This is a genomic window from Kocuria himachalensis (assembly GCF_054784195.1).
Genome location: NZ_BAAGPL010000023.1, coordinates 6,087 through 59,627, shown reverse-complemented (window position 1 = coordinate 59,627; position 53,541 = coordinate 6,087). Strand labels below are relative to the sequence as shown.

Below are 53,541 nucleotides of genomic sequence, written 5' to 3'. Positions count from 1 at the left end.
TCCCGCTCGCCCGGAATCGTGACGTCGGCGTGATCGGCCCGTGCTCCGGATCAGCCGGCGGATCCGGTGTCCTCCGCCTCCGGGTGCGGGTGGACGAGGCCGAGGCGGGGCATCACGCCGATGCCCAGTCCGGCGGCGACCAGTCCCATGGCGGTGTCGACGTCGTTGCACTCCACCCGGTACTGCGGGGTGAAGCCCGCCGCCGAGCACGCCTCCAGGACCCGCCGGCTGCACGTCCCGAGGGGCCCCTCGTGGGTGACCCAGGGGATCTCGGCCAGATCGGTGAGGGCGACCTCAGCCTCCGCGCCGAGCGGGTGGCCCACGGGGAGCACCACGTCGAACGGGTCGTCGAGCAGGTGCGTCCACGTCACGCCGTCGGCCGGCACGGGCAGCTCCGTCACCGCGAGGGCCAGGTCCACCTCGCCGAGGCCCACCCGCCCGGTGGGATCGCCGTCGGGCTGCAGCTGCAGCTCCACCTGGACGTCGGGGTGGGGGCGGCCACGGCGGGAACGACCAGGGACCGTCCTGCGGTGCTCAAGTACTCCACCCGCAGCCTGGTGCGGCGCCGGCGCCGGTAGTCCTCCAGGGCCTGGCGGCGCCGGTGAGCACGTCCTCGAGGGGCCGGGCTGCCGCGCCGTCGACCCTTTGTGCCGTCCAGTCTGGAAGCGTCCACCGGGAAGGACCAGCAAAGAGTTCCGCACGACTGTTCGGCTGCGCCGAAGGGTCGACCGGCGCGGACGTCGCCTCGGCGACGTGGCCCCCGTCCGCGCTACGCGGCGGGGGAGGCGGTGCTGTGGGTGGCTTCGATCGCCATGCGCACCACGGCGAGCACCCCGCCGGCGCGGAAGGCCTCGCGCTGGCGCCGGGCGCCGGAGCCGTGGTGCAGGATCTCCGCGACCACGGAGCCGATCTGCTCGGCCTCCCCGTGCTCGGTGAGCACCGGGTGGAGCACCTCCAGCAGCTGGGCGACCACGTCCGCGGCGGGGCGCAGCGTCCGGGTCACGGGGCTCACGAGGGGGCCGCGGACCCCGGTGTGGCTGGCCTGCCACATCCACGCCCGCAGCACCGAGGCGCGCACCTCGGGTGCCGCGGCTCCCGCGCGCCAGTCCCGGGCGGCGTGCTCGACCAGGGCGCGGGTGAGGGCCGCCAGCACGGCCGCGTGCCGGGCGTCCAGGCACACGTCCGCGACCCGCACCTCCAGGGTGGGCAGGTGCTCGCACAGGCGGGCGTCGAAGTAGAGCATGCCCCCGTCCAGAGGCACCCCCGAGCTCAGCAGGTCCTGCCGGTGGCGGTCGTAGGCGGCGGCGGAGCCGAAGGTCTCCGGCGGGCCGGCGGTGGGCCACCGGCTCCAGGCCTGGTAGCGGAAGCTGCTGTAGCCCGAGTCGGCGCCGTTCCAGAAGGGGGAGTTGCTGCTCAGGGCCAGCAGCACGGGCAGCCACACCCGGATCCGGTCCAGCACCGCGACGCCCTCCTCGCGCGAGCCCACCGCCACGTGGACGTGGAATCCGCACGTGAGCTGCTCCCGGGCGGTCAGCCCGAAGCGCGCGCTGACCAGCTGGGCGCGGCGCTCGTGGCCGATGTGCGGGGCCACGGGGCCCGGTGCGGTGGGCAGGGCCACGACCCGTCCGCCCACCCGCACGGCAGCCGCGTCCGCCAGGGCCCGTCCCGTCCGGATGGCCGCCAGCTGCCCGTCCAGGGTGGTCTGCGGTGGACAGTCGACCTCGATCTGCTCCTGCTGCAGCTCGGTGGACAGCCTGTGGCCGGTGTCCGCGGCCGCCCCGCCCAGGCCCACGGCCTGCTCCCCGGCCGGCAGCGGCTCCAGAGTCTGCGCATCGACGAGCAGCAGCTCCTCCTCCACGCCGAACGTCCGCACGCCGCAACCTCCCCGTCTCGGCACGTGTTCGGGGGGAGCGTAGCACCGCCCCGCGGGCGGCGGGTCCGTGGCGGCGGGCGGGGACTGGTCGTCCCGGGAGGGTGCCGCGCCCGGTCCCGGACGTCGACCTGCACGGTGGTTCCTGCTGCCGGCGTTCGTGGTCCCGGAGGTGGTCGCCCTGCTCGTCCGGGGTGCGCGCGCGGCCCCCGGAGCTCTTGCCGGGAGCCGGGCGCGGGCGTAACTTGGTGGCCATGTTCCTGTCCTGATGCCCCGGCCCGCGTCCGCGGCCGGCACCGTCGATCGGAGCCCGGGGGGCTCCGCGCATCCGGTGCCGCACTCGCCCGGCGGGCCCCACCCCCAGCATCGACAGGACCCCACCGTGACCTCCACCGCCCTCTCGGCGGCGACAGCCGCCACGCACCGCTCCGCCCATCTGCGCCTGGACGGCATCGGTGTCAGCCACCCCGGCCGCCGGGTCCTCACCGACGTGTCGCTGACCGTCACCGCCGGTGAGCGCATCGGCCTGATCGGGGAGAACGGCGCCGGCAAGACCACCCTGCTGCACGTGGCCGCCGGCCTCCTCGTGCCGGGCACCGGCACCGTGCACCGGCCCGAGGCCACCGGGCTGCTCCGCCAGGAGCTCGACCTCCCCGCCCCCACCACCCTGGAGCAGGTCGTCGAGCAGTCCGTCGCGGAGATCCGCGCCCTGGAGCACCGGCTGGCAGTGCTCGCCGCCGGGATCGCCGAGGAGCCCGGCGACCCCGCGACGGCGGACGCCTACGACGCCGTGCTCCGGGACGCGGAGCGCCACGGCCTCTGGGCCCTCGACGCCCGGATCGAGACGGTCCTGCACGGGCTCGGCCTGGCCCGGCTGCCCAGGAGCCGGGCGGTCGGGGAGCTGTCCGGCGGACAGCGGCGCCGGCTCGCGCTCGCGGCGCTGATGCTGGCCCGGCCCACGGCGCTGCTGCTCGACGAGCCGACGAACCACCTCGACGACGCCGCCGTCGACTTCCTGGCGGGCGAGCTGGCCGGCTGGCGGGGCCCGGTGCTCCTGGCCAGCCACGACCGCTGGTTCCTGGACGAGGTGGCCACCGGGGTGGTCGACCTCGATCCCGCCCTGGGGCCCGACGAGTCCGCCGGCGGGCCGCCCCGGCAGGGCACGCCGTCCACGGGCGGCTACAGCTCCTACCTCGAGCACCGGGAGCTCGCCCGCCGCCGCTGGGCCGAGCGCTTCGCCGCCCAGGGGCAGGAGCGGGAGCGGCTGCAGGAGATCGCCGACGTCTCCGGCCGGGAGATCTTCCACACCACGGCCCCGAAGTCCGAGGGGCGGATCACCCGGAAGTTCTACGGCGACCGCGCCGCCAAGACCGTCGGCGGCCGGGTGCGCTCGGCCCGCCACCGGCTGGCCGCGCTCGAGCGCACCGCGGTGGGCGCCCCGCCGGAACCCCTGCGCTTCGCGGGCTTCGACTGGGGCGCGGCCACCGCGATCGACGCCGAGCTCCCGCTGGTCCGGCTGACCGGGGCACGGGTCGAGGGACGCCTGGCGGCGACCGACCTCGAGCTGCGCGCCGGGGACCGGGTGCTGGTGGAGGGCCCGAACGGCACCGGGAAGTCGACGCTGCTCGCCGTGCTGGCCGGGGAGCTGCGCCCCGACGGCGGGACCGTGCAGCGGCAGGGCTCCGTCGTCGTCGGCCGCCTGGCCCAGGACGACGCCTGGCCGGACCTGTCGTGCACGGCCGAGGCGGCCTTCCGCTCCCGGCTGCGCGACGGCGACCGCGCCCCGACGCTGGAGGAGCTGGGCCTGCTGCGCGCCGGCGACGCCGACCGTCCCCTCGGGGAGCTCTCCCCCGGGCAGCGCCGGAGGGTCGCGCTCGCGGCCCTGGTCGCGGAGCCCGCCCCGCTGCTGCTGCTGGACGAGCCCACCAACCACCTGTCGCTGGCCCTGGCCGAGGAGCTCGAGCGGGCACTGGAGGACTTCCCGGGCACGGTGGTGCTGGCCACGCACGACCGGTGGGTCCGGCGACGCTGGCGGGGCCGGGTCGTCCCGGTGCGGCCCGGGACGGCCTGACCGCCTCCGCGGCCGGCTACGGCGCCGCTCTCGGCACGGGAGAGGCGGCGTCCTCGCGCACGTACGCCTCGATCTCCCGCCCGGCGTCCCCGAACCAGGGTGCCGACTCCTCGTAGTCGGACCACCCGTCGGTCAGCACGGCGACGACGTAGTCGCGCCCGCCGAGCTCTACGATCCCGGCGTCGTGCGAGACGTCCACCAGCAGACCGGTCTTGTGCGCGAAGCCGACGTCCGGGGAGAAGCCGCTGGAGAGGGCGTAGTCGAGGTGCTGCTCCTCGAGGAAGCCCAGGAGCAGGGCTGTGGAGGAGCCGGAGAGCAGCTCACCCCGGCGCAGGCGCTCGAGGAGGGCGGCGACGTCGGCGGGCGTGGTGGTCATCGCGACGACGTCCTGCGACCCGGTGGCGGGATCGAACGTGGTGGCCGCGAAGCCCTGCTCGTGCGCGAACGCCTCGACCTCCTCCCATCCGAGCCAGCGGCCCAGGGCCGCACCGGAGGCGTTGTCCGACCAGCTGATCATCACGTCGAGGGCCTGCTCGACCGAGAGGCCCAGCTCCGGCACGACGTCCGAGAGGGCGAGGGCGCCCCGGTCGGCCTCGTCGAGGACCGCATGGGCCAGGAAGAGCTTGTAGAGGCTCGCGCTCGTGAACGGACGGTCGGCGTTGCGGGCCACCACCTCTCTCCCCTCCGGGTCGAGCAGCACCACCCCGAGCTCCCCGGGCACGCCGGCGGCGAGATCCTCCAGGTCCGCCGTGAGGTCCGCGGCGGCGGCCTCGATCGTCGGGGCGGCGGTCGTCACCAGCTCGTCCCCGCCGCACGCGCCGAGGAGGAGGGCGAGGGCGGCGCCCAGTGCCGCGGCGGGGCGGGCTCGGGTCCCTCGACAGCTCGTGCGCACGGTGCGCCTTTCGTTCCCGGACGGACGGGGACGAGGGCGGATCGCCCCGGCGGGCGGCGCCGGTCCCGCTGTCGACCGTACCGGCGCCCTCCTGGAATTCTGCTGAGCATGTTCCGCCAATCCCGTGCCCGTCCCTTGTGCCGGATTGGGAAGCGTGCTTGTCTTTGAGGATTCATGCAGAACCACCGAGGAGGGGTCATGGCTGCAGCTGCGGGCGAGAACTGGTGGCGGAGGACGCTGGCGATCGGGTTCCTGTCCTTCGCCGCCCTGGGACTCGCCGGGTGCGACAACTCCGGGTCCGGTGGCGAGGAGAGCACGGAGCAGGAGGCTCCCGCCGAGGGTGAGGAGACCGCCGAGGACGAGGCCACCGACGCCACGGAGAAGGAGTCCACGACCGGGCCCATCAGTCCCACGGAGGGCGAGGGCCCGGCGGAGCGGGATGACGAGCAGGAAGACGGCTGACCCGGCCGACCCCTGGGCGGCGGCGCCGGAGCTGCCCCGCCCCCACCTGATGGACCAGCGCTGGGAGGACGCCGTCTTCCTGCACTGGCGGATCCCCGTGTCCGCCGCGGCTGCGCGGATGCCGCCGGGGGTCCGGGCCGACGTGGTCGACGGCTCCGCCTGGGCGGGCCTCGTCGGGTTCCGCATGCACCGGATCCGGCTCGGCGCCGCGGTGCCCCTGCCCTGGTGGGGGAGCTTTCCCGAGATCAACGTGCGCCTCTACTCGCGCGAGCCGGACGGCACGCGCGCCGTGGTGTTCCTGTCCCTCGACGCCCCTCGGCTCGCGGTGGTCCTCGGCGCCCGCGCCGCCGGCCTCCCCTACGTGTGGTCGCGGTGCCGGGCCGTCGCTGCCGACGGGGCGGACCCGGACTGCGGCTACGACGTGGAACGCCGCCGCGGACGGACGACGTCCTCCTTCGCCGTGCGCCCGGACCGCACCGTCCGAGCAGACGACGAGCTGTCGGTGGAGCTCACCGCGCGGTTCGGTCTGCACAGCAGGTTCGCCGGCCGGACGGTGCACGTCCCCGTCTCGCACGAGCCGTGGCCGCTGCACCCCGCCACGGTCACGCACCTCGAGGACGGGCTGCTGGCCGCGGCCGGCCTCGACGTCGACGGCCCGCCCGAGTCGGTGCTGTTCTCGCCGGGCGTCCGGACCCGGATCGGGCGGCCCCGGACGGTGCGGAGCCCCTGATCCGCCGGGCCCGCGCGCGGCTTCCACCGCCGCCCCGGGGCCCTGCGTCCCCCGAAGCGGGCCCTCCGGTCCCCACCAGCCCCACAAGAGTGGGCAGGCCCCGGACCGCGCGGGCGGTGCAGGATGGAAGCAGCTCCCACAGGGGCGACCGGGGGGACTCCGGTCGAGGTCGCTCCCGGAGCCGCTCGCCCCCGCGACCGATCCGCCGGGGGAGCCGCACGCGAAAGGCCCGCCGTGACCACACCGACCGCTCCCGAGCTGCCGCAGCTGCCGGAGTTCTCCGGCCGGTCCTCGAACGAGCCGGGAGCCGCACGCCCCGACCGCGCGATCGAGCCGGCGGTCACGGGCGCCCTGCTCCTGCTCCTCGCGCTGACCGTGGTCCTGGCCGTCCTCGTCCGCGCCGTGCCGCTGGGACCGCTGCTCACGGTGGCGCTCCTGCTGCTCGTGTCCGTCGGGGTGCTCGCGCTCGGCGCCCGGGAGGACGGCGGTCCCTTCCTGGCAGGGTCGCCGGAGGATCCCGCCGACGAGGCGCCGGAGACGCAGGGGGTCTACTACTACGACCGGCACGGCCGGCCGGTGCCCATCGACGACGCGTTCTGAGGGCCCTCCCGTCCAGCGTCCCGTTCCGGAACGGTCCCCGGCCGCACCGGAGCCGTGTCCGAATCGTGTCCGTCATCTTCGCCCATGTTGGCCGATGCGCCCTGACCTGCGCCTACGTTGGTGACGTCGCACCAGACACGGGGCCCGGGGGCGTTCGGGGGAACGCGCCACGGGCCGGCACCAGTCGCGAAGCGGTCCTCGCTTCTCCACCGGATGGGACAGGACAATGAGAAGAACCACCAGGGCAGTCACGGCCGCCGCCTTCGCGGCAGGAGTCGGTCTCGTCGCCGCCGCACCGGCGCAGGCGATGGAGATCTCCGACATCAGCGACGCCACGCGGATCGCCGAGGGGGCGGCTGTCCAGGGCACCTACACGGTGACCTGCACGGCCGGGAGCAACATCTTCGTCTCCCTCAATGTGACCCAGCGGGTCTCCGAGGGACGGATCGCCAACGGCAGCTACTTCAAGCAGTGGGTCTGCGAGGGCGGTGAGGTCGAGCTGAACTACGAGGCGGTGGCCTTCAACATGGCCTTCGACGAGGGGCCGGCCGTGCTCTCGGGATTCATCCAGGAGTGCCAGACGGAGTTCTGCGGAACGGGCACGACCCTGCCGCTGCAGGTCATCCAGATCAGTGACGAGGACGCGGAGCAGGCCGAGTAGGCCGGGTGAGGACTGCCCCGTTCCTGCGCCGGCGCAGGAACGGGGCCGTTCCGCGTCCCCGGACCGGGAACTCTGTCCGAAAGTCCAGTGCCCGGCACCACCCCCCGTTCTATAGTCGAAAGCATCGACCGCACATCGCTCCCCCCACGCCCCCCGCAGTGGCTCGACGACCGCGCCGTGCCCGTCCTCCACGAGGAGACCCTCACGAGGCAGCCGGCGCGGGTCGACGTCGTGAGCGGCCCCGACGCCGCCGTGACGGGCTACCGCACGGCCTGCCGGGAACTCCTCGAGAGGGCCGGGCTTTGAGCGCCCCCGCCGTCGAGCTGCGCCGCCCCGAGGGCCGGTGGCACCGCCGCCGCGAGCTGATCTGGGGCACCTCCGTGACCGTCGACGTCCGTGCCGGCGAGGAGGGTCTGCCGCCCGAGCCCGCCGTGCGGCACGCCCTGGACACGGCCGTGGCCAACATGCGGTGGGTCGACGCCGTCTTCTCCACCTACCGCCCCGACTCGCTCGTGACTGCGCTCCGCTCCGGCCTGCTCGACGAGCGCCGGCTCAGCCGGTGGGACGCCGCCGAGGGTGCCCTGCTGGACGTGCTCCAGCGCTGCCGGGAGGCCCGGCAGCTGACCGACGGCTGCTTCGACCCGTGGGCCGTGCGCGGCGGCTTCGACCCCTCGGGCTACGTCACGGCGTGGGCCGCGGAACGGATCGCCGACGACCTCGTCCGCGCCGGGTGCGCGAACGCCTGCGTGGAGGCCGGCGGGGACGTCGTGACCCGCGGGTCCGCCGCGCCCGGGAGGCCCTGGGCGGTCGGGATCCGCCACCCGGACGACGCCGGCGCCGTCACCTGGACGGTGCTGCCCGGCAACGGCGCGGTGTCGACGTCGGGCACCGCCGAGCGCCCGGCGCACATCGTCGACCCGCGCACCGGGCGACCCGCGACGGGCGCCCGGTCCGCGACGGTCGCCGGCCCGGACGCTCGGCTGGCCGGGGTGCTCGCCACGGCCCTCGTGGTCGCCGGCCGGGACGGGGCCCGCTGGTTCACCGGCCTGGACGAGTGGTCCGCCTGGGGTGTGGACCCCGCCCCCGCGGACACGGCGTGGTCGGTCCGCCGGGAGCACCACCTGACCCGCTGAGTCCTCGCACGGCCCCGCCGGTGGCTAGGGTGGAGGCGGTGAGCACCCACCCCGACACCGCCCCGGCCCCCGACCCCACCCACACCGGCATGGTCCGGGTCCGAGGGGCCTCCGAGAACAACCTGCGCCACGTGGACGTGGACGTCCCCCGCGACGCGATCGTCGCCTTCACCGGCGTCTCCGGGTCGGGCAAGTCCTCCCTGGCCTTCGGCACCATCTACGCCGAGGCGCAGCGGCGCTACCTCGAGTCCGTGGCGCCCTACGCCCGGCGCCTGATCCAGCAGGGGCACAACCCCGCGGTCGAGGCGATCACCGGGCTGCCGCCGGCCGTCGCCCTGCAGCAGCGGCGCGGCGCGCCCAGCTCGCGCTCCACGGTGGGCACCCTCACCACGCTGTCCAACTCGATGCGCATGCTCTTCTCCCGGGCGGGCACCTACCCCGGGTCCGCCGCGGGCAGCCTGGACTCGGACGCCTTCTCGCCCAACACCGCCGCCGGCGCGTGCCCTCGGTGCTCGGGCCTGGGCACCGTGCACGACGTCACCGAGTCCTCCCTGGTCCCGGACCCGGCGCTCACCGTCCGGGACGGGGCCGTCGCCGCGTGGCCCGGCGCGTGGCAGGGCAAGAACCTGCGCGACATCCTGAGCCACCTGGGCCACGACGTCGACGTCCCCTGGCGCGAGCTCCCGCGGGAGGAGCGCGACTGGATCCTGTTCACCGAGGAGCAGCCGGTGGTGGAGATCACCCCGCAGCGGGACCGGGTGGCGAAGCCGTACAAGGGCCGGTTCTGGAGCGCGAAGAGCTACGTCCTGCACACCCTGGCGGACTCCGCGAGCCAGCAGATGCGCGAGCGCGTCCTGCAGTACGTGGTCACGGGACCCTGCCCCGGGTGCGCCGGCAGCGGGCTGCGCCCCGAGGCGCTCGCGGTGACCTTCGCCGGCCGGAGCATCGCCGAGCTCAACGGGACGTCCCTGGCCGAGCTGGCCGAGGCGGTCCGGCCCACGGCGGCCCTGGAGCACGCCGGCACCGCCTCCCGGGCCGTGTCCTCGGGGGAGCGCAGCGAGGCCGCGGTGACCATCACCAAGGACCTGCTCGCCCGGCTGCAGGTGCTCCTGGACCTGGGCCTGGGCTACCTCAGCCTGGACCGGTCCACGCCCACGCTCTCCCCGGGGGAGATGCAGCGGCTGCGGATCGCCACCCAGCTGCGCTCCGGGCTCTTCGGCGTGGTCTACGTGCTCGACGAGCCCTCGGCGGGCCTGCACCCGGCCGACGCCGAGCCGCTGCTGGCCGTGCTCGAGGAGCTGAAGGCCTCCGGGAACTCGGTGTTCGTGGTGGAGCACGACATGGCCGTGGTGCGGCGCTCCGACTGGGTCGTGGACGTGGGGCCCCAGGCCGGGGACCGCGGAGGCTCGGTGCTGTACAGCGGCCCCGTCCCCGGCCTGGCCGGGGTCGCGGAGTCCGCCACGCGCCCGTTCCTGTTCCCGGACAGCTCCCCGGACGGCTCCCGGGAGACCACGACGGCGGAGCGCACGCCCCGCCCGGTCGAGCGGCGGCTGCGGCTGCGCGGGGTCACGCGCCACAACCTGGTGGACCTCGACGCGGAGATCCCGCTGGGCGTGCTCACCGCCGTCACCGGGGTCTCCGGCTCGGGCAAGTCCACGCTGGTCAGCCAGGTCCTGGCCGAGACGGTCGGCCGGCACGTGCACGGCGGGGCGGCCCCGGAGACCGCCGACCCCGAGGAGGACGCCACGCCCGCCGGCGGAGCGCGGGTGGACGCGGTCGAGGGCCTGGAGCACCTGGACCGGCTGATCCGGGTGGACCAGCGGCCCATCGGCCGGACCCCGCGCTCCAACCTGGCGACCTACACCGGGCTGTTCGACGCGGTCCGCAAGCTCTACGCCGCCACCGACGAGGCGCGCGCCCGCGGCTACGGAGCCGGGCGGTTCTCCTTCAACGTCACCGGCGGCCGGTGCGAGACGTGCCAGGGCGAGGGTTTCCTGGCCGTCGAGCTGCTGTTCCTGCCCGGCACCTACGGGCCCTGCCCCGACTGCCGGGGCGCCCGCTACAACCCCGAGACGCTGGAGGTCACCCACCGGGGCCGCAGCATCGCCGACGTCCTGGGCATGCGCGTGGAGACCGCCGCGGAGTTCCTCGCGGACGTCCCGGCCGCCGCGCGCAGCCTGCGCACCCTGCTCGACGTGGGGCTCGGCTACCTGCGGCTCGGCCAGCCGGCCACCGAGCTCTCCGGGGGCGAGGCGCAGCGGATCAAGCTGGCCACCGAGCTGCAGCGGGCCCGGCGCGGCCACACCCTGTACCTCCTGGACGAGCCCACCACCGGCCTGCACCCGCAGGACGTGCAGCTGCTGCTGCGCCAGCTGAACCGCCTGGTGGACGCCGGCAACACCGTGGTGGTGGTGGAGCACGCCATGGACGTGGTGGCGTCGTCGGACTGGGTGATCGACATGGGCCCGTCCGGCGGCGAGGCCGGCGGGCGGATCGTGTGCGCCGGCACCCCGGCGGACGTGGCCGGGTGCGAGCGGAGCCGGACCGCGCCCTACCTGGCGGCGGCGCTCTCCTGAGCTCCGCCCCTGCCCGCCGCGCCGAGGTCGCGGCGGACGGCGACCGGGCACCGCCACGTCGCCGTCAGCCGCGACCCCGCGGGGAGGGAGGGGCCCGCAACGCCGCAGCCCCCGCGCGCCGGACGGCGGGCGAAGGCTGCGGTCAGCCGCTGCTGATCAGTTCTGCTGCTGGTCCTTCTCGTCGGAGCCGAGGAAACCGCCGGCCTTCTCCTGGGCCTGGTCCACCTGGCCCTCGTACTTCTTGCCCGTGCGCTCGTCGACGGCGTCGCCGCCCCGGTCGATGCCCTGCTGCACCTTGTCCGGGTGCTGGTCCGCAAGGTTCTTCGCCTTGTCCGCGAATCCTCCCATGTCCACCATGATCGTTCCTCTCGTCGAGCGGTTCCGGCGGGCGCCGCCCACCGGAGGTGTTCCTCCATCCTGGCCCCCGGGCGGGGTCCCTGGCCACCCCGCGCCGCGGTCGCGTCCGACGGCGACGCAGCCGTGGGCGGTGGCCGTCACCTGCCATCCCCCGGGTCAGCCCCGGTGCCGCTCCTGGTGCAGCTCCCGCACCGCCGGCGCCAGCTCGGGACACGGCCCGTCCACGGGCACCCCCGGGGCCACCTGGGAGATCGGCAGCGCCGCGACGGGGGCGGGCGGGGCGCCGAGCTCGTGCAACCACCGGCCGAGCTGCGCCGAGGAGGAGGCGTGCACGATGCGGCCCAGCCCCACCCAGGCGTGCGCCGCCGAGCACATGGGACAGTGCTCACCCGAGGTGTAGACCGTGGCCGCGGAGCGCTGCTCCGGGGTCAGGTGGGCGGCCGCCCAGCGGGCGATCTCGAACTCGGGGTGCCGGGTCGCGTCACCGCCGGCCACCCGGTTGCGGTCCTCGAACAGGACCTCCCCCCGGGCCGAGACGAGCACCGAGCCGAACGGCTCGTCCCCGGCGTCGAGGGCCTCGCGGGCCAGCTCCACGCAGCGTCGCAGGTGTCCGCGGTCGGTCTCCGAGATGCCCATGGGCCCAGCCTACGTGCGGGGGCGCCGGCTCACAGGAAGACGCGGGCGGGTGGCCGCCGCCGGGAGAGGTCCCGGACCACCGGACGGTAGGCCAGGACCAGCAGCAGCAGGGCGACGGGCACCAGGAACGAGAACCCCGCGGCCAGGTAGCCGACCGTCCCAGCCACGCCGCCCAGGAAGAACAGGCCCACGAGGCCGGTCAGCACCCGCAGCTTCCTGCGGTCTGCCCGGACCGGAACCGGTCCGGCCGTGCGGTGGGGATAGAGCATCTTCCCGAGCTCGATCGCGATGTCGGTGACCATCCCGGTGACGTGGGTGGTGCGCACGGGGATGTCGTCGACCTTGCTGATGAGCGCGTTCTGCGTCCCCATGGTGAAGCACAGGACGGCGACGGGCACGAGGCCGCGGTGGTCCTCCTCCAGGGCCTCGGCGGTCAGGCTGAACACCAGGATCAGCGCGCCCTCGAAGGCCAGCACGTTCGCGAACCGGCAGCCGAGCCCGCGCCGCCGGCCCCAGTTGAAGAGCAGCGCGCACCAGATGCCGCCGAGCACGAACGCCCCCAGTCCCACCGCGCCGAGGGACAGCAGCTCCACGTCGCCGTCCACGAGGTGGTCGGCCATGGTCGCGGTCAGACCGGTCATGTGCGAGGTGTAGAGGGCCACGGCCACGAAGCCCGCCGAGTTGAGCATGCCTGCGACGAAGATCAGCAGGCAGGCCAGGTGGAGGTCGTAGCGGGGGCTCCGACGGGGCCCCGAGACCCGGGACAGGTAGCCGGTGACGGGTGTTGCCATGTGCCCAGCCTAGGAACGGCACGGTCCGTGGCCAGCAGACCATCGGCCAGATCAGGCGGTGTCCTCCGTCACGTCGACGACCCCCTCGAGCACCTCCACCACCACGGCGCGCGCCCGGGCCTCGGCCGCGGCCGCGTCCCCGGTAGCGACGGCGGCGGCCGTGGCCTCGTGGTCCTCGAGCGCCCCGGGGTCGGGGGAGCGGGGCATGAGCCCCAGCGCGGTGCGGCCGGCGAGCACCTCGGCCACCACGCCCTGCAGGGCAGCGAGCATGGGGTTGCCGCTCGCCTCCAGCAGCAGCGCGTGGTAGGCGGTGTCCACCTCCAGGTACTCGGGGTCCCTGCCGCGGCGGGCCTCACCGAGCTCCCGCAGCCGGGCGGCGAGCTCCACCAGGCGCCGCCGGGTGGGCGCGTCGGCCCGGACCGCGGCCAGGCGGGCGGCCACGGGCTCGATGGCGGTCCGCAGCTCGGTGAGGCTCCGCAGCTGCTCGTCCCGCCCCGGGCCGCCGAGCCGCCACCGGATCAGCCGGGGGTCGAACGGGTTCCAGTCCCGCGGCGGACGGACGGTGACGCCCACCCGCCGCCGGGACTCCACCATCCCCATGGACTCGAGCACGCGCACCACCTCCCGCACGAGCGTGCGGGAGACCCCGAACTCCTCCTCGAGGGCCGCGAGCGTCAGGACGGTGCCCGGCGCCCGCGCCCCGGAGGCGATGCTCTCGCCGAGCCGGTCCAGCACCCCGCTGTGCTGCTCCACGCCGTGCATGGACGCTCCGTCCGTCATGTGGGCGCGGCCACGCCCCCCTGTTGCCAAAAGTATGATCTTTCTGTCAGCCTAGCGTGTGTCGTGGCTCACGACGAGACCCCAGGGCCTGCCCCCAGGCACAAGACCAACGGAGAAACTCAGTGGAAGACTGGACACAGACCCTCGGCACCGCGCCGCTGCTGGCGATCGCAGCGGCCGCCATCGCGCTCATCCTCATCCTCGTCATCAGGTTCAAGGTCCACGCGTTCCTGACCCTGATCCTCGTGGCGCTGCTGACGGCGTTCGTCACCGGCATCCCCACGGAGCTCGTCGTCGACACGGCGGTGGAGTCCTTCGGCGCCACCCTCGGCCCGGTGGCCCTGCTCATCGGCCTGGGCGCCATGCTCGGCAAGATGGTCGAGCACAGCGGCGGTGCCATGGCGCTCGCCGACAAGCTCGTCGACGTCTTCGGGGAGAAGCGCGCGCCTTTCGCGCTCGGCGTGGCCTCGCTGATCATGGGATTCCCGATCTTCTTCGACGCCGGCCTGGTGGTCATGCTGCCGATCATCTTCGCCGTGGCCCGGCGCCTGGGCGGCACCAACGTGCTGCTCTACGGCATGCCTGCCGCCGCCGCGTTCTCCGTGATGCACGTCTTCGTGCCGCCGCACCCGGGTCCCGTGGCCGCCACCGAGCTCTACGGCGCCGAGCTCGGCCTGGTCCTGCTCATCGGCCTGCTGCTCGCCTTCCCGCTCTGGTACGTCTCCGGCTACATCTGGGGCAAGCGCGTGGGCACCAAGTACGTGCTTCCCGTCCCCGGCTTCTTCGGCGACATCGACGAGGACCAGCCCAAGAACCCGCCGAAGGTCGGCACGATCATCGCCATGCTGCTCCTGCCGCTGGTGCTCATCTTCATGAACACGGGTCTCAACTTCCTGCGGGCGGCCGGCGTCGTCTCCGAGGACGCCACGTGGGTGAAGTTCCTGTCCGCACTGGGCGAGTCCCCGGTGGCTCTGCTCATCTCCGTCCTCGTGGCCACCCTCGTGCTCGGCACCCGGCGCGGGGAGCACGGCACCGCCCTGGAGAAGGTGCTGGACTCCTCGCTGGGACCGGTCGCGTCGGTCATCCTCATCACCGGCGCCGGCGGCATGTTCGGCGGTATCCTGCGGGCCTCCGGCATCGGTGACGCCCTGGCGTCCTCGCTGGACGGTGTCGGCCTGCCCGTCATCTTCGCCGCCTACATCATCGCCGTGGTCCTGCGCCTGGCCCAGGGCTCCGCCACGGTCGCCCTCGTCACCGCCGCCGGTCTCATGGCCCCGGCCGTGGCCGCCGGGGACTTCAACGCGGTGCAGATCGCGGCGATCACCCTCGCCACCGCCGCGGGGTCCGTGTTCGCCAGCCACGTCAACGACTCCGGCTTCTGGCTCGTGGGCCGGCTCATGGGCATGGACGTCAAGACCACGCTGAAGACGTGGACGGTCCAGCAGGCCATCGAGTCCGTCCTCGGCTTCGCCATCGTCCTCGCGATCTTCTACGTGGCCTGATGTCCGCGACGACCAGCATCTTCGACATCACCGGCCGCCTCGCCCTCGTCACCGGGTCCTCCCGGGGGCTGGGGCGGGCCCTGGCCACCGGCCTCGCCGAGGCCGGCGCCCGCGTGGTCCTGCACGGGCGCGACGCCGGTGCCCTCGCCCGGGTGCGCGACGAGATCGCCGCCGGCACGGGCACGGCCCCCGTCACGGCGGCCTTCGACCTCACCGACGCCGGGGCCGTCCGGACGGGGATCGACGCCGTCCTGGCCGAGCACGGCGTCCCGGACATCCTGGTGAACAACGCCGGGATCCAGCGTCGCGCCCCCTTCGCCGAGTTCGCGGCCCAGGACTGGGAGGACATCGTCGCGGCGAACCTCTCGAGCGTGTTCCACGTGTCCCGCGCGGTGGTCCCGGGGATGCAGGAGCGCGGCTCGGGCAAGATCGTCAACATCGCCTCCGTCCAGTCCGTGCTCGCCCGGCAGACCATCGCCCCGTACTCGGCCACCAAGGGTGGGGTGGTCATGCTCACCAAGGGGATGGCCGCGGACCTCGCCCGGCACAATATCCAGGTCAACGCGATCTCCCCCGGGTACTTCGCCACGGAGATGAACCAGGCCCTGATCGAGGACGAGGACTTCAACCGCTGGGTGGTGGAGCGCACCCCGGCCCGGCGCTGGGGGCGGGTCGAGGAGCTCGTGGGCACGCTGGTCTACCTGTGCTCCGACGCCTCCAGCTTCGTCTCGGGGCACAACGTTCTGGTCGACGGCGGCATGACCTCCGTCCTCTGACCCGGCAGCACCACCCCACCGCACCACCCCACCGCACCACCCCACCGCACCACCCGGCACGCTCCCGCACGGCACGCGCCGTCCCGGGGCCGCGCCCCCGGACGCACCAGGAAGAGAGCTCATGAAGGCCATCGTGATCCACGGCAAGGACGACCTGCGCGTCGAGGAGGTGCCCACCCCGGAGCCCGCCGAGGGACAGGTCCGGCTCCGGATCGCCTACGGCGGGGTGTGCGGGTCGGACCTGCACTACTGGGCCGAGGGCGCCAACGGCGAGTACGTGGTCCGGGAGCCCCTCGTGCCCGGTCACGAGGTCTCCGGCACGGTGGACCTCGACCCCGCCGGCGAGCTGGCACCCGGCACCCCGGTGACGGTCCACCCGGCCACGTTCGGCACGCCCGAGCCCGGGATCGAGGACCGGCGCCACCTGTGGCCCGGCGGGGCCTACCTGGGCAGCGCCTCCACCCGGCCGCACACCCAGGGCGGGATGAGCGAGTACCTGCTGGTCCGCCGGGACATGGTCCGGGTGCTCCCGGCCGGGCTGCCGCTGCGCCGGGCCGCGCTCGCCGAGCCGCTGGCCGTGGCCCTGCACGGACTCACCGTGGCCGGGGACGTGACCGGCAGGCGCGTGCTCGTCTCCGGGTCCGGGCCGATCGGCCTGCTCGCCGCGGCGGCGGCCCTGGCGCGCGGCGCGGCCGAGGTCGTGGCCACGGACGTCCTCGAGGGCCCGCTCGAGCGGGCGCGCGGGATCGGCGTGCACGGCACCGTCCGGGTGGGGGCCGAGCAGATCCCGCCCGGGGCGTTCGACGTGGTGCTGGAGTGCTCCGGCGTGCCCGCGGCCGTGAGCCCGGCGCTGGTGGGCGCCCGCCGCGGCGGCGTCGTCGTCCAGGTGGGGATGGTGCCGGACGAGGCCCGGCCCGTGAACCTGGCCCCGCTGGTCTCCAAGGAGCTCCAGCTGCGCGGGTCCTTCCGGTTCGACGACGAGATCGACGAGGCGATCGAGCTGCTCGCCGCGCGCCCCGGGATCGAGGACGTGGTCACGCACGAGTTCCCCGCCGACCGCGCCGCCGAGGCCTTCGCCACGGCCCGGGACTCCGCCGTCTCCGGCAAGGTCCTCGTGTCGCTGGCCCCCGTGTCGCTGGTCCCCGGGGAGCGGCGCTGATGCCGGGGCCGGCCGGAGCCGGGCACCCTGCCCCCGTGGTGGTGGGCGTCGACATCGGCACCACGAGCACCAAGGCGGTGGCCTTCGCCGTGGGCGGGGAGCAGCTCGCCGCCGCCTCGGCCGGCTACCCGCTGGAGGAGCCGCACCCCGGCCACGCCGTGCAGGACCCCGAGCTGATCCTGCAGGCAGTGCTGGACACCGTCCGCGCGGTGGTCGAGGAGGTCGGGGCGGAGCGCGTGGCCGGGCTGTCCTTCAGCGCCGCGATGCACAGCCTGCTCGGCCTCTCGCCCGAGGGTCAGCCCCTCACCCCGCTCGTCACCTGGGCCGACACCCGGGCCGGCGTCCAGGCGGAACGGCTGCGCGCGAGCACGGGCGGGCTGGCCCTGCACCGGCGCACGGGCACCCCGGTGCACCCGATGTCCCCGCTGCCCAAGCTCGTGTGGTTCCACGAGCAGGAGCCCGAGCTGTGCGAGCGCGTCGCCTTCTGGGCCGGCATCAAGGAGTTCGTGCTGCTGCGGCTGTGCGCCGCGCTGGTGGTGGACCACTCCGTGGCCTCGGCCACCGGCCTCATGGACATCCACGAGCTCGCCTGGGACGGGGAGGCCCTCGCCCACGCCGGGATCCTGCCCGAGCAGCTCCCCGAGCTCGTGCCCACCACCCACGTCCTGCCCGGGCTGACGGACGAGGGTGCCCGGGCCACCGGGCTGCCCGCCACCACACCCGTGGTGGTGGGGGCCAGCGACGGGCCGCTGGCCAACCTCGGTCTGGGCGCGGTCCGGCCCGGGGTCGCGGCCTGCTCGATCGGCACGAGCGGCGCGCTGCGCGTCGTCGTCGACCGTCCCGTGGTGGACCCGCTGGGACGGGTCTTCTGCTACGCCCTGACGCCGGGGCGCTGGGTGGTCGGCGGGGCGATCAACAACGGCGGCGTGGTCCTGGGCTGGGCCGGGGACGCCCTCGCCCCCGACCTGGGGGAGGAGCCGGAGGAGGAGCTGCTCGCGCTCGCGGCGAGCGTCCCGGCCGGGTCCGGGGGGCTGCTCATGCTGCCCTACCTGCTGAGCGAGCGCGCCCCGCACTGGAGCGCCCTGCCCAAGGGCGCCTACGTGGGGCTGACCCGCGCCCACCGCCGCGAGCACCTGGTGCGCGCGGCCCTGGAGGGGGTGTGCCAGCAGCTCGGCCTGGTCCTGCAGTCGATGCGCTCGGCCGGTCTGGCCGTGGAGCAGATCCGCGCCACCGGCGGCTTCGCCCGCAGCCCGCTGTGGCGGCAGCTGCTCGCCGACGTCCTCGGCACGGACATCTCCTTCGCCCCGGGCCACGAGGGCTCCGGGTTCGGTGCCGCGCTGCTCGGGATGCAGGCCCTCGGGCTGATCGAGTCCGTCGACGTGGCCTCGGAGCTGGTGGAGGTGGAGTCCGTGGTGCGCCCGGACCCCGCCGACGCCGCGGTCCACGCTTCCCTGCAACCGGTGTTCGAGCAGCTCTACGAAGCCCTCGTGCCCACCTTCACGTCCCTGCGCCGGCTGGCGCCGGCCCTGCCGCTCGAGCGCGGCTGACCCCTCCCGCCGCTCCACCCCCGCCACGCCGGCCGGGCCGTCCCGCCCGGCGCTCCGTGACGATCCCGTGCACGGTCCGAGAGGGCGCACCGGCGGGTCCGCGTGGGAGAATGGAGCCGTTCTGTGGTGCGTGCGGGACCGTCCGGCCCCGCACCGAGGATCGTCGGTGCCGAGGGGGCCCCATGATCTCGAGAACGGACGTGGAGGAACTCCACCGGCAGGTCCGGGGCCCGGTCCTGCTGCCGGACGAGGACGGCTTCGAGCAGGAGGTCGCGGGCTTCAACCTGGCCGCCGTCCACCACCCGGACGCGGTGGTCGGCGTGACCGACGCCGCCGACGTGGTGGCCGTGATGCAGTGGGCCGCCGCCCACCACGAGCCCGTGGGGGTCCAGTCCACGGGGCACGGCGCGGACCAGCCCATGGAGGGCGGGCTGCTCGTCACGACCCACCGGATGCAGGAGCTCGAAATCGACCCCCGCCGCCGGACGGCGCGGATCGGCGCCGGCGTGCGGTGGCGCCGCGTGATCGACGCGGTCGCGCCCCACGGGCTCGCGGTGCTCAACGGCTCGGCCAGCGACGCCGGGGCGGTCGGCTACACCCTGGGCGGCGGGCTGCCGGTGCTCGGGCGGGTCTTCGGCTTCGCCGCCGACCACCTCCTGGGCCTCGACGTGGTGACCCCCGACGGGCGGCTGCGCCACGTGGACGCCCGGCACGAGCCCGAGCTGTTCGCCCTGCTGCGCGGGGGCAAGGGCAACCTGGGGCTCGTCACCTCCATGACCCTCGACCTCGTCCCGCTGGAGGGCCTCTACGGCGGCGGGATCTTCTACCCCGGCGCCGACGCCCAGGACGTGCTGAGCGCGTTCAGCCGGTGGGCGCCCACCCTGCCGGAGCACGCCTCCACGTCCGTGGCCCTGCGCTGGATGCCGCACGACCCGACCGTCCCCGAGCAGCTGCACAAGCAGATGCTGGTGCACCTGCGCTTCTGCTGGGTGGGCCCGGAGGACGAGGGGGTCCGGCTCCTCGCGCCGATGCGGGAGGTCTCCCGGCCGGTCCTGGACCTCGTGGGGCCCATGGACTACCGGGACATCGACCAGGTGCACATGGACGCCACCGAACCGGGCCTCTACGTGCTGACGGGGGAGTTCCTGCGGGAGTTCGACGCCGCCGCGGTCATGACGCTGCTGCAGCGCGCCGGACCCGGCAGCCGGTGCCCGCTGCCGGAGGTGGGGATCCGTCTGATGGGTGGTGCCTTCACCCGGACGGACGGCATCCAGGACGCGGTCACGGGGCGGGACGCGGCGTTCTTCCTGGAGCTCATCGGCTGGCTCGCGCCCCACGTGGCCGAGGCGACGCCCCGGGCGCTGTCCGAGATCCTCCAGGCCATGGCCCCGTGGTCCACGGGACGGGCCTTCGTGAACATGCACGGGGTCCCGGGCGGAGAGAGCGAGCACGCCCGGGCGTGGTCCGAGGAGGTCTACGCCCGTCTGGTCCGGGCCAAGGCGCTCTACGACCCGGACAACCTGCTGCGCTTCCAGCACGTGGTCGGCCAGGAGCGCCCACCTCCCGTCAGCGGCCAGCCGGCGGACAGCTCCGCATGATGGACTCAGGGCAGCACCGCGGCGGTCCCGCGCGCGGTGACCACTCTCGGAAGGAGACGTGATGGTGAACTTCAAGGGGCTCACGGCCAAGGCCAAGCAGCTCGCCCAGCGCAACCCGGACAAGGTCGACAAGGTCCTCGACCAGGCCGGCCGCTTCGTCGACAAGCGCACCGGGCGCAAGTACGAGCGCCACGTGGGCACGGTCCAGCAGAAGGCGCGCCAGTTCCTCGGCGGCGGCCACGCCCCCGGCCGCTCGACCACGGGCGGCCCCACCACGGACGGCCCCACCACGGGCGGCCCGACGCCCGGCGAACGCCTGGACGGGCAGCCGGGAGGCCCGGCTGCGACCGACCGGCCCGGTGACGTGCCCGGCCACGAGGGCCAGGGCCCGGGTCCCCGCCTCTGAGCGGTCCCCGTCACGGGGCGACGACGGACCCCGCCTGCCAGCCCTCGAGGCACGGCAGGCGGGGTCCGTCGTCCCCGGCGGCGGACGACCGTCCCGCTCGGGGTGGGTGCGGTTACCGGGCCAGGAAGTCCAGCAGGGCCTCGTTCACCTCCGCGCCGTGGGTCCAGAGCAGCCCGTGCGGAGCGCCCTCGATCTCGAGGTACTCCGCCTGCGGGAGGGCCTTGTGGAACTGCCGGCCGGTGGCGTCGATGGGCAGGATGTTGTCCGCGGTGCCGTGCACGATCAGGGCCGGCACGTCGATCCGGGGGATGTCGGCCCGGAAGTCCGTCAGCCAGGTGGGTTGCGCGGCCACCGACGCCACGGCCCCGGAACGGGTGGCGATGTTCCAGCTGGCGTCCACGATCTCCTGGCTCAGCCGGTCCGTGCCCAGGAACGTGTCCGTGTTGAAGAAGTTGCCGAAGAACTCGGTGAAGAACGCGTAGCGGTCGGCCGTCACACCGGCGGCCAGGCCGTCGAAGACGTCCTGGGGCACCCCCGTGGGATTGTCCTCGGTCTGCAGCAGGTAGGGCTCCAGCGAGCCCAGGAAGACCGCCTTGGCCACCCGGGAGGACCCGTAGGTGCCGAGGTAGCGCCCCACCTCGCCCGTCCCCATCGAGAAGCCCACCAGCACGGCGTCGTCCAGGTCGAGGGTGCGCAGGACCATGTCGAGGTCGGCGGCGAACGTGTCGTAGTCGTAGCCGGTCGTGGGGTGGCTGGAGCGGCCGAACCCGCGGCGGTCGTAGGTGATCACGCGGTACCCCGCCCCGAGCAGGGCGGCGGTCTGCTTCTCCCAGGACGAGCCGTCCAGCGGGTACCCGTGGATGAGGACGACGGGCTGACCGCTGCCGTGGTCCTCGTAGTACAGCTCGATGTCGGTGCTGTTCTCGGTGCCGACGGTGATGTGACCCATGGAGGTTCTTCCTCTCGCTGGTGCGACGAATGCGGAGAACGACCGTTCTCCACTCTGAAGCCTAGGGAACGGTCGTTCTCCGCGCAATAGACTGGGGGCATGGATTCCACCGATCCCCGCGAGCACGTCGTCGAGACGGCCGACCGGCTGTTCTATGCCCGCGGCGTCCAGGCGGTGGGGATGGACGAGCTGCGGCAGGCGGCCGGGGTCTCGCTCAAGCGCCTCTACGCCCTGTTCCCGTCCAAGGAGGAGATCGTGCTCGCCGTGCTCGCCCGGCGCCACCGGCTCTGGGAGGAAGGGGTCCGGGAGCGCGTCGACCGGTCCGACACCCCGCGGGCGCGGCTGCTGGCCGTCTACGACCACCTCGCGGACTGGTTCGCCGAGGACTCCTTCCGCGGCTGCGGCTTCATCAACGCCTTCGGGGAACTGGGCGCCGTCTCGCCGCAGGTGGCCGAGGCGGCGCGGGTGCACAAGCGCTCGTTCCAGGACTACGTCGCCGCCCTCGTCGAGACCGCGGGCGGTCCTGCGGACCTGGGCCCGCAGCTGTGCATCCTGGCGGAGGGGGCCCAGACGACCGCCGCGATCGCCGGCACCCCCGAGGCCGCGGCGCAGGCGCGCCGGGCCGCGGAGGTGCTCGTGCAGGCGGCGATGCCCTCCGAGCGCTCCGGCGGCGGCGCTCAGCGCACCAGGGACGCGTAGACCACGTAGTTGTCGTCGAACTCCCCGGTCGCCGGGTCGTAGCCGTCGCAGGTGATCAGCCGCAGCTCGGACCCCTCCGTGTTGCCGTAGACCTCGAGGGTGGGGAAGTCGTCCTTGCCGTACTGCTCCCCGCGCTCGACGGCGAACACTGCCGTGGACCCGTCCGCACGGGCCACTTCGACCGTGTCCCCGGGTTCCAGGGCCCGCAGGTCCGCGAAGATCCCGGGGCCGCCACCGGTGGCGTTGACGTGGCCCAGCAGCACCGCGGGGCCGCGTTCGCCCGGCGTGGGGGAGGCCGTGTACCAGCTCGCCGGGGCGCCGGGTCCTTCGGGCGGGACCTCGAGAGAGCCGTTCTCCCGCAGCCCCAGGTGCAGCAGCTCGGACTCGGCGCCGATCGCCGGGATGGTCAGTGAGACAGGTGTGGAGGCGTCGAGCACGGGCGGTTGCGGGCTCGGCTTCGTGCTCGGTGCCGTGCTCGCGCGCGGGGCAGTGCTCGGCGACGCCGCCGCCGACGCCGTCGCCGTCGCCGCCGATGACGCCGGGGAGCTGGAAGTCGCCGGGGCGCCGTCGTCGGAGGCGGCGCAGCCGGTGACGAGCAGGACGGCGGGCGCCGCGGAGGCCAGCAGGCCTCCGCGACGACCGGTGGTCGATCCCGTCATGGCAGGAACCGTCCTGTGGGATCAGGCCCGGACAGCACGCCGGCGCAGCGCCCAAGCGCTGCCGGCGACCGCCGCGAGGATCCCGCCGCCGAGGGCCACGGCCTCGGTGGTGGAGCCGGTCTCCTGCGCCACGCCGGTGTCGGCGCCGCCCTCGGGCATCGCGCCCATCTGGGCGGCCGTCAGGGTGCCGCACGCGGCCGGCAGGGTCGCGGCCGCGGGCAGCGCCGGGTCCAGGTCGCTCATCTTCTCGGCGGCCGCGGCCGGCATCTTCGCCGGGTCCACGCCGTGGACCACGACGACCGCCGTGCCGTTCTTCAGAGCCTCGGTGGTGGGCCCGTCCAGCTGGAAGGTCCGCTCGTAGGAGTAGGCGGATCCGCCCGGGAAGCGCTCCACGGCGAGACCGGAGTCGGGGCTGGTGTCGCCCTCCGTGGTCAGCGAGGTGCCGATCATCCCGTAGGAGGGGTGGCCCTCGGTGGTGTTGACCACGCCGTCGCCGTCGGTGTCGGCCTCCGGGCCGGGGCAGGTGCCCTGGCCGTGGATGTGGATGTGCTGGGCGTGCGGGAACGGGCCGTCCATGAACGTCTCGGCAGCGCCGGAGACGTTCATCGTGACGGTGGCCTCGGTGCCGTGGACGTCGACCATGACGTCGCCGGTGGTGCCGGAGCCGTTCAGGGAGTTCAGCGTGGCCTGGGTCGACCACATGTCACCCTCGTGGGCGGAGGCGGGGACCGCCGCCATCGTGAGCGCGCCGAGGGCCAGGGTGGGGACTGTGAGGAACATGGACTTGCGCATCAGTTGCTCTCCTGTGTTGTGCGGGGGATCGTGCCATGTGCGCACTTTCGGTGTGTGCACGGTGAGTTCGCCGCCGCGCGGCCCCCGGATGGGTGCGGGGGGAGAAAACTTCTCGACGCACCCGGACGGGCAGCGGACCCGTCCGATGCCCGCTCCGCGACGAACAGGAGTCATGGAGACGATGAGTGTGTCGATGGCCTTACATCGACCTGGTGTGGGAGGGTGCAGTTCGACACTGCTCTCGTCCAGGACCCGGGCGAGGTGCTGCTCCCCGAGTGAACAGCGAGATCGTGTGAGCGAAGGACCGACCGGCCGGAGCCGCGGAACCGGCGCCCCGGTTCCCGTCCCCGGGCGGACCGAGGAACAGGCGGAGCTGCTGCGGCGGGTGGCGGGCGGCGACGAGCACGCCTTCGCCCAGCTGTACGACGCGACGTCGTCCACGCTCTACGGACTCGTGCTGCGGCTGGTCCGCTCCCCGGAGCTGGCCGCCGAGGTGGTCCAGGAGGTCTACCTGATGGCCTGGCAGCAGGCGGAGCGCTTCGACGCCGGCCGCGGCACGGCCCTGGCCTGGCTGTGCACCATGGCCCACCGCCGCGCGGTGGACCGGATCCGGCAGAGCCAGCGGGAGCGGGACCGGGACCAGCAGTACGAGGTCCGGCAGGCCGAGACCCCGTCCGACTCCACGTGGAGCGAGGTGGAGCAGTCCCTGGACTCCGGGGAGGTGCGGGCCCAGCTCGGCGCGCTCAGCCCGCTCCAGCGGGAGGCCGTCTGCCTGGTGTACTACCGGGGGTACAGTCACCGCCAGGTCGCGGAGCACCTGGACGTCCCGCTGGGCACGGCGAAGGCCAGGATCCGCGACGGGCTCAACAATCTGAGATCGGCACTGGGGGTGCGGCAGTGAAGGAGATCCAGGGGGACGACCGGGCCGGCGACGTCCACGCCGACGCGGCGCTCTACGCCGTGGACGCGCTCGAGCCCGGCGAGCGGGCCGCGTTCGAGCTCCATCTGCGCGGGTGCGCGTCCTGCCAGGCGGAGGTGGCCGCGTTCGGGGAGGTCGGGGCGCACCTGGCCGCCCCTGTCGCCGAGCCGCCGCCTCCGGCGCTGCGCGAGAACGTCCTCGCGGCCGTGCGCGGGACGCGGCAGGAGCAGCGACCGGAGGACCGGGCCGGAGAAGCGCCCGTGTCCCTGGCGGACCGGCGCCGACCCCGGCGCCGGTGGCTGGCCGCCGCGGCGGCCGCCGTGCTGCTGCCCGGCGCCGCCCTGGGCGGCTGGGCCGTCGGCACCCAGACCGAGCAGCGGGAGCAGCAGCTCATGGCCCAGGAGCAGGACCGGCAGAACCGGCTGCTGAGCGCCCCGGACGTCACCACCCGCCAGCTCGAGGTGGACGGTCACCCGGCCACCCTGGTGGTCTCGGCGCAGGAGGACGCGGCGCTGTTCGTCGCCTCCGATCTCGCCGGACCGGGGGAGGGCCGGGAGTACCAGCTGTGGCTCGTCCAGGGCGAGACCCCCGTGCCGGACGTGCACTTCGGCGGAGGACAGGTGCAGGTCTGGCTGGACGGCGACATCGACCGGGCCGGGGCGGTGGCCATGACCGTGGAGCCCGCCGGCGGCTCCGAGACGCCCACCCTGCCCGTGCTGGCCACCACGGAGATCTGAGCGCAGCTCCCGTGCCGCGGCTCCTGCCAGAATGAGGCCATGACCCAGGCAGAACCTTCCGGAGACGGCAACGGCGACGCCCGGACCGTGCTCGCCCTCGAGCGCGCGGGCTTCGCCTGGGTGGGCGCCTACGCCGGCTCGCCCGAGCGCGCCGCCGCGCTGCGGGCGCAGGGCTTCACCTGGATCGCGGTCACGACCGACACCGGCGTCCTCCAGCCCGGCGGTGAGGCGGCCCGGGCGGCCCTGGCCCGCTCCGCATGAGATCCCGGCCGGGCGGGAGGCGCCCGCACCCCCTGCGGTGGGTGCTGTCCCGGGAGCTGGTCCGCGACTGGCTGCGCTCGTTCCGGACCAGCCACAGCGCCCTGTACTTCCGGGTCCGGAACCGCTTCTCGACCGCGCCGGTGCGGGGGGACGCGCCCGTGGTCGTGAGCCTCACGTCCTACGGGAGCCGGATCCGCGCGGTGCACCTGGCCGTCGAGTCGATGGCGCACGGCACCGTGCGCCCGCAGCGGCTGATCCTGTGGCTGCGCGAGGCCGACGTCGTCGCCGACCCGCCCGCACCGCTGGCCCGGCTGGTGCGCCGGGGCCTCGAGCTGAGATGCACCGAGGACTGGGGGCCCCACCAGAAGTACTACCCCTACGTCCGGTCCCGGGCGAGGCACGAGCTGCCGCTGGTCATCGCGGACGACGACGTGCTCTACGGCGCGACGTGGCTCGAGGAGCTGCTGGCGGTCCACGCGCGGCACCCCCACGACGTGGTCGCCCACCGCACCCACCGGATCCGCCTCGACGGAGGTCGGATCCTGCCCTACGCCACGTGGAGCCCCGGTGCTCCGGCGGAGGCGTCCGTCCGCACCTTCGCCACGGGCACCTCCGGCGTGCTCTATCCGCCGCACCTGCTCGACGCCCTGCGCGAGCTGGGCACCGGGTTCACCGCGTGCGCGCCGATGGCCGACGACGTGTGGTTGCACGCCGTCGCCCTGCGCCACGGGACCGGGATCCGGCCCGTCCGCGACGGCCGCACCGCCTACCGGCCCATCCCCCGGACGCTCTTCAGGGGTCTCAGCACGCGCAATGTACTGCGCGGAGGCAACGACATGCAGATCGCAGCCACGTATTCGGCCTCGGACGTGGAAGAGTTGGAGCGTGCGCGGGTGGCCGAGGGCCCCTGAGCACGTGGACGGGCAGTTCCCCCGCTTCCCGCCCGCCGGCCGTCCCCCCGCGGCCGCTGTCCGCGCTCCCATCCCCCCAGGAGTCCCCCCATGCCGAACGACTACCGCCGCCCGGACCTGCCGGAGCACGTCACCGCCGACGTGCCGTCGCGAGCAGCGAGGCACTCGATCGTCTTCGACTCGCCGGCCGAACTGGCCGCCTACACCCGCCACGACCGCCTGACCGGTACCGGTCCCCTCCTGCTCGCCCGCCGCGCCGGGTTCCACCCCGAGGGACCGTGGCCCTGCTCGGCGCTCGAGTCCGCCCAGGACGTCCTGGCCACCCGGGCGCGCACGATGATCGAGATCGAGCTGCGCACCACGGTCGACGGCCGGTGCGTGGTCCTGCACGAGGCCGTCATGGGACACGGGAGCACCGGCGCCGGGCCCGTGAGCGAGCAGTCGGCCGACTACGTGCTCAGCCAGCACCTGGTCGACAACTACGGCGAGGTCACCCGGTTCCCCATCCGGGAGGCCGGCGAGTTCCTCACCTGGGCGGTGCTGGCCGGCGCGGTGCTGTGGCTCGACGTCAAGAACGTGACCCCGGAGGCCGTCGTCGAGCTCGTCCGCGGGCACCGGGCCGAGAGCCAGGTGGTGGTCGCCGTGCACGGACTGACGGAGCTCGCCGTCTACCGCAGGATCGCCCCCGACCTCGTGTACTTCGTCCCGACCCACCCGGACGGCCTGACCACGGTCGAGGACGTCCGCCGGGAGGTCCCCGACCTCCGCCGGGTGGTCGGGTTCGCCGGCCACTACATCCCGGACATGGAGGACAGCCTGCGGATGCGGAGCTGGAACGTGCCCATGCGGCTCGACCTGCACCGCTACGACGAGAACCTGCCCGCCGACGCCCTCGACGTGCACTTCTACCGCCGCGCGGTCGAGGCCGGCTTCGGCATCCTCTCCACGAGCCACTACCGCGAGGTGGCCGACCTCCTCGGCCCCGACGAGTGGGCGCCGAAGAACGCCTCCGCCAGGGACGACCGGGGACTGACCCGCCACTGACCCCGGACGAGCGGCGACCCGACGACCCTAGACTCGCCGCATGAGCTGGAACGCGGTGGCCCTCCCGACCCTGCTGGGCATCGGCCTCCTGGCCGCCGTCACCGCCGCGGCGCTCGCGAGCCGCGGGATGCCCCGGTGGTCCGCTCCGGGGCTCGCCCTGCTGCGCGCGGCCGCCCAGCTCGCCGCGCTCAGCCTGGTGCTCTCGTCGGTGATCGAGAACCTCCTGTGGGTCTGGCTCGCCCTGGGCGTGATGCTCGTGGCGGCGGTGCTGACCGCGGGCGGGCGCCTGCACGCGGACGTGCGATCGCTGCTGTGGCTGGGGCTGGTCATGCTGCTCGCCGCGGCGGTGACCCTGGCCATCGTGTTCCTGACGGGTGCGATCGCGGTGGCACCGCAGAACGTGCTGGCCGTCGGAGGCATCGTCATCGGCAACACGATGAGCATCGCCACGCTCACGGGCCGGCGGTTCCGCGCGGACGTCGTGGAACGGCGCCCGGAGGTGGAGGGCTGGCTGGCGCTCGGGGCCACGCCCCGGCGGTCGACGCTCGACATCGCCCGCCAGGCCGTCCTCGAGGCGCTCGTCCCGTCGGTGGACCAGACGCGCACCACCGGGATGGTCGTCCTGCCCGGGGCGTTCGTGGGCGCCGTCTTCGCCGGGGCGTCGCCGCTGGAGGCGGGCCGGTTCCAGCTGGTCGTGCTGGCGGCGATCCTGGCCGCGGGATCGCTCGTGGCCGTGGGACTCGTGGAGGCGCTGGGCCGGGCCAGGACGGTGCCCACGGCGTGACCCGCCCGGATCCTGCGCACGAGCGCGCCCGGTCGCCCCGGTCCGGGGCACCCGGGCGCGCTCGTGCGAGGGCTCAGTCGTCGCCCGGCGCGTCCTCGGGGGCGTCCCCCTCGGCCTGGGAAGGCTTGTTGCCGGCCGGGTCGACGGCCGACTGCACGCTCTGGTCCTCGGGGACGTCCCCCTCGGCCTGCGACGGCCGGTTCTCGGCGGGGTCCGGGATCGTCTCGCTCATGCCGCTCCTCGTGCGCTCAGCAGGGTGATGGTCCCGGCTCACGCTACGCCGGGCCCGGACCCCCGACAAGAGGATCCTGCTGGGCGTCCCGGCCGGCGCGGATCGCGGCGTAGAGCTGCGCGGGGATCAGCCCGGTCCGGTGGGCGCGCTCGACCGCGGCGAAGCCCTCCTCGGTCTCCTCGTACGGGAAGTGGAGGAGGTCCGCCGCGAGCTCCCAGTGGTCGATCATCCCGCCGGCCCAGAGCTGGCAGATCGCCCACGGGGTGTCCGCGGAGAAGGTGGGGACCTCGGGCAGGACGTACTCGCCGGCCGGCACGCGCCAGGCCTCGAGGCTGTCGAGGTCCGCCACGAGGTCCTCGAGGGTGTCGTAGTGGCCCGCCCGGTCCGGGTCCACGGAGCCGTTCGCGTTGGCCAGTTCGACGTCGTAACCGCCCTCGGCCGCGGCGAACACGGTGGTGGGCCCGGGCTCCCCGCCCACGCCGGCGTCGAGGGGCAGCTGGGACGGCAGCCACTCCCAGCCGTCGCCGAGCTGGTCCATCTCCAGGTCCCGGTAGGCCACCCAGCCGCGGGCGACGAGCAGCTCCTGGGCGTCGTCGTCCCACGTGCCCTGGGCGGCGCCCTCGATGTCGACGGTGCGGGCGCCGGCCGCGGCGTGGAACTCCCGCCGCTGCTGCTTCTTCTTGGCGGCGGCCTTCTTGCGGGGCTTGCTCTTGGGCACGGATCCTCCTGACGGGCGGGGACGGACGCGTCAGCGGTCCCTCGGACCTCCCATGATCGCGCATCCGGGGAGATCCGGGGACATCCGGGAGGGCCCGGCCCGTTCCCGCCTGCCGGGGCCGCGCGCGGCTAGTCTGGCCGGGACCGTCCGTCCGCCCCGACCGCGAAGGATGCCCCATGACCTCTCCCCGGACCACCCCCTCGACGAACGGCCCCGTGCGCTACGCGGTGGTCGGGCTCGGCCAGATCTCCCAGCAGGCGTTCCTGCCCGCCATGGCCCGGGCCGGCAACTCCGTGCTGGCGGCGCTGGTCACCGGCACCCCCGACAAGGCCCGGGAGCTCGCGGCCGAGTACGACGTGCCCGCGTACTCCTACGAGGACTACCCGGCGCTGCTGGCCTCCGGGGACGTGGACGCGGTCTACGTGGCCACGCCCGTGTTCCGGCACCGCGAGTTCGCCGAGCCGGCGCTCGAGGCGGGCGTCCACGTGCTGGTCGAGAAGCCGATGGCGACGTCCGTGGAGGACTGCCGGGCGATGGTCGACGACGCCGCGCGCGGCGGGGCCCGGCTCATGGTCGCGTACCGGCTGCACCACGAGCCCGGCACGCTCGAGCTGATCACCCGGGTCCGGGACGAGGGGCTGGTGGGCGACCCGCGGCTGTTCACCGCCGTCTTCACCCAGAACATCGACGAGGCCAACCACCGCGGGCACTCCGGGTTCTGGGGCGGGCCCATCCCGGACATGGGCAGCTACCCCCTCAACGCGGTGCGCCACCTCTTCGCCGCCGAGCCCCTCGAGGTCCACGCGATGGGCGTGCGGACCCCGGGGCGCGGCTTCGACTTCGACGACACCGTGGCGGTCACGCTGCGCTTCCCCGGGCAGCGGCTGGCGCAGTTCACCATCAGTTACGCGGGCGAGGCCACCGAGCAGCTCACGGTCGTGGGCACCGAGGGGGTGGTCGCGGCGCAGCCGTGCTTCGGCTTCGGCCCCGAGGTGGGCATCAGCTGGACCGTGACCCGGGACGGGCGGAGCGAGACCCGCGCCCACGACCCGGTGGAGCAGTTCGCGGGCCAGACCGAGTACTTCTCGGACTGCATCCTCGCCGGCACCGCCCCCGAGGCCGACGGCGAGGAGGGGCTGATGGACATCCGGGTGCACGAGGCCGTGCTCGCGTCCCTCGGGACGGGCCGGACCGTGCGCCTGGATCCCGCCGACCGCGCGGTGCGCCCCTCCGTGGACCAGGCCCGGGCCCTGCCGCCCGTGACGGAGCCCGGCGACGACGAGCTGGTGGCCCAGGTCCCGCAGAACGGCTGAGCCCCGCGGACGGACCGGCCCGGGTGCTTGTCCCGCGTCCCGCCCGGGCGTAGCTTGCGGGCATGAGCACCGGCAGCACGGACGTCGTCCGGCGGCTCTTCGCCGCCTACCTCGCGCAGGACGAGGCCGCGGCCCGCGCGCTCGTCGGGGACGGGTTCCGCTTCACGTCCCCGCAGGACGACCACATCGACCGGGCCGCGTACTTCGAGCGGTGCTTCCCCACGGCGCAGCGGGTGACCCGGCAGGACCTGCTCGAGGTGGTCGAGGCGGAGCCCGGCCTCGTGCTCGTCCGGTACGAGTACGAGCTCCGCACCGGGGGGACCTTCCGGAACATGGAGGCGATCACCGTGCGCGACGGGCGGGTCGTGGAGGCCCAGGTCTATTTCGGCGGCCCGCCGCGACCGTAGACTCCGAGGACCATCCGACGCCCAGGAGACTCGCCATGAAGCACTACCTGCTCAGCATCGAACAGCCCGACGGCGGACCGGCGGCCCCGGAGATCCTCGAACCCGTGATGCGGGACGTCGCCGCGTTCAACGAGGAGCTCAGGGCGGCCGGGGCGTGGGTCTTCGCCGGGGGCCTGGACCGGGCGGAGGCGTCCGTCGTCGTGCGCTTCCACGGCGACGACGTGGTGACAACGGACGGCCCGTACGAGCGCGAGGACGAGCACGCCGGGGGCATCTGCATCGTGGCCGCCCCGGACTACGACGCCGCCATCGAGTGGGGCCGGAAGCTGGCGCAGGCGACCACCCTCCCGGTGGAGGTGCGCGAGTTCCAGGGCGAGCCGGAGGAGCACCTGGCGTAGCGCCCGCCCCGGTCAGTCGCGGCCGGCACGACCCCGGCGACGCTCGACCTGCGCCTCCCCTCGAAGGCCGACCTCGTGCGCCCCCTCGCGGCCGGCACCCGCGAGACGCTCACCGGCCGATCTGCTCGGCCTGAGCCTCCCAGGCGGCGTGGGCGTCCCGCGGCCGGGCCGGCCGGCGGGTCTCCCGCAGGGCCCGGAGCGCGGCGTTGCGCTCGCGCGCCAGGGAGTCCGCGGCCGCCCGGGCGGCCGCGTCCTCACGGACCTGGGCGCGGACGGCGGTGATGGTGGCCATGATGGCCTCCACGCCCTGCGAGCCGCCCGCCAGGTAGGCGGCCCGGACCTCGCGGTCCGGGTGGTACAGGTAGCGGTCGTCGGTCTGGCCGCGGTGGGTGTCGAACTCCTCGTCGGTCAGCTCCGAGAGCATGGCGGCCACCCGGTCCAGGCGGGCCTCGACCTCCCCGTGCAGGGGCGTCCTGGCGGCCGCCTCCCGCACTGACCACAGGGCCTGGCCGTGCCGCCGGAGCCGGGTCGTGTCCCACTCGGCCCGCGGGATCTCGGCCAGCCGGGCGGCGATGAAGGTCGCGTCCCCGTGCCGCTGCTGCGGTGGCAGCACGCCGAGCTGCCACCGGAGCCAGGCCGTGCGCATGTCCTCCGCGGCGGTCCGGCGGGCCTGCTCCGCGGTCCGCTCGGTTGTCCGCGCGGTCGCCCGCGGTGCGCTCCGCCGCCCTGCGCTCGCACGCTCCGTCAGGGAGCGGGCGAGCGCTCGCAGGAGCACGCCGAGCAGGCACAGGACGGCCACGGCAAGGAGGACGAGAAGGATGGTGCCCAGGTGGGTGAGGACGAACGAGACCACGGACAGGACGACCGCCCCGGCGATCAGGAGCACGATCCCGGAGACGTCGTTGTTCTCGGTGCTGTTCATGGCGGATCCTCCCGAACCCTCACACCACTGGACATCCACTGTAGCCGCCGGTGCGGAGTCTGTGGCCGGTCCCCGGAAAGTTCCCAGCCGGGCACCGCCGGGTGTCCTGGGGCGACGGCGGGGGAGCGGGCCCCTCCCAGGGTCGCCGATATCCTGGACCCATGAGATCCGCCGTGCTGGCCGTGTCCGCCGCCGCCCTCCTCCTCGTCTCCGCCTGCGCGGGCGGGAGCTCCGAGCAGGACGACCTGCTCCGGGAGCACGGGCTCGAGGACGTGAGCACGCAGGAGGTCGTCGAGCACCTCGACCGCACGCACGAGGACCGCGACGCCGGGCTCGCCGGTTCCGTGACCTACGACGAGGTGGTGCTCGACGACGGCACCACCGAGACGACCCTGCCCATGCCGGAGGACCGCTTCTACCTCGCGGTCGCCCCGTGGACCACCACGACCCACGAGTGCTTCTCCCACAGCCTCTCCGGGTGCCAGGGCGAGCTCGTGGGCGAGGACTTCGACGTGCGGATCACCGACGACTCCGGGGCCGTGCTGGTGGAGGAGAGCGTGACCAGCTACGAGAACGGGTTCGTGGGCTTCTGGCTGCCCAAGGACATCACCGGCACGCTCGAGATCAGCTCGGAGCAGGGCCGCGCCGAGTCCGGGTTCGCGACCACCCGGGACAGCCCGACCTGCCTCACGACCATGCAGCTGGCCTGAGCCCGGCGCGAGAGAAGGCGACCGGATGAGCATCAGCATGGCCGTGACGGCCCAGGCGGTCCGCCTGCGGGCGCGCCTGCAGCCGTGGACCCCGGTGGAGCAGCTGCACGGGCGCCGCTATCCGGAGCCGGCCAGGATCCCGGCCGACCTGCGGCGCTCGCACGCCGTGGAGCGCACCGAGGTGGCAGGGCGCCCGCTGCTGCGGCTGACCCCGCGCGCCGGGGCCGACGGGTCCCACCTGATCTACCTGCACGGCGGAGCGTTCGTGAACCCGCTGCTGCCGGCGCACTGGTGGATCGTGCGCGAGCTCGTGAAGGACACCGGGACCACGGTCACAGTCCCCCTGTACCGGCTGGCCCCGGAGGGCCACGTGGACGAGGGCTACGACTTCCTCGCCGCGGCCTGGGCGGACCTCGTGGCCCGGCCCGGCGCGGACCGGATCGTGGTCGCCGGGGACTCCGCAGGCGGGTGCCTGGCGATCGGGCTGGCCATGCGCCTGCGGGACACGGGGCGGCGGCTGCCCGACCACGTGGTGGGCTTCTCCCCGGCGGTGGACGTCTCCGCCACGCACCCGGCCGTGCGGGAGATCGACCCGCACGACCCCATGCTGAGCACGGACCGGGTGGTGCCCCTGGCCGCGGCCTGGGCGCGGGACCGCGCGCTCACCGATCCGCTGGTCAGTCCGCTCTACGGGGACGTGGCCGGGCTGCCACCGGTGCACGTGGTGCAGGGCGGCAAGGACATCCTGGCCGCCGACGCCCTGGCCTTCGCCCGGGACCTGGCGCGGGCGGGCAACCCGGGGAAGCTGCTCTACGAGCCCGGCGCCTTCCACGTCTACGTGGGCGCCTGGTGGACGCCGGAGGCCCGCCGGGCGGTGCGGCACGTGCGCTCCCTGCTCGGGGCCCCCTTCCCGGCGGCGGGGTAGTCCGCCGGACCCGCCGCGGATCGGCGAGGTCCGTCCGGAGGACTCCCCCGCCGCGCCCGAGAGGATGCGAGGTGCGGCGCCCGGCCGTGCCCGCGCGCGCGGACCCCGGCAGGTCCCGGCACCTCCCCGGGTCCTTTCTGCCGGGACGGGCGTAGACTGGCACGTCAGGACTTCGAGGGCTATGGGAAGAAGTGGACGCCGTCTGGAGGTCATCTCCCGGGGCCGTCTCCGGACGGACGTTCCCGAACGGTGTGATCCCTTGTGAAACCTGATTCCTCCACCATCGAACTGACCACCGTCTTCGCACGCATCCACGGGATGCTGCTCGGCCGAGAAGCCTCCACCCACGCCGTGCACCAGCTGGCCCAAGTGGCCCGGGACCTGATCGACTCCGCCGCCGGAGCCGGAGTGACCCTGTTGGAGGCCGAGGGGCAGGAGATGACCACCGCGGTCACCGGTCGTCTGGTGGAAGCCGTCGACGAGCTGCAGTACGAGGTCGGTGAAGGCCCGTGCCTGTCCGCGTGGGCCACCGGCGCCGTCCAGCGCATCGACGACACCGCCACCGACACCCACTGGCCGGGGTGGTCGGCGGCAGCCCTGGAGCTGGGAGTGCGCTCGATGCTGAGCACCCCGCTGGTGGTCCGCGGGGAGACGCTCGGCGCGCTGAAGGTCTGCGCCACCACCGCCCACGCCTTCACCGTCGAGGACGAGCACATGCTGGGACTGCTGGCCGGGGCCGCGGCCACCCTCCTCAGCGCCGGACAGGTCAGCGAAGCCCCGCAGCGGCTCAGCACCGCCCTCCAGGGGGCGCTGAGCGACCGCCAGTCCGTCGACGTGGCCGTCGGGATCCTCATGGAACGCCGGGATCTGAGTGAGGACCGGGCCCGCGCCCTGCTGCTGGACACCGCCCGCGCCGACCCCCGGCCGCTGGTGGAGATCGCCCGCCAGGTCCTGGGGCGCACCTCCGATCCCACCCGGTAGCCACAGGCGCCCGGTGCGCCGACGGCCTTCCCCGAACGGACCGGGACCACGCACCGGAGCTTCCGCCGGCAGCGTTCCCCTGCAGGTCCCGTGCCCGGGGGAGCGCGGGCCTCCCCTCGCGCGCCACGGGCCGGAATAGCCCGGGCGCCCGAGCCGTTGCCTGATTGGTGATACATCAACCAAAAGGGAGTGCGGCATGAAGGTCGTGGTCATCGGGGCGGGGCAGGCCGGTCTGTCCGCGGCCCACCACCTGCGGCGCCGGGGACTGGTCCCCGAGGAGGACTTCGTGGTCCTCGACGCCAATCCCGGTCCAGGAGGAGCGTGGCGGCACCGCTGGCCCTCGCTCACCTTCGGCGGCGCGCACGGCATCCACGACCTGCCCGGGCTGCCCCTCGGGGTGCCGGACCCGGCCGAGCCGGCCTCCGCCGTCGTCGCCCGCTACTACGGCGAGTACGAGCGGCGCTTCGGGCTGCCGGTCCACCGGCCCGTCGCCGTGCGCCGGGTCGAGACGGAGTCCGACGACGGACCGCTCGACGTGATCACGGACGCCGGCACCTGGCGGACGGAGCTGGTGATCAACGGCACCGGCACCTGGGACCGCCCGTACTGGCCGTACTACCCGGGGCGGGAGTCCTTCCGGGGGCGGCAGCTGCACACCCACGACTTCCGCACGGCGGAGGAGTTCCGCGGCCGGCACGTGGTGGTCGTGGGCGGCGGCACCTCGGCCGTGCAGTTCCTGCTCCAGCTCGCCGCGGCGGGCGCCACCACCACGTGGGTCACCCGCCGGCCCCCGCGCTTCACGGACCGGGAGTTCGACCCGGACTGGGGGCGGGACGTCGAGCGCCGGGTCGACGAGCGGACCCGGGCTGGGCTGCCGCCGGCCAGCGTGGTCTCGGCCACCGGGCTGCCGCTGTCCGCGCCGTACCGGGCCGGGATCGAGAGCGGCACGCTCGTCTCGGCCGGGCCGCTGCGGGCGGTGACGCCCGCGGGTGTCCGGCTCGCCGACGGCCGGGAGGTGCGGGCGGACGCGATCCTGTGGGCCACCGGGTTCCGGCCCGCCCTGGACCATCTGGCCCCCCTGGGGCTGCGCGAACCGGGCGGCGGCATCCGGGTGGACGGGGTGCGGGTGCTCCGCGACCCGCGGGTGCTGCTGGTCGGCTACGGCGCCTCGGCCTCGACCCTCGGCGCCACCCGTGCGGGGCGGGCGGCCGCCCGCGAGGCGGTGCGGCTGCTGTCCCCGGCTCCCGCCGGAGCCGTAGGCTGAGACCACTGAGCCATTCCGACGAAGGAGCACCCCGTGAGCGAGCAGCCCCCTTCCAGCCCGGACCCCATCGAGGACGCGGCCTCCAACGACGACGCCGACATGACCACCGAGATGACCCCGATCCCGCACGAGCACGGGGACCCCAAGAACGAGGAGTCCGACCAGCAGGACTGAGCCGGTCCCGGGCTCCGTCCCTCCGGGGTCAGGCGGCCGTTCCGAGGAGCGAGGCGCGAAGGGCGGACAGGGGCGGCGCGTGCTCGGCCAGCTCCTGGAGGTAGCCCAGGTCCTCGAGGTCGCCCAGAGCGGCCGTGAGCTCCTCGCAGGTGAGCTGGGCGTCCTCGGCGACGGCCTCGAGGGCGGGACCCTCCTCGGCCGTGACGTGCTCGGCCAGGGCGTCGAGGACGACCACGGCGTCGACGCTGACGTGCTCGTCGTGGATGGCCTCCGCGAGCAGCCGCTCGGCGGCATAGAGGGGCGCGGCATACATGTGGGGAATGGGGGTGTGCATCGGTGACATCACTGCCGAAATATTACTACCCATTCATAAGAGTTCGCTGAGACCGGCGGGGGGCCGGTCGGCTTGCGCCGGGCCCGGGGGCCTCACCGCGAGATCGGCAGGTCCTCGTCGCGCCGCTCGCCGCGGGCCCGGTACCGCGCGCGGGCCCTGCGGCCGAGCAGCAGCAGGAGCACCACGACGACGACCGGCGCGACCACCCACGGCTGATCCAGCCACGCCCAGACGACCGCCATGCCCACGGTGCCGTAGACGACACCCCAGATGAGGGTGCCGACGAGCATCGCGGGGACCCACCGGCGCAGGGGCATGCCCGTGACGCCGGTGGTGAGGATGACGGCGGTCTGCAGGCCGACGGTCAGGAAGCAGGCGGGAACGGCCAGGACGCCCCAGCGGTGCACCAGCCGCTGGGCCCGCCGGTAGACCGCGGTGTCCATGAGCCCGCGGACGCGGTCGGAGCGCCGGCTCCCACCGGTGGCGGCGGCACGGCCCAGGGCGAAGATGGTGGTGGTCCGCACGACGGCGCCGGCCCAGAAGAACAGAATCGCGGCCCCGAGGGGGAGGGACTCCAGCCAGGCCTGCACCCGTCCAGTCTAGAGAGCGCGCCTGACAACCACTGACGACAGGTTGTCACTCTGGGAGGGGTGCACGCCGGGAGGCAGGGCGGCCCCGGTCGGCAGGAGCCGTCCTCCGGTCCCGTCGTGCGGCCCGGGGTACTCTCGCCGTACGTCCGGCCCGCCCCCGGAGCCGGCGCCCCGACCGAGGAGGACGCATGAGCGTGGAGATCGACGAGCACGGGACCGTGACCGCCAACGGGCGCCCCGTGGACTACGCGACGGCCTACGCCTGGTGCGTCGACTCGCCGGAGACGATCACCGAGCTGGTCCGGGACACGAAGGCGTTCGCCACGGTGATCGCCGCCGCCGAGCACGCCGGCCCCGAGGAGCAGGCCGAAGCCGTCCGGCGGGCCTTCGCCGCCGGGGTGCCCCGGCAGCCCGGCGCCTCCTGGACCGAGGCGACGCCGCCGGAGCCGGCCACCGAGGAGCCGGCCGCCGAGGATCCTGCCGCCGAGGATCCTGCCGCCGGGGACCCTGCCGCCGGGGACCCGGCCGCCGAGGGCCCTGCCGCCGAGGGCCCTGCCGCCGGCGAGCCGATCCCGGCCGAGGGCGATCCGGTCTCGGCACGGTCCGGCCCGGAGTCCCACGAGAGCACATCGGGGCGGTAGCGGTCGTGGTGCGTGGCGGCGGGATCAGCCCCGGATCAGCTTGACGGCCAGGGCGAGCATCACCACGCCGATCACCAGGTCCACCACCCGCCAGGTGCGCGGGCTGCTGAGCACCCCGGACAGCGCCCGGGCGCCGTAGCCCAGGACGGAGAACCAGACGACGCTGGCCACCACGGCCCCGCCGGCGAAGATCCACCGGGCGTCGGGGCCGTGCTGGTTGGCGAGGCTGCCCAGCAGCACCACGGTGTCGAGGTAGACGTGGGGGTTGAGGTAGGTCAGGGCCAGGGTGGTGGCGATCACCGATCCGCGGGACCGGGGGGCCTCCGCGGTCAAGGAGGACGGCTTGAGGGCCGAGGCGAAGGAACGCACGGCCCACCACGCCAGGTAGGCGGCACCACCCCACCGCAGCACGTTCAGGGCCTCGGGGAACCGGGACACCAGGGCCCCGATCCCGGCCGTGCCGCCGAGGATCAGCACCGCGTCGCTGACCGCGCACAGCGCCACCACCACGCCCACGTGCTCGCGGCGGATGCCCTGCCGCAGCACGAACGCGTTCTGCGCGCCGAGGGCGACGATCAGTGCCAGCCCGCTCATCAGCCCGGTGCCCCAGATGCTCCACATGGCCTCGACGGTAGTCAGTCCCTCGGGTTCAGACAAACGAAACAAACTGGCGCTGCATTAGATTTGCTTCATGAACTTCGAGCACCTGCGCGCCCTGACCGCGATCGTCGACGAGGGCACCTTCGAGGCCGCCGCGGACGCCCTGGGGATCAGCCCCTCGGCGGTCAGCCAACGGATCAAGGCCCTGGAGACCTCCGTGGGACAGGTCGTGGTGCGCCGCGGCGTGCCCTGCACCCCCACCGAGGCCGGGACCGTGCTGCTGCGCACCGCCCGCCAGGTGCAGGTCCTCGAAGCAGAGACCCTGCACTCCCTCGGCCACGGGATCTCCTCCCGGACGGTGACCCCGGTGGCCGTCAACGCCGACTCCCTGGCCACCTGGTTCGTGCCCGTCCTGCAGGAGGCCGCCGGCTGGACGGACACCACCCTGGACCTGCACATGGAGGACCAGGACCACAGCAGCCGGCTCCTGCGCCAAGGGGACGTCATCGGTGCCGTCACCGGGGATCCCGCACCCGTCAGCGGGTGCCGGCTCGAGCGGCTGGGCTACATGCGCTACGTCCCCGTCGCCGCTCCCGCCCTGTGCCGGCGGTTCGCCACCGACGCCGGCGTCGACTGGGCGGACATGCCGGTGCTCCGTTTCAACGCCAAGGACGACCTGCAGCAGCACGCCCTGCGCGCCCGCGGCGTCGACCGGTCCCCACCCACCCACACCGTCCCGTCCGCCGAAGGATTCCTCGCCGCCGTGCGGGCCGGCCTGGGCTGGGGCATGCTCCCGGAGCTGCAGCTGGGGACGGACCTCGCCGACGGGTCCCTGGACCTGCTCGAGGACCACGCGCACCACGACGTCGCGCTCTACTGGCAGAGCTGGTCACTGGACTCCGGGCGGCTGCACCGCATCACCGAGTGCGTCCGCCGGATCGGCCGGGCGCACCTGCGCAGCACGGCGCAGGACGGCTGAGCGGCGGCCTCCGCCGCCGCCACGGGGCCTCGGCGACGCATCGGCCGGTCGGGGCCATGGGTCGCGACAGCCGCAAGGCCCCCGGCCGGGGCGGTTCAGGCGCCCGTCCGGGTGAAGGTCACGTGGGTGACTCCACTGGGCGAGGAGGTGGCCTCGACCCGGTAGCCCGCCTCCAGACCCTCGAGCCCCTCCCAGAGCCGCACACCACGGCCCAGCAGGATCGGGACCACCACCACGTGCAGATGATCGACGAGCCCGGCCGCCAGGAAGTCGCGGACCATGGTGGGACCGCCACCGATGCGCACGTCCCGGCCGTCCGCGGCCTCGCGAGCCGTCTCGAGGGCCTCCGCGGGTGAGGCTTCCAGGAAGTGGAACGTGGTGCCGCCCTCCATCTCGATCGATGGGCGCAGGTGATGGGTGAGGACGAAGACGGGTGTGTGGAACGGCGGGTTGGGACCCCACCAGCCCTTCCACCCGGGGTCATCGTGCCACCCGGGAGGCCCGAACTTCCCCGCCCCCATGATCTCGGCGCCGATCCCCACACCGTGCTGCTGGGCGAAGGCGTCGTCCACGCCACCGCTGCCGCCGGGATCCCACCACCGGGTGGCGACCATCCACTGATGCAACCTCTCCCCGGCGTGCCCGAAGGGGGCGTCCTGGCTCAGGCCCTCACCGGTGCCGAAGCCGTCGAGCGAGATGGAAAAGCTGTGGACGCGGGCCAGTGACATGGTCGGTGCTCCTTCGATCCCGGCGACTCAGTCCTCCGACGATGATGACTGCTCGGCGCACTCGGGGAAAGAGCCGCATGTCGCCGGGACCTGCGCCGGCGCAGGCCGGGCGCTGGTGCGTTCCGAAAGCGTCGCCGAACGCCGGGCCGCCGGCCCGGGCTCCCGGGTCGCGCAGGGCCCCGCGAGCTCTTGCTCGTCCCCGCGTCCCGATGAGTCGACATATTTCGTCGAGTGGTTCCGGTCCATGACCGAGTTCACTAGGGTCAGGTGCACCTGCGGGCGAACGCGAGTCCCCACCAGTGCGGCGTCTGCACCTCTTGAAGTCCTCGGCGTCTACGAGCACGCCCGGACCACCGAGATCCCACAGGCCCCGCGACGGAGCGGGGTCCAGGGAGCGGAGCACTTCGCCGGGCCCCTCACGCCCTGCGCGGGCGGACACCGGCCAGGCACACCACTACAACGAAGTAGGGAAGCATGACAACCACGGCAACCAGCATCCACTCCGGATCAACACCTCCTGCACAGCCGGCACCCCAGGAGATCGAGGGCACCGTTCGAGGGTTCCCGGCGCAGCTCCTCGAACGGACCCGGCACGGCGCCTCGCCGGTCGAGAACGTCGGGCGTTCCCCCCGTCGGTGGAGTCCCGAGCGGGAACGCCCCGAGGACGACGAAGCGGTCATCACCGCGGTGCTGGCCGCCGTCCCCCACCGCTCCTTCCGGGAGCGCCCCGAGGACGACGAGGTGATGCTCACCTACACGAGCGAGCCCGCCTGCCGCCGCGCGAGGTGATGCCGCGGATCGGGCAGGGCGGTGGGCGGGCCGACGACGGTCGTCCGGCACGCACCCGAAGACATGCAGCGGATGAGGCGGCGCGCACCCCGTGCGGCGGCACGAGCGCTGCCGCAGCAGCCTCGTCCCTCGGTGCCTGCGGTCACTCGCAGGCCAGGCCCTCGGCCCCGCCCCGATCCAGCGCCGGGCGGTAACCGGGCTGGTCCGAGCGCAGAGGCGCCGCGCCGGCCGCGCGCACGGCGGAGCAGTCGGCGTAGTAGACCTCCTCCGCCGGGGACGGCCCCGCGCCGGCGGCGTCTGCGGCGGGCGCAACGTCGCTGGGCACGTCCTGGTCCGGGCACCCGGCCAGCACGTCCGCCATGGCGTCCCGCTCGCGAGCCGTCACGAACAGCTCGTAGCGGGTCTTGACCGCGATCTGGGTGGCCACGTACTCGCACCGGAACGACTCGTTCGGCGGCAGCCACTCGGCGGCGTCGGCGGCGGACTTCTCCCCGTTGGTCGGCCCGTCCACGGCCCGCAGGTTCAGGGGGTCGTTGGCCAGGGCCGTGCGCTCGTCCGGGGCGAGCCGGTCGGCCCCGGAGACCCACGCGTTCTTCAGGGCCACCACGTGGTCGATCTGCACGTCGGCGGAGGTCAGCGGTCCGCGCTCGAACGCGATCGTCCGCCCCGTGTAGGGGTCCTCGAGGGTCCCGGAGAGGACCCTGCACCCGTCGTCGTCGACGACGTCACCGGTCAGGTCCCGGGCCAGGACGTCGTTGCGGGCGTCGCAGCCGTTGCCGTCGGGATCGGCCCAGTCCCCGAACTGGGCGAGCCGGTCGTAGTCCTCGCCGGAGCCGGCGTCCTCGACCGGCAGGGCGGCGAGCGCTCGCGCTGCGGGGGAGGCGCCCTCCGTGGCCTGCGGGGTGCACCCGGCCAGGGAGCCCAGGGCGAGCACGAGCGGGACGAGCACCGCCCACCGCGCACGGGGCTGGGGTGGCTCGAACCTGCGCACGGTGTTCCCTCCGCTCCGGCCGGTGGTCTCGGAGGTCCTATTCTCGCAGGTCAGCCGGTCGGGGTTGATGGCGGCACCGGAGGAAGGCAGACATGAGACGGTTCTTCGCCGCGGCCCGCGTGCTGATGGGCCTGGCCCTGGTCGCGGCCGTGGCCGGGCGGCTGCAGGCCTACCTGAGGTTCTGGACCGACCGCGGGGACCGGGCCATCGCGGTCGACGTCGTCAACTTCTTCAGCTACTTCACCATCCAGACCTCGCTGTTCCACGCCGTGGTGTTCGGGATCGGGGCGTGGTTCCTGCTCGCCCGGCGGGGCGCCGACCCCGGCTGGCTCGGTGCCCTGCGGGCGGCGGCGACGACGTACACGGTCACCACCGGGGTGGTCTACAACGCGCTGCTGCGCGGGCTCCCGCAGGAGCTGGGCCTGGAGCAGCCGTGGGCCAACGAGGTGCTGCACACGATCGTCCCGGTCTGTGCGCTGCTGGACTGGCTGCTCGCCCCGGGGCGGCACCGGGTCCGGTGGCGGGCGGTCGGGGGCATCGTGGTCTATCCGGTGCTCTGGGCGGGCTGCACGCTGGCGCGGGCGCCGTTCGTGCTGGACGAGGGCACCGGCAACCCCTGGTGGTACCCCTATCCGTTCCTGGACCCCCACGAGTCGGCCGGCGGCTACGGGTCCGTGGCGGCCTGGGTCGCGGTGCTCGCGGTGGCGATCACGGCGACCGCCGCGGTCCTCGTCGGGATCTCCCGGCGAGGACCAGGTTTTCCCGTCGACGACAGCGGCGACGACAACCACGACGACGACGGGGGCGAGCGCAGCCGCTGACGGGCCGGGCCGCCCGGCCCGGCCGGGCGGGGAGGTCCTGGGGGCGGCTCGTCGGAGGGCGTCGCCGGGACGGGCCGTCAGAACGCGTCGTCCACGGCCGCGACCGCGAGATCCGGGTGGTCGGAGAACAGCCCGTCCATGCCGGCCTCCACGAAGGCCCTGATCTCACCGGCCAGATCGCCGTGCTCCCGGGGGTCGGCGCTCGAGCGGTGCTCGGCCGGCAGGAAGAAGTTCTCCGCCCGGAAGGTCCAGCCGTGGACCTCCAGGCCCGCGGCGTGGGCGTCGGCGATGACGGCCGTCGGCTCGCCGAGGGTGTCGTCGGCCTCCCGCGGGATCATGACGTCCTTGCAGGCGCCGAGGATGTCGGCGTAGGACGCGATCTCCGCCAGGCCCTGCGCCGTGGTGAGGTCCGCGTACGTGCGCGGGTCACTCGCGGCGACGAGGTCGAACGGCGCGCCCGAGCAGTTGACCAGCTGGGCGAGACGCACGTCGGTCATCCCGTCGAGCTCGCGCAGGTTGGCCGTCTCGAAGCTCTGCAGGACCACCGGGTCGCCCTCGTCGCCGTACCCGTTGGTCTCGAGCACCTCGACCGCCCTCTCCTCCAGGGACAGGCCGATCGAGTCGGAGTACGTGGGGTGCTTGAGCTCGGGCGCGATCCCCATCGGCTCGCCGTCGCACGTGCGCGAGCGGCGGGCCAGGTCCACGACCTCCTCGAAGGTCGGGACCGGGTACAGGCCGTCGAACACGGTGTTGCCGGGCCGCAGCTCCGGGATGCGCTCCTCCGCGCGCAGGGTGCGCAGCTCGGCCAGCGTGAAGTCCTCGGTGAACCAGCCGGTGACCTCGGCGCCGTCGATCACCTTGGTGGTGCGCCGCTCGGCGAACTCCGGGCGGTCCTCGACGTCGGTGGTCCCGCCGATCTCGTTCTCGTGCCGTGCCACGAGCTCACCGTCCTTGGTGGGGACGAGGTCGGGCTCGATGTGGTCGGCGCACTGCGTCATGGCCAGCTGGTAGGAGGCCAGCGTGTGCTCGGGCCGGTACCCGGAGGCGCCGCGGTGACCGATCACCTCGGTGCCCGTCCCGGCCCCGGGCTCGAGGCGCTCGCGGTCCAGCACGATGAGCTCGGTGTCGTCCGGGGTGCCGGGGTAGCGGGCGTCGTTGCCCGGGTAGTTGTTGTCGGTGCCGACCAGCAGGCGGCCGTCCCGCAGCTGCAGGAGCACCTCGACCGACTGCTGGGGCAAGGAGAACTGCTCGCCCACGCCGTAGGCGCCGGGGGAGGCCCCGGTGCCGATGCCGACCGGGTTGTCGATGGCCAGCAGGTCGGCGACCAGCTTCTTCTCGAGGTGCCCGGAGTCCTCCGTGCGGCGGAGGTCGACGGCGTAGACGCGCTTGGTGACCGCCGCGGCGCCGTCGAAGTCGTCGCGCTCGAGGATCAGGAGCCGGTTCTGACCCGTCAGGAACGCGTCGCCCACGAGGTTGGCGTCGGTGTCCGTCTCGTAGTCCCACGAGCGGCCGGTGTACTCCCGCGTCCTCGTGTCGAACTCGAGGACCAGCCGGCGGCGCGGATCGTCGTCGTCGGCGAGGGCGCCCTCCAGGATCGGGTAGAGGTAGCGGCCGTTCTTCGAGCCCGCCATGGCTTCGAAGCCCTTGCTGGCGCCGACGGCGGGCCGCTCCCCGTCCTCGAGGCCGGGGTTCTGCGGCGACCGGAGCGTCCCCTCCCCGCCGTCACGGACGTCGGCGAGCGGGACGGGCTCCTCGAGCACCACGCCCTCGGCGTCCACGTGCAGCAGGAAGGGGCCGAACTCCTCGCCGATCCAGAAGGTGCCGTCCGGCTGGCGGACCACGGACTCGACGTCGAAGTCGTTGCCGGTCAGCAGCCGCTCCTCGGTGTCCTCGTGCACCAGGGGGAAGGGGATCCGGTGGTGCGGATCGCGCAGGGACACGAAGTCCTGGACCTCGATGTCCCCGTCCCCGCCCTCGGCGGTCTCCCACTGCGGGGCGATGCGGTAGAGCCGCAGCAGGAAGTCGGCGGAGTTCTCCTGGTTGCCGAAGCCGTTGTCCGGCATGGCCCAGAAGGTGCCGTCACCGTTGTCGACCATGGCGGAGAACCCGGGGATCACCTGGCCGTCGAAGGGCCCGGTGCGGCCGTTCGCCGGTGTGGCGTCCGCCCCGGACGGCGGGCCCTCGGCGAGGTGGTCGGCGGAGAGGGTGGCGCGCTGCTCGAGCACGGGCGCGCCGGCGGGCCCTCGGCCCGGGTCGCCGTTGTGGGCCACCGCCCCCGGCGTGGTCGTGAAGAAGACGGCCGCGGCCAGCGCGGCGGCTGCTGAGACTCTGCGCATGCGCCGAGCGTAGGTCCGGGGCGTGGCCGGCCGGTGGCGTCCGGGGAACATGACGGCGAACGACGCCGCGCCGGACGTTCACCGACCGGGCTGTGACCTGCGGTTCCGTGCCGGGGTCGGGGTGCGGCGGGAGGGCCGCCGGTGCGGGGCGGGCGAGGTCAGAGCTGCGGCACGCACTCCCCGGAGCCCAGCTCCGCCAGGCCGGCCCGGTCCCCGGCGGAGAGCACCGTGGCCCCGCCCGCCGGGTGCATCATCTGCGCGGGGTCCTCGACGTGGGCGAGCCCCACCACGTGCGCCAGCTCGTGGATGATGGTCGCGCGGACGTGGGCCGCTCCGTCCGGGTGGTCCAGCACCTGCGCCAGGCCGGGGGCGTCGAGGGCGACCTGACCGGTGACGTAGACGAACGGCCGCCCGGCCGCCTGCCGGGCCGTGCTGCCCTCGAGGCCCACGACGTTCCCGGCCAGACCCGGCACCTCGGTCTCGTCGGACCACGCGACGAGCACGGGCGCCCACTGCCGGCCGTACCGGTCCGGCTGATAGGGCGCCCGCTGCTCGGTGGGCGCCTCCGTCGTCGTCCCGGCGGAGACGAACCGCAGGCCCGTGGCCGCGGAGATCTCGGCGACGGCCTCCTCGACGAGCTGCCCGCCGCCCGGCGGGGCCCCGTCCGGGCGCACGACGTAGCGCACCGGCCGGCACGGGTCGTAGGCGACCATCGGCTGGGCGGGATCCGGGGAGTCCATGAAGCGGTAGCCGCCGGCGTCCTCGACCGCCGGGGGCGTGCCGAGCGGCGCCGGGGCGGCCCCGCCCCCGGGCGGGGGCGCCGACGCGTTCGGCAGATAGGGGCGGATGACCGGCAGCGCGTAGTCCTGGAACAGTCCGGGCGTGAACCACAGCATGAGCAGCACCACGACGCCCACGGCCGGCGTCGCGCCCCACGCCCTGCAGCGACTCCCGGGCACCGTCGCCCAGCGGCGAGCGGACCCCCGGGTGGTCCGGGCGGCACGCCGGGCCCGGCGCCGTCGTCTGCCCGGGCTCAGCAGGGCCTGCCGCTGCTGCTCCAGCGCGTCGTCGAGCACCCACTGCGGAGTCCGTCCGCTCGGGGACCTCTTGAGGCGCGGGGCGGCGGTGCGTTCGTCGCGAGTCGGGGGCGACGCTCCCCGGTGCGGCGTGGTGCCACCGGGCTGGTGCATGGTTCCTGGCTTCTGTGCTGGATCGGGCGGTCGCGCAGGTCGTACTGAAGTGTACGAAAGCAAACACGGCGGATCACCGTCCGTCTCCTCTGTGACGGGAGATCCGTCGTCCACTCTCCTGCCGACACCGGTCCGACGCCGATGCCGCGGCCCGGGCGCGCGCTCGGCCTCCTCGGGGACCACCTCCGACAGCCGACGACGACGGCTGTCCCCCGAGGCGCCCACAGAAGAAGATGCTCCGTGCACTGCCTTGTTGCCTGGATGTAGGAGTTGGCCGCGCTCGGCGGAGGGCGTGGTGGAACTGCGGCTTCCCCGAGGCAGATCTGTGGCCTGACGGTGGAACGGCGCTCCGTAGCTTGGGAGACAACAGATCGCCGCAGCGCACCACCGAACGAAGGGCTCCTCCCATGACCGCCATCGCCGCCGCCACCGTCTCCCGCCCCCGCCGCTACCGGGTCCTCGTCCCCCTGGCCGGCCTCGCCGCCGCCGCCGCGCTCGCGGTGGGCTCCGGCGCGGACTTCACCTCCAGCTCGGTGAACTCCGCCAACGCGTTCACCACCGGCACGCTGACCCAGACCAACTCCAAGGCCAACAGCGCGGTGTTCAACCTGAACAACATGAAGCCTGGCGACACCCTCAACGGCTCGGTGACGATCACCAACTCCGGCACCCTGGCGGCCGGCTTCAAGCTCACCGAGACCGCGACCAACGGCTTCACCACCAAGTCCAACCTCAAGCTCACGATCACCGAGTCCGGCTCCACCGTGCCGGTGTGGACCGGCACTTTCGGTGAGCTCGCCGCCGCCGGCCCACTGGCGCTGGGCGACTGGGCCCCGGGCCAGGCCAAGACGTTCGTCTTCAGCGTCACGCTGGCCCAGGCCGCCGACAACACGGAGCAGGGCAAGACCGCCACCGCCACCTACAGCTGGGACGCGGTGCAGGCTGCGGGCACCACCACCAACCAGTGATCCATCCGGCGGGGCCGGTCCTGACGGACCGGCCCCGCCGTCTCTGCTCGGAACGACCGCGGGCGTGCGCCCGCAGCAGGAGGACGCCGTGCGTGCTGCGCGGACCGTGGCCCGGGCCGTCTCCCGGGTGGTGCTGAACCTGGCCGCCCTCGCGGTGCTGGCCCTGGCGCTGGCCATGCTCGTGCCCGGTGCGCTGGGCTACGAGCGCTACGTCATCACCGGTGCCTCGATGTCCGGGACCTTCGAGAAGGGCACCCTGGCCATCGAGAGCCCGGTGCCGGTGGCGGACCTCGCGGTCGGCGACGTCATCACCTATCTGCCGCCACCGGACTCCGGGCTCACCGAGCTGGTCACCCACCGCGTCCTCTCCGTCGAGGCCTCCGAGACCGGTCCCGTCTTCCGGACCCAGGGCGACGCCAACGCCGATCCCGACCCGTGGACCTTCCAGCTGCCCGGACCCACCCAGGCCCGCCTGGACCACGCCGTTCCCCACCTGGGCTGGGCGTTCATCGCCCTGTCCGACCCGCAGGTCCGCCAGCTCGTCATCGGCGTGCCGGCCGGGCTCATCGCCCTCCGCTGCGCGGTGGAGGTCGTCCAGGTCCTGCGCCGCCCCCGGTCCCGCACCGGGACTCCGCGGGAACGTACCGGGACTCCGCGGGAACGCGACGGCACTGCGCGGGAACGCGCTGAGAGCCCGCAGGGGAGTGGAGCTCCCGGCCGGAAGGCCGCGGCGCCGGCCTGACCGGGGCCGCACACGCCCCCCCGGGGAGGTGTTGCCGAACTGTGGGGCTGCGGGCGTCCTTTGTCACCGGCCTGTTGCCACCCGCTCTCTAGCGTGGGAACTGCCCGTCCGGACCTCGCCCACGCCGACCTCGACCCACGCCCCGGGAGCCACTGATCACCATGACCGCACGAACCGCTGCGACCGCTGCTCTCGTCGTCGTGCTCGGTCTGCTCCTGGGGCTCACCGGCACCGCCCAGTTCTCCACCGCGTCCTTCACGAGCCGCTCCGCCAACCCGCAGAGCACCGTCCGGGCCGCCGCCGACTGGACGCCCCCGAAGGTCGCGCTGACCGCCCCCGCGTCGACGGTGACCGGAACGGTCACGCTGAGTGCCACGGCCACTGACGCCGAGTCCGGGATCGCCGGAGTGGAGATCCAGTACCAGCCCTCCACCGGCGGGACCTGGGAGACCGTCTGCACCGTCACCGCGTCGCCCTACAGCTGCGCCTGGACCACCAGCACCGTGGCCGACGGCTCCTACGCGCTGCGGGCGGTGGCCACGGACAAGGCCGGCTACAGCGCCATCTCGAGCAGCGCGAGCTCGCTCGTGGCCAACAGCTCGACCGTGTTCCTCGCCGACCCCGGGGACGTGCTGCGCGGCTCGGTGCAGCTCACGGCCACGGTGGTCCACTCCGGCAGCACCGTTCCCGCCGTGCGCTTCGAGTACTTCGCGACCGGGGTGACCGGCGCCAAGTGGACCACGGCGTGCGCCGCGCAGACCGGCCAGTACTCCTGCTCGTGGAGCACCACGACCGTGTCCAGCGGCGACTACGACCTGCGGGCGGTGGCCGTGTCCGGCTCCGGGAACAGCGCCACGACCAGCTACTCCGCGATCCGAGCCGACGTCCTGATCGACAACACCGCGCCGACGCCCGTCACCATGACCGACCCCGGCTCACCGCTCAGCGGCACCCGCACCTTCGCCGCCACCGCCGCCGACGCGCACTCCGGGATCGGCCAGGTCGTCCTGCAGTACGCCTCCGCCGGCAGCACCAGCTATCAGCAGCTGTGCGTGATCACCGAGGAGCCCTACAGCTGCCGCTTCGACACCACGCGACTGGACAACGGCACGTACAGCTTCCGGGCGGTCGCCACCGACGCCGCCGGGAACACCACGACGTCGGCCGCGGTGACCAACCGCGCGGTCGACAACACCGTCTCCTCCGTCTCGCTCGAGGACCCGGGGGCCTACCTCAGCGGTGTCAAGACGCTGACCGCCGTCGCCAACTCCACCGCGGGCGTCCAGTCCCTGCAGATCCAGTACGCGCGGACCGGGAGCAGCACCTTCACCACGATCTGCACCGACACCACCGCCCCCTACACCTGCGACTGGACCACCACCGGCGTGACCGACGGGTCCTACGACCTGCGCGCCGTGCTCAAGGACGCCCAGAACCGGGAGACCGTCTCCGCCCTCGTCACCGCCCGGCAGGTGGACAACGCTCCGCTGCGCGGCGCCGACGTGCAGACCGCCAACGGCAGCACCACGGCCGGCCGGCTCGACGCCCGGGACAGCATCACCTACACGTACACGGGACAGATCGCCCCGTCCTCGGTCACGCCGGGCTGGGACGGCACCCAGGCAGTCCCGGTGGTCGTGACGCTCAACGGCACCAGCACGGGCTCCGTCCTCACCGTGGGCCGCACCGGCAGCGCTGTGAACCTCGGCTCGGTGAACCTGCGGCAGACCTACATCCGCAGCGGCCGGACCGCCACGTTCAACGCCACGATGACCATGAGCACGGTGGTCGTCAACGGGGTCACCCGCAGCACGGTCACCGTCACGCTGGGGGCGGCCACCAGCGGCAGCGGCAGCCTGCGCACCGTCTCCACGGGGGCCGCCATGGTGTGGACGCCCTCGGCTGCGGCCGTCGATCTGGCCGGCAAGCCCAGCTCGACGAGCCCGGTCACCGAGACCGGCGCCCTGGACCGGGAGTTCTGATGGCCGGGTCCGCCCCCCGCCGGGCCACCGCCGTGGCCGCGGCGCTGCTCGCCGCCGTCCTGGCCGCCCAGGCGGTGCTGATCCGGGACGAGGCCGCGTACCTGAGTGTGCTGCTCCTCGCCGGGGCCGTCCTGGGCACTGCGGCCACCGTGTGCCTCCGGATCCGCGGTTGCTTCACGGCACGCTTCGTCCTCGTGCTCGTGGCGGCGCTGACGCTGCTCGCGGAGGGGCTGCTGCTGACGCTCGGCCTGCCCGGGCTCGGTCGTGCGGCCGCCCGGACCGGCCTCACCGTGACGGCGGCCGCGGCGGTGCTGGGCGCCGTCGTCGTCCTGGTGGGCCTGCGGCCGAAACATGACGCCGATCAGCCGACCGGTCCATGAGCATGGATATGCTTTTGCAATGGCCCCCAGCATTCTCCTGGTGGAGGACGACGACGGCATCGCCCTCCCCCTGACCCGCGCCCTCGAGCGGGAGCAGTACGCCGTGGAGCGGGTGGGCACCGGTCGGGCCGCCCTCGTGAGTGCCGCCACCGGGCGGTTCCCGCTGGTCGTCCTCGACCTCGGGCTGCCGGACGGGGACGGACTGGACGTGTGCCGGCAGGCCCGGGAGGACGGCTACACCGGGGCCGTGCTCATCCTCACCGCCCGCGGCTCGGAGATCGACCGGGTGGTCGGCCTCGACGTGGGCGCCGACGACTACATGGCGAAGCCCTTCAGCCTGGCCGAGCTGCTGGCCCGCGTCCGGGCGCTGCTGCGCCGGCAGGCCGGTCCGCACACCGCCCCCGTCCCGCACACCGCGCCCGTGCCGCGGCCCGCCCAGGGACTGCGCGTGGACCCGCAGTCCCGGCAGGCCTTCGTGGCGGACACCGTCCTGCCGGTGACCGCCAAGGAGTTCGACGTCCTGGCGGAGCTCGACGGCGTCCGCGGGAACGTGGTCACGCGGGAGCACCTCATGGACCGCGTGTGGGACGAGAACTGGTTCGGCTCCACCAAGACCCTCGACGTCACCGTCGCCCGCCTGCGGCACAAGCTGGTGGACTCCGGCGCGCCCGCCCAGATCGTCACCGTGCGCGGGATCGGCTTCCGCCTCGAGGACGGCCCGCCGGATGCGTGACCGGCTGATCACGGTGCTCGTCGGGCTGACGCTCACCGTGATCGTCCTGTACGCGGTGCCCCGCGTCTACATGCTGGCCGACCGCGTGCAGACCAGCGCGGCACAGCAGACGGAGCGCTCCGCCGACCTCGTGGCCGCCGTGCTCACCGAGCGCTCGCGCACCGGCGGCACCGACGACGAGGACCTGACAGAGCTCGCGGGGGACGGCGAGCTGGTGGTCCACCGCGACGCCGCCGGCGGGGTGCTCGCCTCGACCGGGACCGCCGAGGCGCACGCCGCGGACATCGTCGAGATCCGACCCCTGCCGGACGGCACCACCGTGGAGCTGACCCGCACCGGCGCGTCCGTGAGCGAGCGCATCTCCGAGGCGGTGATGCCGCTGGTGGTCATCGGCCTCGTCCTGGTGGTCCTCGCCGCCGTGGCCGCCGTCCTGCTGGCCCGCCGGCTGGCGCAGCCCTTCCAGCGACTGGCCGAGGCAGCCCGTCGGCTGGGGGACGGGACCTTCACCCTGCCGCCGCTGGACTCCTCGCTGCCCGAGGCCCGGGCCATCGGCGCCGCCTTGCAGACCAGCTCGCGGCAGCTCGAGGCCCTGCTGCACCGCGAGCGGCAGTTCGCGGCCAACGCCTCCCACCAGCTGCGGACCCCGCTCACCGCCCTCCGTTTGGAACTCGAGGACCTCACCTACTGGCCCGAGACCGTCCCCGCGGTGTCCGACCAGCTCCACCGGGCGCTGCGCGAGCTGGACCGGCTCAGCGGGACGGTGACCGAGCTGCTGGAGCACTCCCGAGGCCGCCGCCTGGAGCGTCCGGTGCCCGTGGACCTGGCCCTGCTCACCGCCGAGACCGCCGAGCGATGGGACCGTCAGGCCGGTGCCGAGGGCCGCACCGTCACCGCCATGTCTCCCCGTCCCGCCCGCATCCGCACCCACCCCGGGCAGCTGCAGCAGATCCTGGACGTGCTCGTCCACAACGCCCTGCGGCACGGCCGCGGCGCCGTCCGCGTGCGGGCCAGCGACGCGCGCACCCACTGGGCGATCACGGTCCAGGACGACGGTCCCCGGCCCGTCGACCAGCGCATCTTCGACCGCCACGTCAGCACCCGCGACGACGGCGAGGGCATCGGGCTGACCGTGGCCGCCGAACTGGCGGAGTCCCTCGGCGGCAGCCTGACCCTGGAGTCCACCCCGACCACCACGTTCCTGCTGCGGCTGCCCCAGCACGCGAGACCGGCGGCGGCCACCGCGTGAGCATCGGGACGAGACCCCCGGCCGCACGACCTCGCGGCCGAGCCGTTCCCAGGACGCGCTCACCTCGGTAGCGTTCGAGCATGGCCCTGGACCTCTACGCAGGCATCTCCGTCGGTGACTACGCGCGCGCCCTGGACTGGTACGAACGCCTCCTGGGCGCACCGCCCGACCTGATCGCCGGCCCCACCGAAGCGGTGTGGGACCTGGCCGAGCACCGCTCCGTGTTCATCGTGCACCGGCCCGAGCACGCCGGTCACTCCCGGCACACGATCTTCGTCGGCGCCGTCCCCGAGCTGGAGGCCTGGGTCGCCCGGATCGCCGACCGGGGGATCGAGCCCGCCGAGTGGGAGGACTACCCCGACGGGATGCGGGAAGCGCTGTTCCGGGACCCGGAGGGCAACGAGATCTGGTTCGGCGGAGCGCCGACAGGTGCCGAGAACGCGGCGTGACGACCGGCCGAGAACCCAGGAGACCGCATGAGCGAGATCTGGCCCGTGGTCCACGCCGAGCGCCGGGCGCTGATCCGGGACCTGGGGAATCTCGAGCCGCAGCAGTGGGTCACCCCCTCGCTGTGCCCCGGCTGGGACGTCCACGACGTCCTGGCCCACCTCGTCGACGACGCGAGGACCACGCGCCTGGGCTTCCTCCGCCGCCTCGCGGCCGCCGGCTTCGACTTCGACCGCTGCAACGCCCGGGGCATCGCACGGGAGCGCCGAGCGGATCCCCGGGAGACGCTCGCCGCGTTCCGCGCGGTGAGCGGCCGCACGACGAGCGCGCCGGCGCCCCCCGCCACCCGGCTGGTGGAGGCGTTCGTGCACGGGGAGGACATCCGGCGCCCGCTCTCGCTCACCCACGTCTGTCCGGCCGGGCCGGTCGGCGAGGCCCTGCGCCATCAACTGAAGACCAGTGTGAAGCTCGGCGGCGGCAAGGAGCGGGCAGCGGGACTGCGGCTCGTGGCCACCGACGCCGACCTCGACACCGGGACGGGTCCGCAGGTGCACGGCCGCGCCCTCGCGCTGCTGCTGGCGGTGTCCGGGCGCCCGGTCGGCCCGGAGGAGCTCGCCGGCCCGGGAGCGGCAGCACTCGCGCGCTGAGCGCCGGTGCTGCAGCACCCACGCCAGGACGACGGCGCGGCGACGGCCCGG

At 74.2% G+C, this 53,541-nt stretch carries 60 protein-coding genes; 40 read left to right on the top strand and 20 right to left on the bottom strand.

Annotation, left to right across the window (positions count from 1 at the left end; genetic code table 11):
• Positions 1 to 50 precede the first annotated feature (50 nt).
• Positions 51 to 476, bottom strand: a complete 426-nt coding sequence (locus tag ACYVM4_RS16075) for a LysR substrate-binding domain-containing protein (protein WP_460669181.1) — start codon at positions 474 to 476, stop codon at positions 51 to 53.
• Between the two features lie 293 nt (positions 477 to 769).
• Positions 770 to 1,873 carry a glutamate--cysteine ligase gene (locus tag ACYVM4_RS16070; RefSeq protein WP_460669180.1) on the bottom strand — a complete coding sequence of 368 codons (1,104 nt, stop codon included), beginning with the start codon at positions 1,871 to 1,873 and terminating at the stop codon, positions 770 to 772.
• Between the two features lie 379 nt (positions 1,874 to 2,252).
• Between ACYVM4_RS16070 and ACYVM4_RS16065 the strand changes: the two genes are divergently transcribed.
• Entirely contained in the window at positions 2,253 to 3,941 is a 1,689-nt protein-coding gene (locus ACYVM4_RS16065) for an ABC-F family ATP-binding cassette domain-containing protein (protein WP_460669179.1), read from the top strand.
• A gap of 16 nt (positions 3,942 to 3,957) precedes the next feature.
• Here ACYVM4_RS16065 and ACYVM4_RS16060 read toward each other — a convergent pair whose 3' ends face one another.
• Complete coding sequence (locus tag ACYVM4_RS16060; protein WP_368822542.1) at positions 3,958 to 4,833, bottom strand: serine hydrolase; 876 nt, start codon at positions 4,831 to 4,833, stop codon at positions 3,958 to 3,960.
• Between the two features lie 198 nt (positions 4,834 to 5,031).
• On the opposite strand from ACYVM4_RS16060, the gene ACYVM4_RS16055 reads away from it, so the two are divergent.
• The 6 genes from ACYVM4_RS16055 to uvrA all read left to right on the top strand — a co-directional run bounded on the left by ACYVM4_RS16055 (position 5,032) and on the right by uvrA (position 10,995).
• Positions 5,032 to 5,295, top strand: coding sequence for a hypothetical protein (locus tag ACYVM4_RS16055; protein WP_460669178.1), 264 nt, complete (start codon positions 5,032 to 5,034; stop codon positions 5,293 to 5,295).
• Between the two features lie 49 nt (positions 5,296 to 5,344).
• Positions 5,345 to 6,025: a YqjF family protein gene (locus ACYVM4_RS16050; RefSeq protein WP_460669195.1), complete on the top strand. Its 681-nt coding sequence runs from the start codon at positions 5,345 to 5,347 to the stop codon at positions 6,023 to 6,025.
• 234 nt (positions 6,026 to 6,259) lie between these two features.
• A complete protein-coding gene (locus tag ACYVM4_RS16045; protein WP_460669177.1) occupies positions 6,260 to 6,625 on the top strand; it encodes a hypothetical protein in 366 nt (121 codons plus the stop codon).
• Positions 6,626 to 6,851: 226 nt separating this feature from the next.
• A complete protein-coding gene (locus tag ACYVM4_RS16040) occupies positions 6,852 to 7,286 on the top strand; it encodes a hypothetical protein (protein WP_460669176.1) in 435 nt (144 codons plus the stop codon).
• A gap of 302 nt (positions 7,287 to 7,588) precedes the next feature.
• Positions 7,589 to 8,419, top strand: a complete 831-nt coding sequence (locus tag ACYVM4_RS16035) for an FAD:protein FMN transferase (protein WP_460669175.1) — start codon at positions 7,589 to 7,591, stop codon at positions 8,417 to 8,419.
• A gap of 89 nt (positions 8,420 to 8,508) precedes the next feature.
• Positions 8,509 to 10,995, top strand: a complete 2,487-nt coding sequence (gene uvrA, locus ACYVM4_RS16030) for an excinuclease ABC subunit UvrA (RefSeq protein ID WP_460669194.1) — start codon at positions 8,509 to 8,511, stop codon at positions 10,993 to 10,995.
• Positions 10,996 to 11,151: 156 nt separating this feature from the next.
• Here the strand turns inward: uvrA and ACYVM4_RS16025 are convergent, their stop codons facing one another.
• The 4 genes from ACYVM4_RS16025 to ACYVM4_RS16010 form a co-directional block, all read right to left on the bottom strand.
• Positions 11,152 to 11,352 carry an antitoxin gene (locus ACYVM4_RS16025; protein ID WP_368822532.1) on the bottom strand — a complete coding sequence of 67 codons (201 nt, stop codon included), beginning with the start codon at positions 11,350 to 11,352 and terminating at the stop codon, positions 11,152 to 11,154.
• Between the two features lie 156 nt (positions 11,353 to 11,508).
• Positions 11,509 to 11,988, bottom strand: coding sequence for a nucleoside deaminase (locus ACYVM4_RS16020; RefSeq protein ID WP_368822531.1), 480 nt, complete (start codon positions 11,986 to 11,988; stop codon positions 11,509 to 11,511).
• A gap of 29 nt (positions 11,989 to 12,017) precedes the next feature.
• A complete protein-coding gene (locus ACYVM4_RS16015; RefSeq protein WP_460669174.1) occupies positions 12,018 to 12,779 on the bottom strand; it encodes a YoaK family protein in 762 nt (253 codons plus the stop codon).
• A 51-nt stretch (positions 12,780 to 12,830) separates the two neighbouring features.
• Positions 12,831 to 13,541: a FadR/GntR family transcriptional regulator gene (locus ACYVM4_RS16010; RefSeq protein ID WP_460669173.1), complete on the bottom strand. Its 711-nt coding sequence runs from the start codon at positions 13,539 to 13,541 to the stop codon at positions 12,831 to 12,833.
• A gap of 140 nt (positions 13,542 to 13,681) precedes the next feature.
• Between ACYVM4_RS16010 and ACYVM4_RS16005 the strand changes: the two genes are divergently transcribed.
• The 6 genes from ACYVM4_RS16005 (at position 13,682) to ACYVM4_RS15980 (ending at position 20,547) form a co-directional block, all read left to right on the top strand.
• The gene (locus ACYVM4_RS16005; protein WP_368822525.1) at positions 13,682 to 15,061 is read left to right on the top strand and encodes a GntP family permease; all 1,380 of its coding nucleotides are present in this window, start codon (positions 13,682 to 13,684) and stop codon (positions 15,059 to 15,061) included.
• Positions 15,061 to 15,837 carry an SDR family oxidoreductase gene (locus tag ACYVM4_RS16000; protein WP_368822523.1) on the top strand — a complete coding sequence of 259 codons (777 nt, stop codon included), beginning with the start codon at positions 15,061 to 15,063 and terminating at the stop codon, positions 15,835 to 15,837. The genes ACYVM4_RS16005 and ACYVM4_RS16000 overlap by 1 nt, the downstream gene beginning before the upstream one ends.
• A gap of 121 nt (positions 15,838 to 15,958) precedes the next feature.
• Positions 15,959 to 16,996 (top strand): zinc-binding dehydrogenase, encoded by a 1,038-nt coding sequence (locus ACYVM4_RS15995; RefSeq protein WP_460669172.1) that lies wholly within the window; start codon positions 15,959 to 15,961, stop codon positions 16,994 to 16,996.
• A gap of 35 nt (positions 16,997 to 17,031) precedes the next feature.
• Positions 17,032 to 18,543 carry a gluconokinase gene (locus tag ACYVM4_RS15990; RefSeq protein WP_460669171.1) on the top strand — a complete coding sequence of 504 codons (1,512 nt, stop codon included), beginning with the start codon at positions 17,032 to 17,034 and terminating at the stop codon, positions 18,541 to 18,543.
• 182 nt (positions 18,544 to 18,725) lie between these two features.
• On the top strand, positions 18,726 to 20,141 hold the full coding sequence (locus tag ACYVM4_RS15985; protein WP_368822518.1) for an FAD-binding oxidoreductase: 1,416 nt from the start codon (positions 18,726 to 18,728) through the stop codon (positions 20,139 to 20,141).
• Between the two features lie 61 nt (positions 20,142 to 20,202).
• On the top strand, positions 20,203 to 20,547 hold the full coding sequence (locus ACYVM4_RS15980) for an antitoxin (RefSeq protein WP_460669170.1): 345 nt from the start codon (positions 20,203 to 20,205) through the stop codon (positions 20,545 to 20,547).
• A gap of 112 nt (positions 20,548 to 20,659) precedes the next feature.
• Here the strand turns inward: ACYVM4_RS15980 and ACYVM4_RS15975 are convergent, their stop codons facing one another.
• Positions 20,660 to 21,496, bottom strand: a complete 837-nt coding sequence (locus tag ACYVM4_RS15975) for an alpha/beta fold hydrolase (RefSeq protein ID WP_460669169.1) — start codon at positions 21,494 to 21,496, stop codon at positions 20,660 to 20,662.
• A gap of 99 nt (positions 21,497 to 21,595) precedes the next feature.
• On the opposite strand from ACYVM4_RS15975, the gene ACYVM4_RS15970 reads away from it, so the two are divergent.
• Complete coding sequence (locus ACYVM4_RS15970; protein ID WP_368822513.1) at positions 21,596 to 22,195, top strand: TetR/AcrR family transcriptional regulator; 600 nt, start codon at positions 21,596 to 21,598, stop codon at positions 22,193 to 22,195.
• Here the strand turns inward: ACYVM4_RS15970 and ACYVM4_RS15965 are convergent.
• Both ACYVM4_RS15965 and ACYVM4_RS15960 read right to left on the bottom strand, forming a co-directional pair.
• Positions 22,174 to 22,854 carry a class F sortase gene (locus ACYVM4_RS15965; protein ID WP_460669168.1) on the bottom strand — a complete coding sequence of 227 codons (681 nt, stop codon included), beginning with the start codon at positions 22,852 to 22,854 and terminating at the stop codon, positions 22,174 to 22,176. The genes ACYVM4_RS15970 and ACYVM4_RS15965 overlap by 22 nt on opposite strands.
• A gap of 21 nt (positions 22,855 to 22,875) precedes the next feature.
• Positions 22,876 to 23,646, bottom strand: coding sequence for a hypothetical protein (locus tag ACYVM4_RS15960; RefSeq protein ID WP_460669167.1), 771 nt, complete (start codon positions 23,644 to 23,646; stop codon positions 22,876 to 22,878).
• A gap of 292 nt (positions 23,647 to 23,938) precedes the next feature.
• Here ACYVM4_RS15960 and sigK point away from each other — a divergent pair, with 292 nt between their 5' ends.
• From sigK to ACYVM4_RS15930, 6 genes are all read left to right on the top strand, one after another.
• Complete coding sequence (gene sigK, locus ACYVM4_RS15955; RefSeq protein ID WP_368822510.1) at positions 23,939 to 24,547, top strand: ECF RNA polymerase sigma factor SigK; 609 nt, start codon at positions 23,939 to 23,941, stop codon at positions 24,545 to 24,547.
• A complete protein-coding gene (locus tag ACYVM4_RS15950; protein WP_460669166.1) occupies positions 24,544 to 25,302 on the top strand; it encodes an anti-sigma factor in 759 nt (252 codons plus the stop codon). The genes sigK and ACYVM4_RS15950 overlap by 4 nt, the downstream gene beginning before the upstream one ends.
• A 39-nt stretch (positions 25,303 to 25,341) precedes the next feature.
• The gene (locus tag ACYVM4_RS15945; RefSeq protein ID WP_460669165.1) at positions 25,342 to 25,563 is read left to right on the top strand and encodes a hypothetical protein; all 222 of its coding nucleotides are present in this window, start codon (positions 25,342 to 25,344) and stop codon (positions 25,561 to 25,563) included.
• Positions 25,560 to 26,474: a hypothetical protein gene (locus ACYVM4_RS15940; RefSeq protein ID WP_460669164.1), complete on the top strand. Its 915-nt coding sequence runs from the start codon at positions 25,560 to 25,562 to the stop codon at positions 26,472 to 26,474. Before ACYVM4_RS15945 ends, ACYVM4_RS15940 begins: the two co-directional genes overlap by 4 nt.
• A 90-nt stretch (positions 26,475 to 26,564) precedes the next feature.
• Complete coding sequence (locus tag ACYVM4_RS15935; RefSeq protein ID WP_368822505.1) at positions 26,565 to 27,518, top strand: hypothetical protein; 954 nt, start codon at positions 26,565 to 26,567, stop codon at positions 27,516 to 27,518.
• Positions 27,519 to 27,558: 40 nt separating this feature from the next.
• Complete coding sequence (locus ACYVM4_RS15930; protein ID WP_460669163.1) at positions 27,559 to 28,302, top strand: ABC transporter permease; 744 nt, start codon at positions 27,559 to 27,561, stop codon at positions 28,300 to 28,302.
• Between the two features lie 73 nt (positions 28,303 to 28,375).
• Here ACYVM4_RS15930 and ACYVM4_RS15925 read toward each other — a convergent pair whose 3' ends face one another.
• Positions 28,376 to 28,534: a hypothetical protein gene (locus ACYVM4_RS15925; protein ID WP_368822502.1), complete on the bottom strand. Its 159-nt coding sequence runs from the start codon at positions 28,532 to 28,534 to the stop codon at positions 28,376 to 28,378.
• Between the two features lie 43 nt (positions 28,535 to 28,577).
• On the bottom strand, positions 28,578 to 29,252 hold the full coding sequence (locus ACYVM4_RS15920; protein WP_460669162.1) for a hypothetical protein: 675 nt from the start codon (positions 29,250 to 29,252) through the stop codon (positions 28,578 to 28,580).
• Positions 29,253 to 29,428: 176 nt separating this feature from the next.
• On the opposite strand from ACYVM4_RS15920, the gene ACYVM4_RS15915 reads away from it, so the two are divergent.
• From ACYVM4_RS15915 to ACYVM4_RS15905, 3 genes are all read left to right on the top strand, one after another.
• On the top strand, positions 29,429 to 30,565 hold the full coding sequence (locus tag ACYVM4_RS15915; protein ID WP_460669161.1) for a Gfo/Idh/MocA family protein: 1,137 nt from the start codon (positions 29,429 to 29,431) through the stop codon (positions 30,563 to 30,565).
• A 62-nt stretch (positions 30,566 to 30,627) separates the two neighbouring features.
• A complete protein-coding gene (locus ACYVM4_RS15910; RefSeq protein WP_460669160.1) occupies positions 30,628 to 30,972 on the top strand; it encodes a nuclear transport factor 2 family protein in 345 nt (114 codons plus the stop codon).
• A gap of 35 nt (positions 30,973 to 31,007) precedes the next feature.
• A complete protein-coding gene (locus tag ACYVM4_RS15905) occupies positions 31,008 to 31,370 on the top strand; it encodes a YciI family protein (protein ID WP_368822497.1) in 363 nt (120 codons plus the stop codon).
• Between the two features lie 109 nt (positions 31,371 to 31,479).
• On the opposite strand, the gene ACYVM4_RS15900 is transcribed toward ACYVM4_RS15905, so the two are convergent.
• On the bottom strand, positions 31,480 to 32,292 hold the full coding sequence (locus tag ACYVM4_RS15900; RefSeq protein ID WP_368822496.1) for a hypothetical protein: 813 nt from the start codon (positions 32,290 to 32,292) through the stop codon (positions 31,480 to 31,482).
• A gap of 161 nt (positions 32,293 to 32,453) precedes the next feature.
• On the opposite strand from ACYVM4_RS15900, the gene ACYVM4_RS15895 reads away from it, so the two are divergent.
• From ACYVM4_RS15895 to ACYVM4_RS15875, 5 genes are all read left to right on the top strand, one after another.
• A complete protein-coding gene (locus tag ACYVM4_RS15895; protein ID WP_460669159.1) occupies positions 32,454 to 33,002 on the top strand; it encodes a CueP family metal-binding protein in 549 nt (182 codons plus the stop codon).
• Between the two features lie 25 nt (positions 33,003 to 33,027).
• The gene (locus tag ACYVM4_RS15890) at positions 33,028 to 33,927 is read left to right on the top strand and encodes an alpha/beta hydrolase fold domain-containing protein (RefSeq protein ID WP_460669158.1); all 900 of its coding nucleotides are present in this window, start codon (positions 33,028 to 33,030) and stop codon (positions 33,925 to 33,927) included.
• A gap of 261 nt (positions 33,928 to 34,188) precedes the next feature.
• Entirely contained in the window at positions 34,189 to 34,908 is a 720-nt protein-coding gene (locus ACYVM4_RS15885) for a GAF and ANTAR domain-containing protein (protein ID WP_368822492.1), read from the top strand.
• 196 nt (positions 34,909 to 35,104) lie between these two features.
• Positions 35,105 to 36,172, top strand: coding sequence for an FAD-dependent oxidoreductase (locus ACYVM4_RS15880; RefSeq protein ID WP_460669157.1), 1,068 nt, complete (start codon positions 35,105 to 35,107; stop codon positions 36,170 to 36,172).
• A gap of 33 nt (positions 36,173 to 36,205) precedes the next feature.
• Positions 36,206 to 36,346, top strand: coding sequence for a hypothetical protein (locus tag ACYVM4_RS15875; RefSeq protein ID WP_460669156.1), 141 nt, complete (start codon positions 36,206 to 36,208; stop codon positions 36,344 to 36,346).
• Between the two features lie 28 nt (positions 36,347 to 36,374).
• On the opposite strand, the gene ACYVM4_RS15870 is transcribed toward ACYVM4_RS15875, so the two are convergent.
• Together ACYVM4_RS15870 and ACYVM4_RS15865 are read right to left on the bottom strand one after the other, a co-directional pair.
• Positions 36,375 to 36,692, bottom strand: a complete 318-nt coding sequence (locus tag ACYVM4_RS15870) for a hypothetical protein (protein ID WP_460669155.1) — start codon at positions 36,690 to 36,692, stop codon at positions 36,375 to 36,377.
• An 80-nt stretch (positions 36,693 to 36,772) separates the two neighbouring features.
• A complete protein-coding gene (locus tag ACYVM4_RS15865) occupies positions 36,773 to 37,270 on the bottom strand; it encodes a DedA family protein (RefSeq protein WP_460669154.1) in 498 nt (165 codons plus the stop codon).
• A 188-nt stretch (positions 37,271 to 37,458) separates the two neighbouring features.
• Here ACYVM4_RS15865 and ACYVM4_RS15860 point away from each other — a divergent pair, with 188 nt between their 5' ends.
• On the top strand, positions 37,459 to 37,911 hold the full coding sequence (locus ACYVM4_RS15860; RefSeq protein WP_460669153.1) for a hypothetical protein: 453 nt from the start codon (positions 37,459 to 37,461) through the stop codon (positions 37,909 to 37,911).
• Positions 37,912 to 37,935: 24 nt separating this feature from the next.
• On the opposite strand, the gene ACYVM4_RS15855 is transcribed toward ACYVM4_RS15860, so the two are convergent.
• Positions 37,936 to 38,532 (bottom strand): LysE/ArgO family amino acid transporter, encoded by a 597-nt coding sequence (locus ACYVM4_RS15855; protein WP_460669152.1) that lies wholly within the window; start codon positions 38,530 to 38,532, stop codon positions 37,936 to 37,938.
• Between the two features lie 70 nt (positions 38,533 to 38,602).
• On the opposite strand from ACYVM4_RS15855, the gene ACYVM4_RS15850 reads away from it, so the two are divergent.
• Positions 38,603 to 39,490, top strand: coding sequence for a LysR family transcriptional regulator ArgP (locus tag ACYVM4_RS15850; RefSeq protein WP_460669151.1), 888 nt, complete (start codon positions 38,603 to 38,605; stop codon positions 39,488 to 39,490).
• A 95-nt stretch (positions 39,491 to 39,585) separates the two neighbouring features.
• Here the strand turns inward: ACYVM4_RS15850 and ACYVM4_RS15845 are convergent, their stop codons facing one another.
• Complete coding sequence (locus ACYVM4_RS15845; RefSeq protein ID WP_368822483.1) at positions 39,586 to 40,218, bottom strand: dihydrofolate reductase family protein; 633 nt, start codon at positions 40,216 to 40,218, stop codon at positions 39,586 to 39,588.
• A gap of 474 nt (positions 40,219 to 40,692) precedes the next feature.
• On the opposite strand from ACYVM4_RS15845, the gene ACYVM4_RS15840 reads away from it, so the two are divergent.
• The gene (locus tag ACYVM4_RS15840; RefSeq protein ID WP_368822482.1) at positions 40,693 to 41,007 is read left to right on the top strand and encodes a hypothetical protein; all 315 of its coding nucleotides are present in this window, start codon (positions 40,693 to 40,695) and stop codon (positions 41,005 to 41,007) included.
• Positions 41,008 to 41,149: 142 nt separating this feature from the next.
• On the opposite strand, the gene ACYVM4_RS15835 is transcribed toward ACYVM4_RS15840, so the two are convergent.
• Entirely contained in the window at positions 41,150 to 41,998 is an 849-nt protein-coding gene (locus ACYVM4_RS15835; RefSeq protein ID WP_460669150.1) for a GmrSD restriction endonuclease domain-containing protein, read from the bottom strand.
• 92 nt (positions 41,999 to 42,090) lie between these two features.
• Between ACYVM4_RS15835 and ACYVM4_RS15830 the strand changes: the two genes are divergently transcribed.
• The gene (locus ACYVM4_RS15830) at positions 42,091 to 42,819 is read left to right on the top strand and encodes a Pr6Pr family membrane protein (protein WP_460669149.1); all 729 of its coding nucleotides are present in this window, start codon (positions 42,091 to 42,093) and stop codon (positions 42,817 to 42,819) included.
• A 77-nt stretch (positions 42,820 to 42,896) separates the two neighbouring features.
• On the opposite strand, the gene ACYVM4_RS15825 is transcribed toward ACYVM4_RS15830, so the two are convergent.
• On the bottom strand, positions 42,897 to 45,155 hold the full coding sequence (locus tag ACYVM4_RS15825; protein WP_460669148.1) for an esterase-like activity of phytase family protein: 2,259 nt from the start codon (positions 45,153 to 45,155) through the stop codon (positions 42,897 to 42,899).
• Positions 45,156 to 45,313: 158 nt separating this feature from the next.
• Complete coding sequence (locus ACYVM4_RS15820; RefSeq protein WP_460669147.1) at positions 45,314 to 46,345, bottom strand: peptidase; 1,032 nt, start codon at positions 46,343 to 46,345, stop codon at positions 45,314 to 45,316.
• A gap of 407 nt (positions 46,346 to 46,752) precedes the next feature.
• Between ACYVM4_RS15820 and ACYVM4_RS15815 the strand changes: the two genes are divergently transcribed.
• The 8 genes from ACYVM4_RS15815 (at position 46,753) to ACYVM4_RS15780 (ending at position 53,490) form a co-directional block, all read left to right on the top strand.
• Positions 46,753 to 47,313: a TasA family protein gene (locus ACYVM4_RS15815; protein ID WP_460669146.1), complete on the top strand. Its 561-nt coding sequence runs from the start codon at positions 46,753 to 46,755 to the stop codon at positions 47,311 to 47,313.
• 88 nt (positions 47,314 to 47,401) lie between these two features.
• On the top strand, positions 47,402 to 48,055 hold the full coding sequence (locus ACYVM4_RS15810; RefSeq protein ID WP_460669145.1) for a signal peptidase I: 654 nt from the start codon (positions 47,402 to 47,404) through the stop codon (positions 48,053 to 48,055).
• Positions 48,056 to 48,216: 161 nt separating this feature from the next.
• Positions 48,217 to 50,037 carry an Ig-like domain-containing protein gene (locus ACYVM4_RS15805; RefSeq protein ID WP_460669144.1) on the top strand — a complete coding sequence of 607 codons (1,821 nt, stop codon included), beginning with the start codon at positions 48,217 to 48,219 and terminating at the stop codon, positions 50,035 to 50,037.
• On the top strand, positions 50,037 to 50,417 hold the full coding sequence (locus ACYVM4_RS15800; protein ID WP_460669143.1) for a hypothetical protein: 381 nt from the start codon (positions 50,037 to 50,039) through the stop codon (positions 50,415 to 50,417). The genes ACYVM4_RS15805 and ACYVM4_RS15800 overlap by 1 nt, the downstream gene beginning before the upstream one ends.
• A gap of 19 nt (positions 50,418 to 50,436) precedes the next feature.
• Positions 50,437 to 51,150 (top strand): response regulator transcription factor, encoded by a 714-nt coding sequence (locus ACYVM4_RS15795; RefSeq protein ID WP_368822471.1) that lies wholly within the window; start codon positions 50,437 to 50,439, stop codon positions 51,148 to 51,150.
• On the top strand, positions 51,143 to 52,396 hold the full coding sequence (locus tag ACYVM4_RS15790; RefSeq protein WP_368822470.1) for a sensor histidine kinase: 1,254 nt from the start codon (positions 51,143 to 51,145) through the stop codon (positions 52,394 to 52,396). Before ACYVM4_RS15795 ends, ACYVM4_RS15790 begins: the two co-directional genes overlap by 8 nt.
• An 80-nt stretch (positions 52,397 to 52,476) precedes the next feature.
• Complete coding sequence (locus tag ACYVM4_RS15785; protein ID WP_368822469.1) at positions 52,477 to 52,845, top strand: VOC family protein; 369 nt, start codon at positions 52,477 to 52,479, stop codon at positions 52,843 to 52,845.
• A 27-nt stretch (positions 52,846 to 52,872) separates the two neighbouring features.
• The gene (locus ACYVM4_RS15780) at positions 52,873 to 53,490 is read left to right on the top strand and encodes a maleylpyruvate isomerase family mycothiol-dependent enzyme (RefSeq protein WP_460669142.1); all 618 of its coding nucleotides are present in this window, start codon (positions 52,873 to 52,875) and stop codon (positions 53,488 to 53,490) included.
• The last annotated feature ends 51 nt before the right edge of the window (positions 53,491 to 53,541 follow it).

Excerpts from the sequence above, each read along its gene's own strand:
- ACYVM4_RS15780 (WP_460669142.1), top strand. The coding sequence starts at position 52,873 with ATGAGCGAGATCTGGCCCGTGGTCCACGCCGAGCGCCGGGCGCTGATC.
- ACYVM4_RS15940 (WP_460669164.1), top strand. The coding sequence starts at position 25,560 with ATGAGATCCCGGCCGGGCGGGAGGCGCCCGCACCCCCTGCGGTGGGTG.
- ACYVM4_RS15825 (WP_460669148.1), bottom strand. The coding sequence starts at position 45,155 with ATGCGCAGAGTCTCAGCAGCCGCCGCGCTGGCCGCGGCCGTCTTCTTC.
- ACYVM4_RS15975 (WP_460669169.1), bottom strand. The coding sequence starts at position 21,496 with ATGGGTCACATCACCGTCGGCACCGAGAACAGCACCGACATCGAGCTG.
- ACYVM4_RS15945 (WP_460669165.1), top strand. The coding sequence starts at position 25,342 with ATGACCCAGGCAGAACCTTCCGGAGACGGCAACGGCGACGCCCGGACC.
- ACYVM4_RS15890 (WP_460669158.1), top strand. The coding sequence starts at position 33,028 with ATGAGCATCAGCATGGCCGTGACGGCCCAGGCGGTCCGCCTGCGGGCG.
- ACYVM4_RS15805 (WP_460669144.1), top strand. The coding sequence starts at position 48,217 with ATGACCGCACGAACCGCTGCGACCGCTGCTCTCGTCGTCGTGCTCGGT.
- ACYVM4_RS15925 (WP_368822502.1), bottom strand. The coding sequence starts at position 28,534 with ATGAGCGAGACGATCCCGGACCCCGCCGAGAACCGGCCGTCGCAGGCC.
- ACYVM4_RS16000 (WP_368822523.1), top strand. The coding sequence starts at position 15,061 with ATGTCCGCGACGACCAGCATCTTCGACATCACCGGCCGCCTCGCCCTC.
- ACYVM4_RS15880 (WP_460669157.1), top strand. The coding sequence starts at position 35,105 with ATGAAGGTCGTGGTCATCGGGGCGGGGCAGGCCGGTCTGTCCGCGGCC.
- ACYVM4_RS15840 (WP_368822482.1), top strand. The coding sequence starts at position 40,693 with ATGACAACCACGGCAACCAGCATCCACTCCGGATCAACACCTCCTGCA.
- ACYVM4_RS15985 (WP_368822518.1), top strand. The coding sequence starts at position 18,726 with ATGATCTCGAGAACGGACGTGGAGGAACTCCACCGGCAGGTCCGGGGC.
- ACYVM4_RS15800 (WP_460669143.1), top strand. The coding sequence starts at position 50,037 with ATGGCCGGGTCCGCCCCCCGCCGGGCCACCGCCGTGGCCGCGGCGCTG.
- ACYVM4_RS15970 (WP_368822513.1), top strand. The coding sequence starts at position 21,596 with ATGGATTCCACCGATCCCCGCGAGCACGTCGTCGAGACGGCCGACCGG.
- ACYVM4_RS16025 (WP_368822532.1), bottom strand. The coding sequence starts at position 11,352 with ATGGTGGACATGGGAGGATTCGCGGACAAGGCGAAGAACCTTGCGGAC.
- ACYVM4_RS15855 (WP_460669152.1), bottom strand. The coding sequence starts at position 38,532 with ATGTGGAGCATCTGGGGCACCGGGCTGATGAGCGGGCTGGCACTGATC.
- ACYVM4_RS15795 (WP_368822471.1), top strand. The coding sequence starts at position 50,437 with ATGGCCCCCAGCATTCTCCTGGTGGAGGACGACGACGGCATCGCCCTC.
- ACYVM4_RS16020 (WP_368822531.1), bottom strand. The coding sequence starts at position 11,988 with ATGGGCATCTCGGAGACCGACCGCGGACACCTGCGACGCTGCGTGGAG.
- ACYVM4_RS15845 (WP_368822483.1), bottom strand. The coding sequence starts at position 40,218 with ATGTCACTGGCCCGCGTCCACAGCTTTTCCATCTCGCTCGACGGCTTC.
- ACYVM4_RS15965 (WP_460669168.1), bottom strand. The coding sequence starts at position 22,854 with ATGACGGGATCGACCACCGGTCGTCGCGGAGGCCTGCTGGCCTCCGCG.
- ACYVM4_RS15815 (WP_460669146.1), top strand. The coding sequence starts at position 46,753 with ATGACCGCCATCGCCGCCGCCACCGTCTCCCGCCCCCGCCGCTACCGG.
- ACYVM4_RS15960 (WP_460669167.1), bottom strand. The coding sequence starts at position 23,646 with ATGCGCAAGTCCATGTTCCTCACAGTCCCCACCCTGGCCCTCGGCGCG.
- ACYVM4_RS15790 (WP_368822470.1), top strand. The coding sequence starts at position 51,143 with ATGCGTGACCGGCTGATCACGGTGCTCGTCGGGCTGACGCTCACCGTG.
- ACYVM4_RS15895 (WP_460669159.1), top strand. The coding sequence starts at position 32,454 with ATGAGATCCGCCGTGCTGGCCGTGTCCGCCGCCGCCCTCCTCCTCGTC.
- ACYVM4_RS15915 (WP_460669161.1), top strand. The coding sequence starts at position 29,429 with ATGACCTCTCCCCGGACCACCCCCTCGACGAACGGCCCCGTGCGCTAC.
- ACYVM4_RS15900 (WP_368822496.1), bottom strand. The coding sequence starts at position 32,292 with ATGAACAGCACCGAGAACAACGACGTCTCCGGGATCGTGCTCCTGATC.
- ACYVM4_RS16055 (WP_460669178.1), top strand. The coding sequence starts at position 5,032 with ATGGCTGCAGCTGCGGGCGAGAACTGGTGGCGGAGGACGCTGGCGATC.
- ACYVM4_RS15850 (WP_460669151.1), top strand. The coding sequence starts at position 38,603 with ATGAACTTCGAGCACCTGCGCGCCCTGACCGCGATCGTCGACGAGGGC.
- ACYVM4_RS15930 (WP_460669163.1), top strand. The coding sequence starts at position 27,559 with ATGAGCTGGAACGCGGTGGCCCTCCCGACCCTGCTGGGCATCGGCCTC.
- ACYVM4_RS15860 (WP_460669153.1), top strand. The coding sequence starts at position 37,459 with ATGAGCGTGGAGATCGACGAGCACGGGACCGTGACCGCCAACGGGCGC.
- ACYVM4_RS15785 (WP_368822469.1), top strand. The coding sequence starts at position 52,477 with ATGGCCCTGGACCTCTACGCAGGCATCTCCGTCGGTGACTACGCGCGC.
- ACYVM4_RS15935 (WP_368822505.1), top strand. The coding sequence starts at position 26,565 with ATGCCGAACGACTACCGCCGCCCGGACCTGCCGGAGCACGTCACCGCC.
- ACYVM4_RS15820 (WP_460669147.1), bottom strand. The coding sequence starts at position 46,345 with ATGCACCAGCCCGGTGGCACCACGCCGCACCGGGGAGCGTCGCCCCCG.
- ACYVM4_RS15905 (WP_368822497.1), top strand. The coding sequence starts at position 31,008 with ATGAAGCACTACCTGCTCAGCATCGAACAGCCCGACGGCGGACCGGCG.
- ACYVM4_RS15980 (WP_460669170.1), top strand. The coding sequence starts at position 20,203 with ATGGTGAACTTCAAGGGGCTCACGGCCAAGGCCAAGCAGCTCGCCCAG.
- ACYVM4_RS16010 (WP_460669173.1), bottom strand. The coding sequence starts at position 13,541 with ATGCACGGCGTGGAGCAGCACAGCGGGGTGCTGGACCGGCTCGGCGAG.
- ACYVM4_RS16050 (WP_460669195.1), top strand. The coding sequence starts at position 5,345 with ATGGACCAGCGCTGGGAGGACGCCGTCTTCCTGCACTGGCGGATCCCC.
- uvrA (WP_460669194.1), top strand. The coding sequence starts at position 8,509 with ATGGTCCGGGTCCGAGGGGCCTCCGAGAACAACCTGCGCCACGTGGAC.
- ACYVM4_RS15830 (WP_460669149.1), top strand. The coding sequence starts at position 42,091 with ATGAGACGGTTCTTCGCCGCGGCCCGCGTGCTGATGGGCCTGGCCCTG.
- ACYVM4_RS15995 (WP_460669172.1), top strand. The coding sequence starts at position 15,959 with ATGAAGGCCATCGTGATCCACGGCAAGGACGACCTGCGCGTCGAGGAG.
- ACYVM4_RS16015 (WP_460669174.1), bottom strand. The coding sequence starts at position 12,779 with ATGGCAACACCCGTCACCGGCTACCTGTCCCGGGTCTCGGGGCCCCGT.
- ACYVM4_RS15910 (WP_460669160.1), top strand. The coding sequence starts at position 30,628 with ATGAGCACCGGCAGCACGGACGTCGTCCGGCGGCTCTTCGCCGCCTAC.
- ACYVM4_RS16040 (WP_460669176.1), top strand. The coding sequence starts at position 6,852 with ATGAGAAGAACCACCAGGGCAGTCACGGCCGCCGCCTTCGCGGCAGGA.